Consider the following 57,671-nt stretch of genomic DNA (forward strand, 5'->3'; position numbering starts at 1 on the left):
CTAAAGAAGCAATCAGGCCAATATCTTTAGCGCCTATTTGATGACCCTTTTGCAACACCACCGAACCTTGCAGTACATCATCCCCCACCTGCTTGACATGACGTCCCTGCGAAATATGGGTTGGCAAAAGCAGATGTTCGCTTAGCTTATCGGCCTTGATGTGATTTTGACTTTTGATCATGGCTTGCTCGAAAGGCACAACGGTATCAAACCCCTCGGGCAGGCAGGCTCCGGTCATAATTCTTAAGGCCTTGTCGGTCTTAACCGGCTTTGTCTGATCTCCGGCATAAATGGTATCAACAATCTCAAACGACTCTTGTCGATTATCAAAACGGAAGGCAAAGCCATCCATCGCACTTTGTGCACTGGACGGTATATTGATGGGGGCGATAATATCCTCGGCGAGCACTCGACCCACCAAATCATGCAAGTAAACCGATTCTGTTGCTTTAAGCGCTGTAACCTGGCAAAGCACAAAGTCATGCACCGCTTGATAATCACTTAGAAAATGAGGATTTTTTTGTAACATAAATCGCCTCCAGCTGAATCGGGAACGGTGTTATAAATTGCGCTGCTGCCAATATAGCGTCGCTTCGGCCAAAGCCGCTTCGATGGACAGATGCTTGATTAACATTAAGGCACTCGCGGCACTGGCAATGACGGCTGATACACCGTAATCATCTTCAACCGCGCCATCCCACAGATGAACAATATGTGAAGTGTGCCATTCCTGCGGACGTCTTTGGCGTTCGCTAATCGCTTTAAAGGCGACTTTTTCAATCTCACTGTTAGCGGGATTATCTGTTGGCTTGGTGAAATCCGAAAAAAACAAATTACTTAAGGCGTCCGGCCGGATTTCCGCTTCACCACCTTCTCCCTTAAACACCATATTACGATCAATACCGGCGGTCGCCGCGGCACAATGATGTAGGTTTTCAACCCCCTTATGAAAAATACCCTGCACAGCACAGCGCGCATTCAATGGGTTCAATAGCTTTACTACTGTATTAAAAACCGTTCTCACGCCGAGTTCCTCTTTAAGGTGTAACAGTGCCTTGAATTCCTCGCCAAATACAGATAACGGCAGATACACCAATTCACCTTGCGCTATGCGTTGTTTGGCATCCTCTCGGCTGGTCGCGATATAACCGCCTAAACTTTCGATAAAAGCTTGCGAATAGTGGCGATTGGCAAACTGCCCTTCATCACCATGCAGGCAAATCTTAAAACCGTTTTGCACCAGCAGCTTTATCGCCAACAGGTAATACGGTGGATAACGCCATTTGCCAGCATAAGATGACCAATCAAGATCAATTAGTCCCGTTTTCGCGCTGTCAGTGTCGATACCTAGGGCGTTACGCGCCCCTTTTACAAAACCAATCAATTCTGCCGGAGTCTCCCCATTGGCACGCATCAGCAGTAAGAAGGCTCCCAACTGTTTATCGGTGACCTTGCCTGCAAGCACCATAGCCAATGCTTGCTCGGCCTCTTCCGTGGTCAAAGCTCGGCGACTTTTAGGCCCCTTACCCAAAATACGCAAATACTCACTAAATGGATGGTCTTGACTCATACTCGTTCCTAAACAGCGATCTTATGATCAGATTGCGCCACTTGTTCAAACTTGAATGGAACAATACCCTGTTGTTTGGCCGACAGAATTCGCTCACGAACCTTAATCACCTCGCCGACAACCAATAATGCCGGCGGTTTGATACGGTTTTGATTAATGGTTTCGGTTAATTTACCTAAGCTGGTCACGGTGACTTTCTGATCAATTCGAGTCCCTTTTTCAATAATCGCCGCCGGCGTATCGGCAGTCATGCCATGGGCGATCAAACCGGCTTGAATTTTCGGCGCATTTTTGATTCCCATATAAAACACCATCGTATCGCCCGAGCTTGCCAGACGGGCATAGTCAATCGCCGCAGCCCCTTCTTGCTGGTGTCCGGTTACCAAAGCTACCGACTGTGAAAACTCGCGATGTGTCAAAGGAAAATCGGCATAAGCCGCACAACCTGCGGCTGCGGTAATCCCCGGAACAACCTGATAATCGATACCGGCACTCGCCAACACCTCGACTTCTTCACCACCGCGACCGAAAATATAAGGATCCCCACCTTTAAGACGAGCGACTTTTTTACCCTGTTTCGCATAATCCACCAACAACTGACAAATTTCTTCCTGCGGCAACGCATGATGCTTGGATTTTTTACCGACATAAACACGCTCCGCTTCACGGCGCGCCAAATCAACAATTTCATCCGAAACCAGGCGATCATATAACACCACATCCGCTTGCTGTAACAAACGTTGTGCTTTGAATGTCATCAACTCGGGATCCCCTGGCCCCGCTCCGATAATATAAACCTCTCCATCCGGCATTTGCTCAAATTGGCCGGCGTTTTCGAGCTGTTTTTCCAGCATAGCTTGCGCTTCTTGTGCCTTGCCATGAACCGCCTTATCAATAAACACGCTATCTAATAACTTTTCCCAAAACGCCTTGCGTCCGTCCAATGACTGAATCGCGTCTTTCACCTTATCGCGGTATTGCCCAACCAGATCGGTCAATTTGGCGAAACCATGCGGAATCATCGCTTCGAGTCTGGCCTTCATGACTCGAGCCAATACCGGCGAACGCCCTCCGGTGGAAATCGCAATGGTCATGGGTGAACGATCGACAATCGCCGGCAGAATAAAGTCGCAATATTCGGTTTGATCGGCGACATTGACTGGAATATCATGTTTTTGGCAAAACTCATAAGCGGCAAGGTTGACCGCTTGCTCGTCAGTTGCCGAAATCACCAGTTTAGGTAATGCCTGAACAAAATTCTGCTGCACGATAGCGGCGCTGAATTCGGCTCGAACCCAATCGATTTTGCCCTGTGCTAAAAAGCGCTGCATCTCCGCTTTCAGCTCTGGTGCGATAACACTCACCCTGGCACCGGATTGTATAAACAGATCGGCTTTTCGGGCAGCCACTACACCGCCACCGACAATCAGGCATGGCTGGTCTTTAATATTCATGAAAATCGGTAAATAGTCCATAACAGAGCTCCTCAGTGCTTCTTAATGGTTCTTAATCGACTAGCTCGACGGCTTGCGTTAAAATCTCTTTCAATTCCGGTAAACAACTTCCGCAGTTGGTTCCCGCCTTCAAAGCGGCACCGATATCTTCTGCCGATAACAGTTTTTCGCTCTGAATCGCTTCGACAATGGTATTGATGCCGACACCAAAACAAGAACAAACGATCTTGCCGACATCCTTGGCGCCGCTTTGTTTACCGGCCAATAGGCAACGACGCTCACTATCACTTAAATCGCTGAGTTCGAACAACCCTGCCAGCCAGTCACGATTGATACCGGCAAACAGTTGATTGCTGCCTGTTGTCGGCTGCTGCGCACAAACAAATATCAGTTGCTCAACGGCACCGTTTTGCACACAAGCCAAACGGCTCTGCTGCTGGCTGTTGTCTTCATATTCCAGCCAACTGCAATCACTCTGCTGCTCAGTGGTTAGTATGCTTTGCCAGTCAGCCAACTGATAAGCTAGCGCTTGGTCACAAGACAGTTCATAGCGATAAAAACCTCTGCCCTTAACCTTGACCCAATAAAAATCAGTCGTTTGCGTGCTAAGCTTTTGATTGCTTAACTGTTGCTTTTTTAACAAGGCTTTTTTCAAACCTTGCATATCCAGCTCGGTACGGCTGAAAATCAGCGCTTGCCAGCGGCTCACAAAAGGCTCGATTTTGACCACGGCGTGTTTTGATTCCGGCTGACCGGATAAGGCATCGACATTGGCGGCAACCAACGCATCGACCCTGGCATCGCTGGCATACTGTGCGGTCCAATGCATTGGTGCAAACACCTCACCTTTGCGTTGGCCATCACTGATATCGACACGGCCGATAAACTTCCCTAAATCATTGCTAGCCTTGACCAAACCACCCTGCTCACAACCCAAACGTTCAGCATCATCAGGATGCATCGAAAGATAAGGCTGATCACGGTGAGCCATCAAACGAGCGGTTTTAGCGGTACGGGTCATGGTGTGCCATTGATCGCGAATTCGACCGGTATTCAACACAAACGGAAACGAATCGCTCACCACACTTAAAGGCGCTTGCGGTTTTATGGCAATAAACTGGGCCTTACGGTTGGCGGTAAAAAACTGAGCATCACTAAACAATCTTTTGCTGCCGATCGGTTTGTTATGCGCATCACGTTCAATGACCGGCCACTGGATAGGCTTTAACGCCCTATATTCACTTTCAGACATATCAATCAACGCCGACAGATTAAAATCCCGCAGCTGCTCATCTTCCGCCATACCGTTTTCAAAAGCCGATAGCTGTGCGTGTTCATTAAAAATCTGCGCTGTATTGGCATAGTCAAACGCTTGCTGATACCCCATGCGTTTAGCGACTTCACAAATCATCCACCAGTCAGCGCGTGCATTTTTCGGGCCTTGCATAAACTGACGTTGAATAGAGATGGTTCGATCCGAGTTGGTCACCGAACCTGTGGTTTCCCCCCAGGTCAAAGCCGGCAATAAAATATCACCAACATCGGTGGTATCGGTATGCTGCATACAATCGGAAACCACGACGGTGTCACACAATTGCAGCGCTCTTCTTACCGCATCGGCATCCGGCATCGAAACCACCGGGTTGGTATTCATAATCCAGATAGCCTTGATTCTTCCATCGGCCACCGCTTTAAACATATCGACCGCTTTCAAGCCTTCTGATTGCGCCATATTTTGCGCTTGCCAAAAACGCGCAACACGATCGATATTCTCCGGCTTGCTAAAATCCATATGAGCCGCCAACTGATTAGCCAAACCGCCCACCTCTCGACCGCCCATCGCATTCGGCTGACCGGTGATGGAAAAAGGCCCACACCCCGGTTTACCCAAGGTTGCGGTTGCCAAATGACAGTTGATAATCGCATTCGATTTGTCCACCCCGCTGGAGGATTGATTAACCCCCTGCGAATAAAGCGTGACCATTTTTTCAGTGCGCATGACCCACTGATAGAATTGTGCTAACTCTTCTTGCTGAAGATCGCACTGCGCGGCAACCGATGACAGATCACCCTGCAGTTGCCGTGCGATTGCCAGTGCTTCGCCAAAACCTTCGGTATGCTGTTCGATAAAGCTCTGATCAACCGCTTGATTATTGGCTAAATAAGCCAAAAGACCGTTAAATAACACCGCATCGGTACCGGGCTTTAACGGCAGATGCAAATCGGCGATATCACAGGTGGCCGTCTTTCTTGGATCAACCACCACCACTTTCATATTCGGGTTGGCTTTTTTCGCCGCCGCAATCCGTTGATAAACGATCGGATGCGCCCAAGCCGCATTGGAACCGACTAGCGTGATCAACTCGGCCTGTTCTAGATCTTCATAACTGCATGGCACACTGTCCGCGCCAAAAGCGCGTTTGTAACCGACTACGGCCGATGCCATACACAAACGCGAATTGGTATCGATATTGGCACTACCGAGAAACCCTTTAATCAGCTTGTTGGCGACATAATAGTCTTCTGTCAGCAGTTGTCCCGACACATAAAACGCGACACTCTGCGGGCCATGTTCGGCAATTACTTTTTGAAAACGGCTCGCTACCTCATTTAAAGCCGTTGACCAATCAACTTCCTGACCATTGATTTGCGGAGCCAACATACGCCCTTCAAAATTAACGGTTTCCCCCGCAGATGATCCCTTTACACACAAACGACCCAAATTGGCTGGATGCTGCTTATCGCCAATCAGTTGTACCTGATAATCTGCTAAAGCATCTGCCGGCGCGCTCTTTGACGGAACACTCACCTGCATACCACAGCCAACACCGCAATAAGGACAGGTCGTTAGTACTGTTTGGTTTTGTTGTGTCATCCGTTTCTCTTTCTTAATTCTTTGCTAACTTATTCTTGATCTGCTTTTAACCTGCTCAATAATCGATGTTATGGCATTTTCACCCAGACAGCGCTGTCTTCGATTTTGCTCTCGTAGGTTGGAATCTGCACGCCTTCAATATCCATACACTCACCGGTTTGCAGGTTGTAATGTTGTTTTTGCAGGGGGGACGCCACCATCAATTGACCTTTCAAATCGCCGATCATGCCGCGTGACATCACATAGGCTTGACCAATCGGATCAAAATTATTCAATGCGAACACTTCATCACCGATATAAAACAATGCCACCTGAACATTGTTGACCAACGCGGCTACGCCGGAGTCCTTGATTAAGTCGTCTAGATTACAGACCTTGATAAAATCGCTCATTTTTGTATTCCTATTTCTCGTTCTTTAAGGTTGGCTGTGCTGTTTGGAGGCTACTCCAAACAGCCATTGAGGTTTAAGCGATCTGCTTAATCTCTACCGCAATACCGGCCAGTTTTTCATCTTCGGTAGCCGGTCTGATTTGACCTCGCTGAGTGACAAACATCTGCTGCGCGGGCTCATCCACATTGACAAACGACTTGAAACGCTGGCTAAACTCAGGCGACTCAATCGCTTTTTGCCAATCGCACTGATAACCGTCATGCAACGCTTGCATCTGACGTTCCAGCTCTTCCCCCAAACCTAATGAGTCATCAATTACCACTTGTTTGACATAGTCGATACCGCCTTCCATGTTTTCCACCCAGGAAGCGGTACGCTGCAGGCGGTCACCGGTTTTGATATAAAACATCAGGAAACGGTCGATATACTTGAATAAGGTGTCACGATCCAAATCACTGGCAAACAGATCCGCATGACGCGGCTTCATGCCACCGTTACCGCAAACATAAAGGTTCCAACCGTTTTCGGTGGCAATCACACCGACATCTTTGGCCTGTGCTTCGGCACATTCACGAGTACAACCGGAAACCCCCATTTTCACCTTGTGCGGCGTGCGCAACCCTTTGTAGCGATTCTCGATATCGATCGCCAAGGTGGTGGAATCATCAACACCAAAACGACACCAGGTTGAACCGACACAGGATTTAACGGTACGCAGTGCTTTGGCATAGGCCTGACCGGATTCGAAACCGGCGCCAATCAACTCTTCCCAAATAGCAGGCAAATCATTCATCTGCGCCCCAAACAGGACGATACGCTGACCACCGTTGACCTTGGTATAAAGACGGTATTTTTGTGCCACCTGACCGAGCACGACTAGTTTTTCAGGGGTAATCTCACCGCCCGGCACACGCGGAATCACCGAGTAGGTTCCATCTTTTTGCATATTGCCCAAATAGTTATCGTTGGTGTCCTGCAACGGAATCTTGTCTTTTTCCAAAGCGTAACTGTTCCACACCGATGAAAAGATATTACCGGTGGTCTGCTTGCAGACTTCACAACCATGACCCTTACCGTGTTTTGCCAATAGCTCGTCAAAAGTCTTGATCTCTTCCATTTTGATAATGTTGTAAAGGTCCTGACGTGAATAAGCGAAGTGCTCACATAGGTCGGTATTGACTTCGACACCACGCTTTTCAAGCTCTCTATTTAATACATTGGTGACCAACTGTACACAGCCACCGCAACCGGTACCGGCTTCGGTTGTCGCTTTGATATCGGCCATGGTGCAACAACCGCCTTCAACCGCATTGATGACATCCCCTTTGGAAACGTCATAACAAGAACAAAGCTGCGCGGTTTCCGGCAAGGCATCCGGGCCAAACAAGCTCGATGCGGAACCGTCACGGTTAGGCAAAATCAACATATCCGGATGCTCCGGCAATTCCATATCGTTAAGCATCAACTGCAACAAGTTACCGAAATCTTCCGCGTCTCCGACCAGAACCGCACCTAATAGCTTCTTGCCATCCGCAGAGACAACAATCTTTTTATAGACTTCCTCAGGCCCGTTTTCATAAACATAAGACAAGGCGTTTTCATCATTACCATGCGGATCACCAATGGAGGCGACATCGACCCCCATCAATTTCAATTTGGTACTCATATCCGCACCTTCAAAACTGGCAGGTTCGGCGTTCAATTGATTGACAACGGCCTGTGCCATCGCATAACCCGGTGCCACCAGACCGTAAATCATGCCATCATGCAGCGCGCATTCACCAATCGCGAAGACATCTTCAACAGAGGTTTTGCACTGGTTGTCGATCACAATCCCACCGCGTGGACCGATTTCCATACCGGATTGAGCCGCCAAATCGTCACGCGCACGAATCCCGGCGGAGAAAAGTACAATATCGGTTTCCAGCGATTCACCGTCGGCAAACACCATCTTGTTTAAACTGTTCTCGCCATCAACGATTTCGGTAGTCGCTTTTGAAGTGTGTACCGTGACCCCCAGGTTCTCAATCTTGCGCTTTAACAGTGCGGCCCCTCCTTCATCAAGTTGAACCGGCATCAATCTTGGTGCGAATTCGACCACATGGGTTTCCAAGCCCAAATCTTTCAGAGCCTTGGCGGCTTCAAGCCCTAGCAGACCACCACCGACAACTACACCCACGCGACCGTTTTGTGCAGCCGCCTTGATCGCTTCAAGATCTTCGATGGTGCGATACACCAAACAACCTTCACGCTCATTACCGGTGATTGGCGGTACAAATGGATAAGAACCGGTCGCCATAATCAATCGGTCATACTCGATGGTGACACCGTTTTCCGAAGTCACCGTCTTCGCGGTACTATCAATCGCTACCGCCTTGTCGTTCATATAGATATTGACACCGTTTTGCTCATAAAAGCCCGGTTTCACCAATGAAAGATCTTCCGCCGTTTTACCGGAAAAGTACGAGGATAGATAAACACGGTCATAAGCCACGCGAGGTTCTTCACAGAAAGTGTGCACTTCAAAGTTTGCATAACCTTCGCTATTGACCAGTTTTTCGATAAAGTTATGACCCACCATACCGTTGCCGATAACAACAATTTTCTGTTTGTTCAGGCCATTTTCAGTTTGCGTATTCATGCGACTCTTTCCTTCTGCTTATTCTTTTGCTCGGTTGACGGCGCGAAACCATCACCAAAAATTAATGTATCTCGATAGGCCGTCATATCGTTTTGTGCGACCAAGTTATCAAATATCCAATTCGAACCGGTGACGTCGCCAAACATCACCACGCCTTGTATACGGTTGTCTTTTAAAACAATCTTGCGATAAATATTCTGTTGAAGGTCTTTAAAGACCAGAGATTCCGACTCTTCGGAATCGTTGAAGTCGCCTGCGGAAAACAGGCTGATGCCGGTAACTTTGAGTTTGGTAGAAATAAAGCTTCCCTGATAAACCGATTCACTGCCCGCCAAGTGTTCGGCTAACACCTGAGCCTGTTCATAAAGCGGTGCAACCAAGCCATAAAGCATACCTCGGTGCTCAACACACTCACCTAAGGCATAAATATTTTGTTCTGAGGTCTGTAGCTGATCATTAACCAAAATGCCACGATTAACATCCAGACCGATTTTCTCGCCGATGGTTGCGTTCGGACGAATACCGACCGCCATCACCACCAAGTCGGTTTTCAAAACTCGGCCGTCGGCCATCTTCACCGCTTCAACCTGATCCTCGCCAACAATCTCAACGGTTTCCGCATTCATCGCAAACCTCATCCCTTGCTTGGTCAAGGATTCCTGCAATAAGGAACCTGAGATAGCATCCATCTGCATATTCATCAAGACATCGCCGCGATGCACGACAGTAACGTCCATGCCACGTTTGAGCAGGCCGTTAGCCGCTTCAAGTCCTAAAAGCCCACCGCCGATGACGACCGCTTTTTTATTCTGTAAGGAACTGTTAATCATCAGTTCGACATCACGAATATCACGGAAAGCAACCACACCCGGTAGATCTTTACCCGGCACAGGTAGAATGAAGGGAGAAGAACCGGTCGCGATTACCAGCTTGTCATAGCTGTAATTTGCACCTAGATCGGTGGTAACGGTTTTATTGATTTTGTCGACAGCAACAATTGTTGTGCTGGAATGCAGATGAATATCACGCTTTTCGAACCAGTCATGGTCATGCGTCATAATGTCAGGAAGAACTTTCTCTCCTGCTAGCACAGGAGAAAGCATAATACGGTTGTAACCACCGTTGGGTTCCTTATTAAAAACCCTAATATCGAATTGTTCGGGAGCCTCGTCAAGCAAGCGCTCTATAAAACGCGCTCCGACCATTCCAGAACCGATGACTATAAGTTTTTGCTTCATTGCAACCCTTTATCAAAGTCCCGGAAAAACAATTATTGCCGGGCACAGTTATTCACTAATGCGATCCGACAACAGATCATTTAACTCAATTTTAATCACCAATTAGCATCCTGTGTGCCAACACACATAACCCAATGTTTTAATAGCATATATCTAAAAAAACCGCGCAAAAGGCTTGATTCAAGCCGCACAACAAAAGCAGTTTCGCACCAATTCAAATAAAAAGTCGCACCAATTTAATTCAAAATATCCGCTACAGTGATGAACGACTTTTATTCAAGGTTGAAAAAACTCCTTATCTCTTTGATTTCGTTTCTTTTAAAGAAACATGGTGTTCGAATTTGCTTGTTCGGGGGTCATAACACTGATGTTATTCAGATATACATACAACGAGGTTTTTCATGTCTATCGACCATTCCAAATTCAACCTGCTGTCTTTCAGCGGTAACACCCGCATCCTGCATTTAACCTGGCTTGCGTTCTTTATGTCCTTTGTCGTTTGGCTAGGACTGGGGCCGATGATGCCTTTTATTCAAGAGGCACTACAACTTAGCTCACAACAGGCAAAAGTTCTGCTTATTCTTAATGTGGCCATGACCATTCCGGCGCGCATTATTGTCGGTATACTGGTCGATAAATATGGCCCTAAAATCATGTATTCGGCGATTTTAATTCTTGGCGGCGCCATCAGCATTGCCTTTGCCTGGGCGCAAACCTATGAAGAACTTGCCTTATTGCGTTTCTTGTCAGGCTTTATCGGTGCCGGCTTTGTGGTGGGTATCCGCATGATTTCAGAATGGTTCCCGGCCAAACAGACCGGTATCGCTCAAGGTATCTATGGTGGTTGGGGCAACTTCGGTTCAGCCGGCGCGGCAATGACCTTGCCATTTATCGCTTCTTATTTTGGCACCGATGAAGGCTGGCGCATCGCCATCACCCTTGCCAGCTTCGTAGCGATTGCCTACGGGGTTATCTATTTCTTTAGTGTATCCGACACGCCAAAAGGTTCGACTTACTTCAAGCCGAAAAAAACCGGTGCCATGGAAGTCACCTCCAAAGCAGATCTAGCACTTTATATTATTATGAATATCCCGTTATATCTTGCTCTTGGAGTTTTGACCTGGAAACTTTCTCCGCAAAATATGGGCTTAATTACCAGCGAAAGCACCTATGCAATCTATGTGATTCTGGGAGCAACCTATGCTTTTCAGATCAGCAAGATTTGGCAGATTAACAAGCACATCTTTAAAGAACCGGTTCCGCCGTTACATAGTTATAAATTCAAACAGGTGGCGATTCTGGACTGGGCCTATCTAGTCACTTTCGGAACCGAGCTGGCGGTAGTTTCCATGCTTGCCATGTTTTATGTATCCTGGTTTGAATTGCCAAAAATCACCGCCGCTTTATTAGCCGGCATCTACCCTTTCATTAATCTGGTCGCACGTCCAGGCGGCGGCTGGATCAGTGATCGCTTTGGCCGACGTCGTACCCTATTGGTGATTTTTGCCGGAATTACCGCAAGCTTTTTATTCCTTGGCAATGTCGATAAGAGCTGGTCGGTCGAATTGGTGGTGGCCATTACCATTATTGCCGGAATTTTCTCTAAGGCAGGCTCTGGTGCGGTCTATGCCATGGTGCCGTTAATCCAGCGCCGCATGACCGGGCAAATCGCCGGTATGGCCGGGGCTTACGGTAATGTCGGGGCGGTTCTGTTCTTAACCGTAAACAGCCTGGTCGATTACGATATGTTCTTTATGGTTATCGGTGTGGTTTCGGCTGCGGTGTTGACAATGATTGTCTTCTTCCTTGAAGAGCCGGAAGGCCAAATGACCGAAGTGTTACCGGACGGAACGGTACAATTGATTGATGTTAAATAACTCGATTAACCGGCAAAATTAGCTTAAAACCCAGAGAAAGCCAGTTTATACTGGCTTTTTTGCTATGGGGCAGTATCGTTTAAAGGATCACACCGTAGATGACAAAACAGTTGAAAATCGATATCGGCCACTATAGTTCGGCCGGCATAAAAGCTGAAAACCAAGACTCTGTAAACTACTGCATTCCAACTGGTTCCACACTTGAAAGCAAAGGCATTGTCAGTGTTCTTGCCGATGGCGTCAGCAGCAGTGAAGCGGCCAAACAAGCCAGTGATACAGCGGTGAAAAGCTTTATCCATGACTTCTACTCTACTCCGGAAACCTGGAGCACCAAAAAGTCCTGTCAGCAAGTCATCAGCGCCATCAATTCCTGGCTCTACAAACAAGGCAGCACTCACGCAACCGAGCTCAGAGGCTGGGTCACGACCTTTGACGCGGTTATCTTTAAGTCAACCACCGCCTACCTGGTGCATGTTGGCGATTCCAGAATTTACCGCTTACGCGATGGTGACCTCAGTCTACTGAGCAAAGACCACACCACCTGGATAAACAGCGATCGCAGCTATCTAAGCCGCGCTTTAGGTATCGATTCGATACTGCAGATCGATTTCAAACAACTCGAATTACAGCCGGGAGATATCTTTTTACAAACTTCCGATGGTGTCCATGACTTTATCAGCGATGCCGAAATCAGCGCTATTCTCGGCTCAACACACACGGCACAAGATAAATCGCAGCGCCTGGTGGAAAGAGCCATCGCCAATCAATCTGACGACAACCTAAGTGCGCAGGTCTCTGAGGTGATACAATTGCCGAGCGCTACCAAACAAGAAGTTTATGAAAAGCTCAGCGAACTGCCGTTTCCACCTGAACTGCAACCGGGGATGAAAATCGATGGTTATGAAATCCTGCAAGAATTAAGCCTTTCGCCTCGCAGCCAGATTTATCTCGCCAGAGATATGGAAAATGACCAGGAACTGGTGTTAAAGACCCCTTCGAGCAATTACAGTGATGACCCTTGGTATCTTGACGGCTTTGTGCGTGAAGAATGGATTGGTCAACGCCTTACTCATCCGGGTTTAATGAAGACCTATAAATCACACAAGAGCAAACAGTTTCTCTATTTCACTACGGAATATATCAAAGGCCAGACCCTACGCCAATGGATTAGTGAAAACCCTACCCCTGATATCAGCACGGTTCGCGATCTGATCTCACAATTAAGCAGTGCCTTGCGAGCAATGCATCGCCAAGATGTTATTCACCAAGATTTAAAGCCGGAAAACATTATGATCACCCCCGAAGGCCGCATTAAGATTATCGACTTCGGCGCAGTACATGCGGCCGGACTGGCCGAATTGGCAAGTGTATTACAACGCCAGCACCCTGAAGGCACACTGAACTATACCGCACCGGAATACCTTATGGGCGAACCGGGCAGCAAACGTTCGGATATTTTCTCTCTAGGCGTTATCTGCTATGAAATGTTCTGCGGGGCTTTGCCTTATGAAGAAAAAAAGGTCAATAAATTTCAGCTGAAAAGCTATCAGCATATGCGCTATATCCCCATACAAAAGCGGCGCAAAGAACTGCCATTATGGCTTGATCAGGTATTAAAAACAGCCTGTGCCGCCAATCCCGTCAAACGCTATAGTCTGCTCTCGGAATTTATTCACCAATTAAAGACCCCGCAAGACGTGAAGGTACAACAAGACTTTGAACCACTATTACAAAAAAACCCGGTTCTGGTCTGGCAGCTGATCTCGCTCAGTTTATTGCTTACCCTGATTGCCAGTTTCTATTTTCGCTAATCAAAAAGCCTGATTACATATCAGGCCTTTTCGCAAATGACGCGATTGAGTCCGCTTGGTATTAACCGACTAACAGCAGCGGTTCTTCGATGCCATCAAGTAAATGCTCGTTCAACTTTAATAAAGCTTCATCCAGACGCAGAATCAAATCGACAAACTCATCCAGAACAAGGTCTTTCTGCTTTAATAAGCCGATACTTTTAGAATCGCCGGACGCCATTAAATTAAAGGCTTTTTCTACCGTTTCATGCACCTGTATATGCAAGCCGCACACTTGACTATAAACTTGATCTTGTTCAATCTCCGGACAGGCCTGCTTTAATTGCTGCAAAAACAGACCTAACTGACTCTTTTGCGGATAAATGGCTTGCGCCATATCCAGATCGGTTGCAATACCGTTCAAATAGGTTTGCACACTACTGCGCCAAACTCTCAGGTTCTGGCGGATATCAGACATTTTAAAGCCCAGATGATTAGCTCTTTGATCAATTAATTCCTTAGCCTTGAGCTCATCGATAATAAACTTATCGGTCTGGTCGCCAAGCAGTTGCGCCTGCTCTCGTAAAGAATCCGCCGCCGCGCTGGATGCCTTGACCAATAGGGTATTACTTTGGATATTACTATCTATCTTGGCGACCGCATTGGCAACCTCGGTAACCGAATGTTGCTGCTGTTCAATCGAACCTAACACCTTATCCATCGCCTGACCAATATTCTGCACCCGTTCTCCGACCGCATCAAAAGCCACTTGGGTTTCATGCACCTTGGTCACCCCTTGCTGAACCTTGTCTACCGAGGCTTCGATCAATTTACGGATATCATGCGACGCATCGGCCGATTTCTGAGCCAAAGAACGCACCTCCGAGGCGACCACGGCAAAACCACGACCATGCTCACCGGCTCGCGCCGCTTCAACCGCCGCATTCAATGCCAATAAGTTGGTTTGAAAAGCGATACCGTCAATCAAACTGATGATATTGGCTATTTTTTCCGATGTCTGCTCAATCTCTTCAATGGTGGCAATGGTTTCGTTCAGAGTCTGCTTGGCGCGCTGGCTTTCGGTTTCCGCCTGCTGTGTGGACTCGGTCACCTTGACCAGTTCTTGGGTGTTTTCGCGTTGCATCTGGCTCATATTCTGCATCGAAGCATTGACCTGCTCTAAAGTCGCTGCCGCCTGCTGCGTACGCACCGAAAGATCTTGCGAAGCATTAACCGATTCCTGCGCAGCCAAATTAACCTGTTCACCAGCGTGTTTGATATACAAGATAATCGAACTCAAATTATCCAAAGAGACATTGGTGGCAACCTTCATCGCAGCCAATGAACCCTGCAAATTTTTATCGACTCGACCACGGATATCCCCCACGGCTAACTGCGTCATGACAAAGACCATATTCTCAATGATCATATTCAACTCAGCTAGTAGCGAATTGATATTGTTGGAGGTATCCAGATAAAAGCCCGATAATCCCTGGGTATCGATACTTAAATCGGTATGGCCGCTTGAAGCCATTTCCAAGGTTAATTTTAAGTTACGTTCAATACTACGCTGCTGGGTCAAATCCGACCACTCGATCACCGAACCGATAGCTTCACCATCAACCCCGATAACCGGAATCACATTCAAACTTAACTTCAGCCCTGAAACATTCAATTCACTTTGTTTGCTTTGCGATAAATCGGCAAAAAATTCATCCTCACAAATTTTGCCAACAGATTGTCCCACCATGTTATTCACATCACCGCTAAAAGCAGAACTCTTCTGTTGAAAAACCGACTTTTTATCCTTAAAGAAACGCTGCATATTATCATTTAAATAAAGGATATTCCGGTAACGGTCAACCAGCATGATATTAGTGGAAGCGCTATCCAAAGCGGACTTCAATCGCATAGAACTATTGAGTTTCTGTTGCGAGTCATCATAGATCGCCCCCAATTGCACCTGCATCATCTTCACCGCGGAAACCAGCTTGCTCAAGGAGTGATTGCCATAAAAATTGACCTGCCCGCTAAAGTCGCCTTCACGCATCTTATCGATCAGCAACTTGGCTTTACCCAGTCGGTTGAAAACATACCTTTTTCCCGCCATCGCATAAAACAGAAAACCTACCGATATCAATGCCACCGACCATACCGGCAAGCTGATCAAACCGGCTTGTATAGCCGTTGCCAAAGTGCCAATAAAAGCAATCATTAGCAACATAAGGTTAATCGGGTGATAGCGGTTAAACAAACAAAGCTTATCCAATACACCGACTGTATAACCACTTTTGAGGGACTTGCTATTTTGCTTCAATTCACTATAAAGCCGTTCGGCCGATTCAATCTGCTCAGGTTGCAATGCGCTGCGCACCGATAGATAACCGATGACCTTGGAAGATTCAATCAGCGGGGTCATATTGTCCTGCACCCAATAAAAACTACCGTCCTGACAACGGTATTTGATCGGTTGCACCCAGGGACGGCCGCTTTTTAATGTTGACCACATGTCATCAATCACCATGGGTGGCACATCCTCATGCAGCAGCTCATGATGTTCACGTCCCAGCAATTGTGATTTTTGATAACCGCTCGCTAAACAAAAAGCCTCGTTTAGCTCAAAAATCTTTCCGTCCAAGTCGGTCTTGGAAACCATAGCGCCTAAATGACCGACATTTTTACCCAACTTCTCGTTTTGCATAGCATTCCTTTACACATGCACTGCCGTGAATTCACGAATTAGATTATTGACAAACACAAATGGCGAGCCCTGCTCGCCATTTGGTCCCTCTTCGGTTCAAAAACCGTTGTAAGCGCAAAGCTTTTCTTAATGCTCCACCTTGCGTTGCTTTTCATACAAGAAACGTAGCACTTCAGAGCGATAATGGTTGTAGGTAGGGTCATCGGCCAAGGCCAAACGATCACGCGGGTGAGGTAAATCAACCTTTAGAATCTCACCGATTGTCGCCGCCGGACCATTCGTCATCATCACAATTCGATCGGACAGCAACACCGCTTCGTCAACATCGTGGGTAATCATAATGACGGTGTTATTCAAATCCTTTTGAATCTCCATCAATGAATCCTGCAAATGCGCTCGGGTTAAGGCATCCAGAGCACCAAACGGCTCGTCCATCAGCATGATTTTTGGCTGCATCGACAAGGCGCGGGCAATCCCGACTCGCTGCTTCATTCCGCCGGAGATTTCATCCGGGCGCTTGTGCATGGCATGATCCATATGCACCAACTTCAAATTATGTTCGATCCAATCCTTTTTCTCGGCCGGGCTTTTCGTGTTTTTAAACACCTGATCCACCGCCAGCTCGACATTTTCATAAGCCGAAAGCCAAGGTAAAAGTGAATGGTTCTGGAAAACCACCGCTCTTTCCGGTCCCGGTGAATTCACTTCACGACCATCCAGCAAAACCCCGCCTTCGGAGGCCTCATAAAGACCGGCAACAATATTCAGTACCGTTGACTTACCGCAACCTGAATGACCGATCAGCGAGATGAACTCACCTTGTTCAATCTTTAAATTGATATCTCTAAGCGCTCTAAAAGGCCCTTTCGGTGTTGGAAACTCAATCCCAACATCCGTTAACTCTAAATGTACTTCTGACATGTCTAATTCTCCTCAATCTTGCTTTAGCGGATATCCGCCGACTTATCCCATGAAACCGCTTTTTGAAGCACTAACATGCCGCGATCTAAGAAGAACCCCACAATACCGATAACAATTACGGCCGCCATAATGCGTCCCAGAGAATCCGAACTGCCATTTTGGAACTCATCCCACACAAACTTACCTAAACCAGGATTCTGAGCCAACATTTCCGCGGCGATCAATACCATCCAGGCAATACCCAAAGAGATACGCAGACCAGTGAACATCATCGGAATCGAGCATGGCAAAACAATCTTGCGAACATGTGTCCACCAGCTTAGGCTCAATACCTGACTGACGTTTTTCAAGTCTTGGGTAACGGTCGCGACACCGGCAGCCGTGTTAATAATGGTTGGCCACAAACAGCACAGCAACACGGTAAACATTGAGTTCAAGAACGCCTTATCAAACATCGGATCGTCGGTGACATACATCGCAGAAACCACCATGGTTACCAAAGGCAGCCATGCCAAAGGTGAGACCGGTTTAAATACCTGAATCAAAGGGTTTACTGCGGCATAGGCGTTGCTGCTCAGGCCGATAACAATACCGATTGGAATCGCGATAATCGACGCTAGAATGAAACCACTCATGACCGTAATCAAACTGCGACCGATCTGGTCAAAAAATGTTGGCGGCCCAGTGTATTCACGTACACGTGGTTCATAATCCGGATCTTTAGCCACGCGTGCCGCATTTCGCTCTTCCTGACGCTGATAAAACTCTTGTTCTTTTAGAGCCTCGGCGTCTGCCTCTTCACTTAAGGCTTGGAACTGCTCATAAGTTTGAACCGGTCCAGGAAATTGCCCTAGAGAGGTCTGAATATTTGATGCGGCACCCTGCCACAACAATAAGAAAATTAGGATACCGGCCAAAGGCAGGCCGACCATTTTGACAATGGTATTGATCTGACCTTTACGGTCTTCACCAATGATCAATTTATAGAAGGGCTCAATAATTGCCCACTTTAAAGGGTTCATAAACTTCACCTTTAATCGTTACGAAGATTTGTTTAAAAGACCTGCCTCAGATAAGGCAGGCGTTGAGTCAAAATTAAAGCTTTGTTTCACCTTTTAAACCGATCTTCATGCTATCGATATACTCATTTGGTTTTGAGCCGTCATAAGGGATGCCATCCATAAAGTCATCCTGGACACCACGGTAACCATCGGTGTTATAAACTTCGGCAAAGTCTTCTTTCTTGAAAACACCGTCAGCAACCAACTCAGCCACGGCTTTTTTATAAATATCCGGACGGTATACTTTCGCTGCCATATCCTTATACCAAGCATCTGGTTTATGTTCTGAGATCTGCCCCCAACGACGCATCTGAGTCATATACCAAATGGCATCCGAGTAATATGGATAGGTTGCGTTATAACGGAAGAACACATTGAAATCAGGCTCAGAACGCTTGTCGCCTTTTTCATACTCAAAGGTACCGGTCATAGAGTTGGCGATAACCTTGTAGTCGGCCCCTACATAGTTAGGTTGCGACAAGATCTTTACCGCTTCCGGACGGTTTTTGTTGTTTTCAGCATCCAACCAATGCGCGGCACGGATCATCGCTTTAACAATGCGGATAGTGGTGTTTGGATACTTTTCATAGAAGTCTTCTCTTAGACCGAAGACTTTTTCCGGATTGTTTTTCTGGATGGAGTTATCAGAGATAACCGGTACACCGATACCTTTGAATACCGCTTGCTGGTTCCAAGGCTCACCAACACAATATCCTTCGATTGTGCCCGCTTCCATAGTTGCCGGCATCTGTGGCGGAGGCGTTACCGACAGCAGGACATCCGCATCCAAAGTACCGGAGCTATCACCTTTATGAGGCGCATAGTACCCCGGATTCAGACCACCAGCTGCCAACCAATAACGTAATTCATAGTTGTGGGTTGATACCGGGAAAACCATCCCCATTTTGAACGGCTTACCCGCATCTTTGTAAGACTCGACTACCGGCTTTAACGCCGCAGCGCTGATCGGATGTTTCGGTTTATCACCATCCATCTCAACATGAGATTTCATCGCTTCCCAAGTTTTATTGGAGACGGTAATGGCGTTACCGTTTAAATCCATTGAAATTGGTGTAATAACATCGGCCTTGGTACCGTAACCGATAGTTGCCGCGATTGGCTGTCCCGCCAACATATGCGCACCATCAAGCTGCCCATCGATAACTCGATCCAACAAAACCTTCCAGTTGGCCTGCGCTTCTAACTGAACATATAATCCTTCGTCTTCGAAATAACCTTTTTCATAGGCGACAGCCAAAGGTGCCATATCGGTCAGTTTGATAAAACCGAATTTCAAGTCTTCTTTTTCCGGATACCCCAGCTTATCGGCGGCATTTGCAAGGGGGGCATATTGTGCAATAGACAAAGATATCGCCGTGGCAACAGCCGCAGCCGTTTTCTTAAGAAATGATCTTCTCGCTATAGTGTTAGGCTTCATGGTATTTTCCTTTTACATAACTAATGGATTCTGGTTTGATTAGACGCCTTTGCCTATACACAACACTCTTTGTTGAGTTAATCGAGCCTATGGAGTTAAAAAATCAAAAAAAAACGCCCGCAGCACCCATGGTTTTGCAACCAAGGCACTACGAGCGTCCACACTCCAATAAAACTTTGCTATATACTAAGGATAAATCGTACCAATAACAATTATTACTTTTATTTCATAAAGTTAACACAATTAAAAAACTTTATTTAAACACCAACAAACCATAAAAATGCAAACAACGCCTATTTTTGCACCAAAATAAAACTATCTTCGCCCATTTCTATCTCATCAAGCATCCATGGTACGGCATGCACGCCCTCTTGCTTATAATTCACACTGGGCAATTTCACCCCGTGATTTTGCAAAACCTGGCGATAAAAATCCGTTAAATAAACAGACTCGGCCAACTGCTTAATATCCACCTCATCACCAATCTGTTTCCAGCGCTGCATTTGCGACAATATCCACTGTGCATGCGATTGCCACGGAAAGTTTGCCTGATACTTAAACGGCAAAGAGAAATTCGGAATCTTACGACAACTTGAACAGCTTGGATTGCACACCTCACCATTAATGGCATTATTAATCGATTCATGCGGCGCGCAGACATACTCCTCCGCAGCCAGATAATCACTTAATAACTGATGGTTTTCGCTTTTATCTATCCACTCACTGGCCCGATATAAAGCAACAATCATCTTTTCATGAATATCACTATGCGCATCCGCCCAATCCTTTCTGAGCGCCAACACCTTTTCCGGAGCATTGTTCCAAATCTCATAACCGGTAATCAAAGTTACCCCCACCTGCTCTTTTACGGCGTGAGTATTCCATGGTTCTCCGACACAATAGGCATCAATCAAATCTTCTTGCAATGCTTTCACCATACTCGGAGGCGGCACAACGGTAATATGCACATCTTTGTCCGGATCAATACCGGCTTCGGACAACCAATAACGCAACAGATAATTATGCATCGAAAAAGGAAACACCACCGCAAACCTTAAAGGCGGCTGACCATTCTGCTTACGTGACTCTATTACCTTTTTAAGCACTGCAGCACTTTTTTCCGGCTTTAACACCAATTGAGATTCATACTCGCTCATCTGTCCATAAAGCGCATTTGAAACACTGACCGCATTACCATTTAAACCGAATGAATAAGCGGTGACCAACGGTTTTTTAACCCCACCAATACCCAAGGTTGATGCCATCAACATCGGCGCCAACATATGCGCCGCATCGTATTGGCCAAACACCAACTTATCGCGGATATTCGACCAAGATACTTCACGGTGCAAAACCACATCCAAACCTTGCTCGGCAAAAAAACCCTGCTCCTTGGCAACAATCAAAGGCGCGCAATCGTTTAATGGTATAAAACCAATATTTATTTTCTGCATCTCTTTCTACTCCAGCACGCTGATAATTGTTTCGGCCACTTCATATAGCTTCTGATTACTGTCCATTGACCTTTTACGGATCGCTTCAAACGCCTCTTGCTCGCTAACACCTTTTTGCTGCATCAATAAACGCTTGGCCTTATCTATCAACTTGTTCTGCTCCAATTCGGACTTGGTTTTGATCAACTCGGTCTTTAATGCCTGATACTCTCGAAATCGAGCAATGGCGACATTCATAATGGATTTGACGCGCTTCATATCAACGCCCTTCACCACATAACCACTGACTCCTGAACGGATCGCCTCATTGATCACATTCTCATCATCGGCATCGGCAAACATCACAACAGGCATCGGGTTATGCTCACTTAACAGATACATGCTTTCCAAAATATCTCGATCCGGCGACTCGGTATCGACAACAATCATATCCGGCATACAAGCAGCCACCCGAGCTAATAACCCTGGACCTGGTTCAACGCGATCAATCACCTCATAACCATGATCAAGCAACGCCTGAGATAGAATAGCGGCACGCCCGGCATCCTTATCCACCAGCATCACCTTAATCATTTCATGCTTTAATTTACTCATTAGCGCCAAACACCACAGAACAAAAACAATTCATAGACAACCTATTTTAAACAACGATATTGAGCGTAAATTAACCACTACAACCAGCCATTAATTAAGCTTAATTTAATTTACAAAAGAAAGAAACGCACCAAGTTATCAATTGCGCAAACAAAACAAGACATTATTCATAAAGGTGCCTGGCAGCGCCTTTAAAAGCAAATAAAACCGACAGGCATTTGCCGCAAAAAGAGACATTAAACGCGCAAAACAGGAGCAATCAGAAAAGAGAATCGAATAGCTATAAATAGAGGTAACATACTGAAAAGCAAGTTTTTTCAGATAAAAGAGATATTCAAAAAGAATGGTGCCCAGGGCCTGAAATCGAAACGCCCAATCCACGGTAGTTTCAGCGCTTTTGAAGCCTTCTAGGTACACTTTGTGTACACTAAAAACCTACTTTTTTCGCTGCTCTTTTAAGAACTCTCTTATCAATTATATACAGAATTCCATTCCTGAAAATTACATCTTCGACTGTCTAGTTAATTAGTGGCGATTTGGCAATAAAATAATTAAGTAACTAAACCTTAATTGTTTTAACTCTAATATTTGAACTCAACTGCTTGATTCAAAGAAAAAAGACACGGTTATTATAATTATTGCACCTCTTGTGCTTGCCACTCAGGATAACCTTCATTCAAACGTTTCGCTTCATACCCTTTTGCTCGAAGAGCTTCAACAGCCTCATGAGACCACATACAATAAGGTCCACGACAGTAAATGATTACTGGTTTCTGGTTATTAAGTTTTCCAAGGCTTTTTGGCAATTCATCAATAGGTATATTAATGGCGCTGGGAAGATGACCTGCTGAAAACTCATCTTGTGGACGCACATCAAGCAATGTGAAAGACTCATCATTGAGTTGCATTTTCTTTAAAGCTTGTAACGAAATCGGCTCTAGTGGCGTATTTGGCTTGATGTGTTCGGCTAACAATGATTGCATTTCTTCAAGCTGGGTTTCAGCAACTTCTCGAAGACTTACAATTAAGCGAAACACAGAGTCGTCACTTAAGGCGTAAATGATGCGTAGACCTTCACGACGGTTTTTTACCAAACCAGCCTGCTTGAGATTCTGTAAATGCTTTGAAACATTGGCGACACTCAGCCCCAGTTTTTGATGGAGAGTATCTACATCGCACTCTCCCTGTGTAAGAATATCCAGAATCATCAGACGATTAGCTTGACCCAAGGATTTACTCACCTGTGCAAGTTGCTCAAATAAATTGCGTTTAAGTGGTTGAGATGACATTGTTCAAAATTCTTCTATAAATAGAAAATTCATTCTATATGAAAAAAAGACAGTTACATCATCTAAATGATGATGTGTAATGCCTGATTGCTGTGAGTCGAATCTATTTAGTTGCAATGACCGCAAAGTGCCACGGACAGCTATCACTAATGTCTGGGTTTCGAACCAGATTGAATCCAGCTTTCTGACACCACTGATTCACAGTTTCAGGAGTTGGTCGTAACGCTAAATCCGGTCCACGGGGCGTTTCAATATCGCTACGCCAATGAATAATCAGAAGATGTCCTCCTGACTCTAAGATGTCATAAACATGGCTTAATAAACGCTGAGGATCGCCAAAGTGTAACAAGTTAAATGCCGTTACCAAACTAAGCGAACCAGAATCCATTCCAGCCCCCTCAGATAACACATCCTTACAATGAATCTGCAATCTATCTGGAATGAAATCATTAAACCGCGCTTTCAAATCTGAACATGCTTTAGGCTCAATATCATAGGCATGGATTTTTCCTTTAACCGATGACATTAAGGCCTTGGTGAAAGTTCCATAACCCACACCGAATTCAGCCGCATCCCCAGCCAGAGGTGCATCTGGCAGAAATGTTTGCATCAGTCCGGTAGGGTCAAAAAAGCTTTCCCATACCTCTTGTTCTGGCATGTCGCTTTGTGGAACTTTCATTTACTAGCAACCCATTGAGTTAAATTGCGGCAATTAACGTTATTGCCAACGTGACTCTAAACGAATACCTGTATAAGCGCCAGCGAGGATTGATACTAAGGCGACAAATGACCCTAAAGCAAGCGTCGCAGCGCCGGAAAGACCATGACCGATTGAGCACCCCATTGCCAATACGGCGCCAAATCCAACTAATAAAGCACCAAGACTTGAGATGATGAAATCTTTGCCGGATGAAAACCCTTCCAATTTAAAACTTCCTTGAAGTACTGAGCTGATAGCCGAGCCAATGACCATGCCTAATACAGCCAGTACGCCAAAACTTACCAACGCCCAATGAGGTTCAGATAGCCAGTAAACCACATCGCCCATCGGAGCGGCAAACGTAAATGATTGAGTGCCTAGTCCAGCTGGAGGAATATCCATAAAAGATGCCTCACCTTGAACATATTCAGCATAAGAACCACCTGTAAGACTGTATCCGGCAGTAATGACTCCACCAATAATCAAAGCCGTTGCGATTGGCTTAACCTGTTTAAATGTAGAGGATTTCAGCAACCAGAAGAACACGCCAAGGCCGATTACTACGCCCAGAATCCAACGCAATGTAGCTGAGTACTCACTTTTACCGCTGATGATGCTGGCAAGATCTTGTGCACCGCTTTGTTCAAAAGTTACGCTCAACGGAGATACGATTGGCAAAATCCAATTTGCATAAAAGTCCGTGCGTGTCATCAAGTAGGCCATCAGAGACATCAATGCGACCAGCCATACGGCTTTAAAGCTCCCTTGTCCAACGCGTACAAGGTTACGCATCCCGCATCCAGCCGCTAAAACCATCCCGAAGCCGAAAATGAACCCGCCAATGATATAGCGTCCCCAACTAAATTCAGCGCTACGATACGGAGGCATCGTCTGTGAAAGATCTACCCAGCCGGCGCCCTCAACAATCGATGTGAAAATCATGGCCGCTGCTATTGCGCCGAAATAAGTTCCTAAACGGGCAAATTGTTTTTGACTCATCCAATCACGCATACCACCGACAGGACAAAACGCACTGCGTTGAGCGGTAAACCCGAAGATTACTGCTAATGCCAATATACCAATGTAATAAGGCCAGAATGCCGTTAATAATTCCATATTTGTTTTCCTCGGTGCATCCAATAAATCTCGCTTATGAGACTCAAGGATGTCTATTACTTTTTATTTCTTATTAAAGGTTATGATTTTTGGCTAGGGTTAAGATTGAAGGCCACAATGCCTTTCATCGCGTCCGGCTCTGGTAGAACTGTTCCCGCGACCTGTTTTACAAACGCTTCACGGTCCAGCTTTAGCGTAGCGTTGTAACGTTTTTCAAAACCAAGGGTAGACATAGGTTTCCCGCTGATGCCTGCACCGCATACACTGCCTGCTTGAGCCCCTGGCAGAATTTCCATGGTGTCCGACAGAGGCAGGATACGTCCGTGAATAGAGTCGTATAGCTTATTGGCCATTTCCTCTTCTCTTCCGTGAAGATCCGGACGCCCGACACTGCCTACAAACAATGTGTGGCCCGTTACCAGAAACCAAGGCTCGTCTGCTCGGGAACGGTCTGTCACCATTAATATAATGCTGTCATCCGTATGTCCCGGTGTATACATGACTTCTACTTCTACATTTCCAGCTTTCACGATTTGACGGTCATCCAGTGGCATAAAATCGCACTGTGCAGGAGAATCTTTGTGCAAGGCGTATTGCCCACCACTTCTTTGTGCTAACTCATAGCCTCCAGAATAGTGATCTGCATGAACATGTGTATCGATAACGTAGGCTATTTTGATGCCCTTTTTCTCCGCCACATCCAAATACAAATCAATTTCATCTTGATGAACATCTACAGCAATGCCTAAACCTTGGCCAACACAACCTAACAGATAAGACAAAGAACCCGGTTCTGATGCCGGCGTATGCTGAAATAAAAACATGAGTATATTCCTCTATGACTTCCAAAAGTTCTAAATGCATGTTGAATGCACACTGCTTAGTTAAGCACCAATATTCAACCATTTAGTTGAATATAAGCCACTATACCCACCTTCAATTCTTTATTCAACCAAATGGTTGAATAAAGTTTTTTATGCTTCATCAATTCTTTTAGGGGAAAAAAGATCCACCTGGTTTGCTTTATTTAGCCAGAGCCCGTACCATTCAACCAATCAGTTGAATTATATTTTTCTCAGGAGCAACACATGTCTCTCACTTCAAACATCGAACACGGCATCCATGTCAACCTACAGCAAATCATTCAGCAGTTGATACAAGTGTTCCTAGTTGGCCTAACCATTGGAATGACCCGTACCGTTTTGCCGGGATTGGCAGAAAGTGAGTTTGGACTCGCAGCACAAGCTTTTATGAGTTTGGCTTTATTTGTCTTGATCTTTGGACTTGTTAAAGCCATTATGAATTTACTGGCCGGTCATCTTAGTGACCGTTTTGGTCGTCGCCGTTTATTGATTGCAGGTTGGCTTCTAGCTATACCGGTCCCACTTCTAATCTTCTACGCTCAATCGTGGGCATGGATATTGTGGGCTATGGTTTTTCTGGGCCTTAACCAAGGTTTGTGTTGGTCAATGTCTCTTAACAGCAAACTGGATTTGGCAAAAGCAAGCCAGAAAGGTTTGATCAACGGATTTAACGAATTCTCAGGTTACGCAGCAGTAGGTATTGCTGGCTGGATTACTGCCTATTTGGCGGAACAGTATGGTGCTCGCGAGGCGTTACTCGGATTTGGGTTAGTTGTCATCGGTCTTGGGTTATTTCTAGCATTATGGAAAGTAATCGATACCCACCCATGGTCAAAATTGCATCAAGAAGTTCACCGAGAGGCATTGGCAGCTAAAGGCGAAACCGTCAGTAATGAGCCGGTTTCACTGAAAAGTATGATGATTTATGCCACATTCAAGCAAAAAGAGCTGATGGCCCTCAATCAGGCAGGGCTTGTAGAGAAATTCATTGATGCACTGGTATGGGTTTTTATGCCGGTATTCTTAATGAGTCAAGCTCAAACTCTAATTCAAGCCAGCGCAATTATCGCTATTTATGGTGTGGTATGGGGTGCATCACAGTTGATTACCGGACCTCTATCCGATAAATGGGGGCGCCGTGGATTAATCGTAGGAGGCTTTTGGCTTTGCGGAATCAGTAGCCTCTTATTTGTCTGGGTTGAAAGCGTTTGGGCATGGTCATTATTGGCGGCTGTAATGGGCTTTGGAATGGCTATGCTCTACCCAACACTGGGAGCAGCTGTTGCAGATGTTAGCGAACCTAAATGGCGAGCCAGTATTTTGGGAATTTATCGTTTTTGGCGTGATTTTGGTTACGCAGCAGGAGCTTTACTAATGGGAGTATTGGCGTTCTATACTGAATCGGTTGTTTGGCCTTTCTATTTCGTAGGTGTGATGATGTTGTTATCAGGCCTATGGGTCCAATTGGCTTTAAAACCTTATAAAGCATAACAGTTCGCCGTTTAAGGTCGATAGAGCTTTTCATAAAATAATTTTAATCCCGCCAAAAAAGCCTTGTTTATTTTAGATAAGGCTTTTTTTCTTTCGTAAAATTTAAAAGTCATTCAAATTTAATAACGCAGGGAAAATGATTGGGGTTCCGGAATAAGGAACCAGAAAATTCTAAAAGGGAGATATAAACAATCAGAAAAGGGATGTATACAGAGTTGATTCAACACTTTATAAGAAAAATAAAGGTCAATAAAAACAATAACTTACACAACAAGAAAAACTAGGAATGGTGCCCAGGGCCGGAGTCGAACCGGCACAGTGTTTCCACCGGGGGATTTTAAGTTATGCGTAAACAGAGGTTGAAGTAACTTCTAGAATCTGCATTTTATCTCTGTGTATCTTGTAATACAAGGATTACCAAGGGATTTAGACTCTAAAAAAATGCATTCCAGGTGCATGTTGTATAATCGATAAATGCATTCCTGCCAACAAAAAATCAATAACTTAGATAGTTAAATGCATTCAAAGTGCATTTCTTTTTGAAGAATCGCCGAGCAAATAAGACCGAATCCATCTCCATCAAAGCCGCTCAAATACATTGAGAAAATATAATGAACACAGCTATTGCCAATCATCTTATGGAATAGAAGGTATTTTTGCCTTTAGCAGTCTCGATTTAGGAGTTAATTAATCAGTCTTATTCATAAATCATCGAATCGGTTTTAGAGCTTGTTTAAGTAAACCTTAATAATTTCGTCTAATCGTTCAAGATCTTCTTGGGAAATATATTGTATCGGAAAACTATATTGCTCAATCTGAGTGACTAGTTGATTTCGTTCGGACAAGCTAGCGTCAATAAGCACCAAGGCTGGATTGAACTTGTGCATTTGATCTAAGCCATTTTGCGCAGTTGGTGCAATTTTAAGCTCGACAGACTCCAATTCAGCACTAGCTCGCACTAATGCATTCATAACAGTCAAGTCATGACCGATATAAAGAATTTTAAAACTAGCTGATGCTGAAGTGGTTTCTTTTAAGGCTGGAGCAACCGCAACCTTTGAAATCGGAAAATACAAACTAAAAGTTGAACCTTGACCATAGGTGCTTTCAACCTCAATGATGCCTTTCATCTTTTCGACTAATTCTTTAGTAATACTTAGGCCAATCCCGGTACCTTGTATGTTCGAACTTTCATATCCAAGACGATTAAAGGGTTCAAAAAGCTTATCAATATCTTCCTTTCTAATGCCAACACCTGTATCAGTGATTATCATCTTCCAATAAGGCACCCCGGATACCTCAACCTTCTCACAAGATAGTATTACCTCGCCATTATCACGATTGTATTTAACCGCATTAGACAGAATGTTGAGCAACACCTGTTTGCACTTCAATCGGTCTGTTTCAATCAGGACGTCTTGCGCCATAGGCTTAACGATTATTTGAATTCCCTTTTGCTTTGCTTGGGTTTCTGTAAGCTTAACCACCTCTGAAACTAAATCTTTAACACCCAATAACTCAAAATTAAACTCAACCCGCCCGCTTTCAATCTTAGCAAAATCCAAAATATCATTAATCAATGCAAGCAAGTGCTTACCGCTTTTTAAGATAGTTTGAACCTCATCAAGCGGTTCGTCCTCTAACGGCTCTAGCTCCAGTAGCTGCGCATAGCCAATGATAGCGTTCAGAGGTGTACGCAACTCATGACTCATTGAGGCCAAAAATTCTGACTTAGCCTGGTTCGCTTGTTTTGCTACTTGCGCCTCTTTTTCAGCCTGTAAGAGAGCTCGTTCAAGCCCTTCTCTTAATTCAACAATCAGAGTAATGTCTTCTCGAATGGACATGTACTCTTGAATCTCATTTTTGCAATCCAGCATTGGGATAATGTGGGACATAACATAGTATGACGATCCATCTTTTCGTCGATTTCGGATTTCTCCCTGCCAGATTTTTTTAGACTGAATCGTCGCCCACATTTCCTTGAAAACCGCTCTATCCATTTCAGGGTGGCGTACAATGCTGTGAGGCTGGCCAATTAGTTCTTGCCTTGAATACCCACTAATTGTGCAAAAATTATCATTAACATCCGTAATCGTGCCATACCTATCGGCACGCGAAATAATCAGCGTTTTATCAATCGCTATCTTTTGGTACTTCAAATCAAAAATGAGTTGATCCGTTTTCAAAAGCATCTGATTAAACAAATCAGTTACAACCCCGATTTCATCATCTCGTCTAACCTGAACTTGCTTATCATAACGCTCGGTATTAATAATATCTTTTAGTGCCTGCGTGAGATGGCGCATCGGTTTCAGCACCGACTCTCTTAGCAAACCTAGCTGCAATAATCCGCCTGCAATCACGATGAGAATTGCCAATAAAAGAACAACTCCTACCTGCAAAGTTTGAATCCATGCCTGATTTGAAATCTGGTCTTGAGGAACCATGATTAGATGAAATGCCGCAATATTGTCTTCAGCGTCAAATATTGGGTGAGCCTGATAATACCAACCATCACGTAGCTTCAAACTACCTGAACTTAAGTCTTTAGAATTGAATGTCCAGTCACTAAATTGTCTGTCCTTTGAAAAATATGGCGCTCGATCCACAACAAATCTTGAGGTTAAATATCCATCACTGTCTCGCAATCTTTCAAAGACATAATATTCCAGCCCATCATTTTTAAATTCTTCAACAATTTGCTTGAGTCCTTGTGAAACCGTCATGAAACCCACTAGCTCTTCAGAATTATCTATAGCAAAAACTGGTTGGCTATTAATGATTCGATAAACATTTGCAAATCCACCTTGTCCAATCTGTGTGAAAGTGCGCGATGTATCAGCCATCGATTTTCGGATTAACGGATGTTTACTTACGTCTTGCCCGTAACTTTCTGGGTCATAGTCTTTATAAAGAGAACGTCCATCGAAGGTGATTGCATGAAAAGCATAATTAATAAAACCAGTCCAGTAAGCAAACTGCTCACGAAGCCGACCCATTTCATTAATTAATGATTGTCTATCTTCATAAATTAAGGCCTGGCGAACAATTGAGTTATTGGCTAATACCAACGTAGCCGCATGAAGAATTTTGGCTTTTTTATCAACACGCTCTTCGAGAAGTAATGCTTGTTTAGTAAAGTGTTGTTTCTTGACTTTTTCTAGATTGTAGTTATGAATGAAAAGCAGTGAAACCAGACTCAAAAGAATCAAAAGACCAATGCTGACTATAAACAACTTAACATTGAGTTTTAGCAGGCTTGATGATGTATCTAGATTACGCATCTTCTAAATACCAATCTAATCGACAAACTGTGTAGCAATCGCTTCAACTTTTGGAAAGACTTTAAGAAAAGCCTCAACGACATCTGGATCAAAATGCTCTCCCTTCTGTTGAAGAATTAATTCTAATGCCGATTTAGTCGACCAGGCCTTTTTGTATGGTCTTTCCGAAGTCAGAGCATCAAACACATCTGCCAGCCCTACAATACGACCACACAATGGAATTTCTTGACCTTTCAACCCATGTGGATAACCTGTTCCGTTGAATTTCTCATGATGCGTCAAAGCAATCTGATAAGCCATTTTTAGCATAGGTGAATCACTTTCTGAAAGAATTTCAGCACCAATTTTGACGTGGCCTTTCATCAGGATGAACTCCTCATCCGTGAGTTTTCCTGGTTTAAGCAAAATAGTATCGGATACGCCAATTTTTCCAACGTCATGCATAGGTGAAGCGACTTTTATCAATTGACAGTACTCTCGATCCTGGCCGAGTTCTTCTGCAATTGCCTCAGCTATTAAACTGACTCGCTTTACATGATTTCCTGTTTCATTATCTCGATACTCAGCGGCCCGTCCTAAACGGTAGATTATTTCAAGTTTTGCTTTTTCAAGCATTGCAGTCCGTTCTCGAACCTTCTGATCTAAAATATCGTTTTCAGATTTCAACAAGCGTTTGGCATGATGATTTTCAAGGTGAATTGAAACTCGTTTAAGCAGTTCAATTCTATTGAAGGGCTTAGTAATATAATCGCTAGCTCCGCCTTCCAGAGCTTTAACTCTACTTTCCTCGTCGACTTGAGCAGTAAGCATAATCACCGGTGGCAGAGTATCTGAATCGAGCATTTGTTGCATCAAAGCTAGTACGGCAAAACCATCCATTAATGGCATATTGATATCAAGCAACACTAAATCGAACGATTGTTCTTCGAAGAGCTTTATCAAATCTAATGGTTGCTTAATGCACGTAATATTATGGTAATCAAGACTATGTAAAGTTGCCTCTATTACATTAAGGTTTACCTGATTATCATCTACAACTAAAATTTTGGATGACTTCAAATCGGATACCTTTACTTCCATTCACCTCTCCATGTAACCTAAATACACAATAAAAGCCATGCTTTACAAATGTCAAATAATATCTACAAAATTTACATGGTTCAAATTCCAATAAAAACAATTCTTAAAGACATCTAGCAGATTTAATGCTGATTAGATTAAAAATCTTTTTTAATGATAATTTCAACTCTCCTGTTGATCTGTTGATTCAATTCGATTGGTAGGCCTTTTGAGTCTCTATTAGGACGTTTAGGTTTGGTATCAGCGTAACCTACCGCTTTGAGTTTTGATGAATCAACGCCTCTGTCGATAAAGACTTTTAAAACTGAAATTGCACGGCTAGCAGAAAGCTCCCAATTCGATGGGAATTGTTGGGTATGGATAGGAATATCGTCCGAATGCCCTTCTATTTCAACTTTAAAGTTATCTAAAGGAAATGTTTTGACTTGATCAGCAATGTCAGAAATCATATCCAATGAAGACTTACCTAAGTTACTTGAACCGCTAGGAAAAAGCAGCTCACTTGGCAAATCAATTTTAAGAGAATTTTCTTCTTTTCTTAGCGAGCCAATAACATTAATATCATTTTTTTCAAAAACGATTTTTAATTTTGAATATAAGTCTTGTAAAGGAGATTTGTAATCGTCCTTTTCCAGCAATTGTTCATTAATTGCTTGACTAATATTCTCAAACTTCTCTTGGCTTACATTCGATACTGACAAAATCAAAACAAAAAAAGCCAGTAATAAAGTGACTGCATCTGCATAAGTAATCAACCAATCATCACTCTCTTCGACAAGTTTCTTTTTCTCAAAACTCGACAACGTAATGAACTTTTCTTCTGGATCAATCTTATTTGCCTGTTTATTTTGAAAAGCGACTGTGGATTTATCTGTCATCGTTTTGTTCTACTGAATTGATACTTGGGTTCGATGTAGGCATTCATAGCATCCTCAATAACAAAAGGAGATGCTCCCTCAGATAACAAAGTTAAGCCTTCAATTAAAATTTGGTTTCTGTAAAATTCGAGATCCTGTTTTTGTTCAACTTTTCTTGCTGCTGGTTTAAGAACAATTTGTGCCAATAAAACACCATATAAAGTTGTTAGCAACGCAATAGCTAAACCAGACCCCATCTGCGAGTAATCGCCTTCCATGTGGTTTAACATTATTATTAGACCAACAAGCGTTCCAACCATGCCAAAAGCTGGTGCCGCCGAGGCCATTGTAAGTAAAACTTTTGCTTGAACCATATTGCGTTCATATATGTATTGTTGTTGGTGAAGCATCAAACTTTTCAGTTTATTTCCACTATATCCGTTCACTAAATAAGTATAGGACTGCTTTAAAAAGTTAAGTTCCCCACTGGGAATAGAAATTGCCTGTTCCAACTTAATTACGCCTTCCTGCCTAGCAATTTGCGACCAGTCTATTAAAGTACCAACATCTTTGTAAAAAGTAACAGGGTTTACTTTAGAAGCAACCAAGGCATAACCAATTTCTTTTATTGCTAATAAAACATTTCTTCCTTCGTAAGAGATCATTGCCGAAGCCAATGTCCCCCCAACAACCATCAAAAAACTCGATAGACTGAAAAACATTAATAAATTGTTAGTGTTAAGAATGATGGCCGAGATGAAAAGGAATACACCTAATAAAAAGCCAAGAAGCGCTGATACGGATATATGCATCACAAAATCTCTTAATTTACATTTTACAGATATTTAACCTCATCAATTAAAGGCTAAACATATATTAACAGGCTATCAGTGTTTTACTTATTGTGAAATTTATTGTGATACTTAATTTTTGTTTTTTTAAAAAAATCTAATTGATTTTAATAATGTCATAAAACTGTAACCTTGCAGTTATTACACTTCATCCTGTACAACCATTAACCACATTTGTATAATTATATCGTTTATATTGTACAACTTTGAATAAACATTCAGTTATGTAACATTGAAATTGTTATCTGGCCTAAAAGCTATATACTTAGTGAAATAAACAAGAAATCTAATAAATCGCGCAAAGCTTTTATGTCAAATTTCAATTTTGAATATTGTTAAACTTTGATGTGATTTAGTTCCTTTAACGAAAGGACATATAAATATGCTAAAAGAATGTGGTCACTTTTTATCTATCTCCCTTAGACAAGTACTTTATGTAACATCTTTCAATAATCGAAATTCGTTATTATCAATTTTCTTAATCATTGGTTTTGCATTTCCCGCGCATGCAACCGTACCTTCAACACCAGTTACAGAGGTTAAAATAGGCATCCTGTCATACAAAGATAAAAACGTTGATGAAAAGCGTTGGCAGCCATTAATTACTTATTTGAATAACAGAATTCCCGACCATCATTTCGAAATGTATATAGGTAATTATGAAGAGTTAGAGAATCAAATTCGATTTGCTTCTGTTGATTTTGTGTTGACTCAGCCTGCTCACTTTGTTGAATTAGCGCATACTTATGATTTAACTACGCCTTTATTAACTCTTGCAAACAAGCAGGCAAATAAAAGTTATACACAGTTTGCAGGTGTTATTTTTACTTCTGCGGAAAGGCCAGACATCAATACATTAGAAGATATCCTTAATAAGCGAATTGCTACGTGGAGCTTAAAGTCTTTTGGTGGCTTTCAGATGCAGGCACAAGAACTTATTAAAAATGGACTTATAGATTCCACAGACAATTTAAAAATGATTGAAACCGGCGCGCCTCAAAAAAGTGTTGTGTTTCATGTTTTAGATAACAAGGTTGATGTTGGTTTTGTTCGCTCAGGAGTAATTGAGAACTTGATAAAACAAGGTCTTATCTCGAAAAATCAACTCAAAATCATCAACCAGAAAACAGATGATCACATGTCCTTAATTCATAGTACTGAACTGTATGCCGAATGGCCTCTTTTTGCGTTTTTATCAACCGATAAAAAACTAATCAAAAAAGTCATCTTGGAGCTCATGAAAATTACACCAGAAAGTGATGTGGCTAAAACTATTAATGCTTCGGGTTTTGAGGTCGCAGAAGACTATAACAATATTGAAGAAGTCATGAGATCTATGAGAGTAGGACCCTTTGAAACTTTAGATAATGTGACCGCTAAGGATATTTGGCAGCACTGGAAAGGCTATATCACTATTTTACTAGCATTTCTTTTATTATCTTTTGTGATGATTTCTCTTTATTTATTTCGTCAAAACCAAGTAATTCATTTAGGCAATCGACAATTAAAATCTAATAATTTGCAACTTAAAAAACTCAATCTTGCAATTGAACAAAGCCCCGTTCGAATCACCATCACAAACTTGGAGGGCCAAATTGAATATGTGAACAATGCGGTTCTAAAACAGTCGGGCTACACCTTAAACGAACTGTATATGAAAAACCCGAGAATGTTAGCTTATGGAGAAACGCCTGTTGAGGTCTATGAAAATCTCTGGAAAACTCTTCTGCAAGGAGAAATTTGGAATGGAGAGATTGTTAATGCTCATAAAAATGGTCAACGACAAGTTCTAGAAAGCACTATTGCTCCCATAGTTGAAAAGAATCAAACAATCGGCTTTTTAAGCATTCAACGAGATATTACCAAAGAGAAAGAGAGCCAGAAAAAAATCTATCACTTATCCAATTTCGATAATTTAACTGGGCTACCAAATGCCAACCAATTTGAACGCTATATAGCTGATGCAATCGCCGATAACCTGTCTTTGAACTCGATTCAGAAAAAAAATAACAATACTAGCTTTTTATTCCTTATTAACATCGACCGTTTCAAGGATATAAATGATGCAGTTGGAAAGCATCAAGGTGACCTATTTTTAAAGCAGTTTGCTCATATAATTCAAGATTCATTGCCAAAAGAGAGCATTCTCTCAAGGTTAAATGGGGATGAATTTGGCGTATTGCTTCCAATAGCAATATCACGAAACACCTATGAGCATGCCTATCAACAAGGGCAAGTTTTATTAGAGCATTTAAAAAAGCCAATTTCTTTTAATAAAAAAGAATTGATGGTAAATGTGAGTATAGGTATTGCTGATATTCTGGATGCCCATGTTGATGGCGTTGATGATGTATTGAAAAATGTAAATACCGCCTTACACTTCGCCAAAGCAAACGGTGGAAATCAAGTACAGATTTATGAGAAGTCTCTTCAAACAAAAGCCATCGAAACCTTTGAAATCGAGCAAGAATTGAAGAGCGCATTGAAACGCGAGCAATTCAAAGTCTATTATCAACCTCAAGTAGACCAGTCTGGCAAGGTTATGGGGGCTGAGGCGCTGTTGAGATGGTTTCACCCAGAAAAAGGATACATTCCTCCAGACGTATTTATTCCGATGGCTGAGCAAAACGATTTAATCATTGAAATAGGATCCTGGCTTTTAGACACGACAATTAAAGAGATGGCATTAGCCATCCAAGAAGGTAACAGCTATGAGTTATCAGTTAACATAAGCCCTCGCCAGATTGTACAAAAGGACTTTGTTGAAAAAGTTCTTTCTATACTGAAAAAATATAATGTCCCTGCAAATAAACTTACCTTAGAAATTACTGAGGGTATCTTTTTAAAGAACATTCATGATATTAGAAATGTAATGCATCAATTATCAGAAAAAGGTTTAAAGTTCTCTATTGATGATTTTGGAACTGGATATTCCTCTCTTTCTTACATTAAATCATTGTCTATTCATGAGTTAAAAGTTGATCGAGTTTTTGTACAAAATATCACAACAGATCCTGACGACGTTATGCTAGTAGAAACGATGCTTGCGATTGCAAATCATATGCATTACAAGGTGGTAATTGAAGGAATTGAAACTGAAGATCAAGTTAACTTCTTTAATAAATATGAAGGACTCATATTTCAGGGCTACTTGTATTGTAAGCCATGCTGTTTCAATGATTTTATTGACTATCTTGGTAAACAAAAAAGAGACTAATATTTCCAATAAGGCTATGTATTAAACAAGAGCTAATTTCATCTTCATCAGTGGTGAAAATACATAAAGATTACAGGGAGGGGATGACATGGGAACCTTGGCCTTCAAGGGAGGGGGTGCGGATATAACCCCTTCCCTTTTCACAAACGCTATTTTCTCAAAAGTTTGTTGACATAACTGTGTCAACATAGTGTCATGAAGTTTTCACTAATGTTTTAATCAGCATGAAATAACTAGTCAGCACTTAGTCATAAAAAGAAAACTTTAAAACACTAAATACGGGTTAATTGGTAAGGCCTGAATTTTTTAGCCACTCTTGGTCTTAAAAGCCTCTAGGTGCTGCATTAGATGGTAGAGAAGAATATGAAATAGTTTCTTATTTTATAGGGTTCAAGTAATAAACATTCGAAACATATAAGCTTTTACTCAGTTGGAGGTTTGATTTTTTGTGATTGAACTCTGATAGAAAAAGAGTGACTCACAAAAACAGTTTTTTTTGCTGTTTCTAAGCAATAATTTCTCTGCATAGTGCTTAATACCATAGGGTTGAGTATATTCAATTAAGAGGGCCAATTTTGTTCTCAATTAATTGGTCGGGTACAGGGTACATCAGCCAGTTACTTATAGGCTTTTTGCACCATTGCATAGCGCTCACCACCGGTGGCTTTGGCAAATATTGAGCGCTGGTGAGCCCAAAAACTGGGGGTTTTTTGGGGTGATTTTCTGTCTTTTACACGCTTCTGACCACGCAGTTCACCTATGAAACCCGCTTTTTTTAATTCGTCTGTCATCAAGACATCACTGACTTCCGAGTGGCCTCGATTCTCCAAAGCGGATTTAACTTCCTCAAGACGGAAGAAGTCTTGGTTGAACGGGAAGTGACTATTTTGAATCATTTCACGCAGTGTTTGCCGGCACTCTGGTCTAGATTCACAACTAATCTCTGGTGCGGCCTTAGCTGCCTCTGCGCTCACTTTTTCTACGTAACCTTGAATGTATTCACGCATCACATCCCGCGTCGTATTATTTTCCATGGTTGTGCCTTTGGCTATTTAAACGCCTAATTTGTTGAAAACCTTAAGAGTTGCTATCTACAAAACCTACAGAACTATAAAATTGAAGTTTTGTAGGTTTTGTAGGGCGTTACTTGGTAAACATCTTAATTTTTTAGCGCCGTATTCCATTGGTAGATTTCGGATGGTCTACCGCCTGTCATGTGCGTTTTAATCTGCTCGATTAAATAACCATGCTCTACCAAAACAGACAGCGCTGCTTTCACTTCTGTGGTGGTTTTTAACCCTGCCCAGCCTTTCTGTGCAATTTCACGCGGTTTGAATGGATTACCTAACTTTTCACGATTTTCTAAAACTTTCTGAGCGGCTAGGATATCGTTATCGACTGCACCGGCATAGATACGATTCATGTGTGACTGAAGATATTCGCACCAACGCACGGCTTTATTAGTGGCCACAACTCCGACAGATTTAGCTTCTGGGTTGTCTGCCAACTCTAGAAGTAATGCAATACTGGGTAACAGGCTTCTGTATTTAGCTAGATGCGACTCGAGAGCCGGATGAATGTCCTTCACTCTAATGGTGAGTTCTAACTGTTCACGCCATGAATTGAAAACTTGTTGTGCTTGTTGGTCAAAACGTAAACCAATTACACTACCTTCTTCATCTCGTCGCTCTGGTAAAGTGACTAGCCGTTTAAACAGTTCAAATGCCTTTTCTTTGGCTACCTTATCTGGATAACGATCCACGTTTACCCACTCTTTGCAGTCATCCGGGTAGACGGCTAGTTGGAAGCGTTGAATGAATCCATCGTTGCCCGTGCCATTGTTGATTGATTGAGCTATGTGCGGAGCTAATACGCTGGGCTGAATGCCGCCAATAATGGATAAGGTGGTGCTTTCAATCTTAAGTGTGCCACGTCCTACGCGATCGTAAATATAGAACCCCGATCCATTGAAGCATTCCAAATAGAATGCACGATCATTTGCCTTATCTTCCCGATCTAATCCACGGATCCAACCAGCAAGTTCATCACGCAGTAGAATCACGCCATTAGGATTCTCATTTAGCTTGATACCCAAAGCTTCTACTGTTGCATCATTTACAATATAACGCTTCTCTGTTGGCGTGCTGTTACTCTCGGCTTCAAGAACCAGTCGGTAGTTGTTTTTGGCGACTTCCATCTTGAGCGGATCGGATGATTTAGCGGCTTTTTTAATTGCATCCTCAGCCACTTTCTTTTCGGCTTCCAGAGCAATATTATCCACTTCATGATCCACCAGAATTTGCTGGTATTCTTCTTCAGCCAACTTGGCTAATCTATGAATAGGCTTCATTACCTCACTCAGCGCGGGTGTCTTCATAATAGAAGGTCTACCGATCATCGCCCCCCAAAGGTTAGGAATTACGAGCCAATCATCGAATTGTTTTGGATAGATACCAACTTTACGGCCTATTAGCCCGGCTATTGCCACCATTGCTCCGACCGCTAAGAAGTCTGCTGGGCATTGCATTCGCGCTTGGATATCTTTTAACCAAGGCTCTAGGCTTGAAGGTAACAGATCAAATTCAAAAGGTCGCACATCCGGCAGATCCACTACCAACGGAATAATGACAGGCTCTTGCTCTAGTTCATTGCTGGAAATGCTAGACGCATTCAGAGTTTGAAACTTACTTTTAATCTCTTCAGCACTCAGTCCAACTTCAATATCCAACAAATAACGGTCATTCCAATCACTACCAATCTCATCTTCTGCAAATACGGGAATGACTAGCTCGCCAACAACTGCTTGTGCTGCTCGGGTTGCAGCTTTTACCCCGGGGTTCTCTGTTCTTGGATTTCCGTTCTCATCAATTCGGTCGTTATCGGCTGCAATGATTATGTTTAAGCTGGAATAGTTCTCTCGAAATGCTTTGGCTACATGAATAAGGTTTCCAGCATCAAACGCACAGATAACTGTGCAATTGTTGGCATAGTGCTCTGCAATGGTTGCCCCTGTAGCGAAACCCTCACAAATGATGATAGGCGCATCTTCTATTTGTTGAATAATGTAATAGCCACCCGACTTTTTACCGCCTTTAGTGAATCGTTTATCGCCATTGCGATAGATGAGTTGCAAGCTCTGAAATTTGCCGATAAACGGTGATTGTGTACCCGTTATGGGAATAATCAACGTACCGTTAGCATCAACCTTTACTCCATGAGGTTTTACCTGCTTATTCATCAGATAAGAATGGTTCTCTGGTGCTGGCTTTGCGCTTTCGAAAATACTCTGGGCTTCTTCACTAGCAATCAGATGCTGTTCTGCCTTTTCCTTGGCTTTCTGTTCTGAAATCACGGCATTATAAGCCTGACGTACTTTTGCTTCTGCTTCTAGCTGTGCAATTTCTTCAGGAGTCTTAGGCAATGGAGTCCAACCGGATTCGAATGCCTTTTTTACCAGTGTGGCAATCGTTATCCCTCCGCCGCGGTTCATGCTATTCCACATAGCATCAAAGTCATCTGGGTCATAACTTGTACTTCTGCGACTCCATGCTTCGAAGGGCTCTCTGCCAAATTCACTGAACTCATCATATACAGCCATTGCCAACTTTACCCAATCATCTCGCGACAAGTCTGCATTAGGCTCTATCTTGATGAGCATCTGTGAAACATCCTGAAGTCCTATATGACGATCTTCACCAATAAACATTAAATCGGCCAACCTGTTCGGTGAATTTCTCAAGTGTGGCGTCATTTCTCCCAATCCATCTGAAATGTTAAACGGTATCCCAAAAACATTATCTTCCAAAGGTTTAACTAAACTAACCATGGGAAAGCACTCCATAGATTTTATTAACCAACACCTCTGGAAGTCGAATAACGCCTATCTTGCTGCCTTCAGGTTCAAAATTGGTGAAAACAGGGCTATGTCCCGGAGTATAACCGACAGAGTAAAAACCCTCTCGTTTGCTAAAATAGCCACTAAGTTCAGAACTAACCAAGACAAACTCAAATTCATCCCCTAATTCGTTAAGCAAGGAGCTCATGACTCCCTGCATTCTGTATGACTCGAATGTATAGATAAAGTCAATAAACACGCGTTTTTTGTCTATATGAGTAAAGAAAACAAACCCGGCAAGCTTGGCGTCTTTATCAAACGTGAAACAGATTCGACTAATGCCACGCGCATAAGACTCATTTAGATGTTTAACGACAAGGTCAATCACCTTTTGTCTAATACTTTCAGATAACATTAGAGGACATAAGAAAGGTTCAAACTCTGCCTCATGCCAAAGCATGGCTTCTGCGGTTTTTTCTAAAACACTGGTTAGCATATGGTCTGTTAACTTATAGATTGCTTGATCTTTTTCGCTTATTGACATGATGAATATCCTTGTTTTTGCATTTGAAAATGCATTTATTCTCTAAAACCTCTTAGATACATGGTTTGCCTAGGGATTAATCATCCTTTAGTGCTCCATATACCATTCAAAGAACTTTTCAGGATTGATTAGGCGAGATTTGCCACGAGATTTGAATACAGCACCTAACTCAATCAGTTCAGCTTGGTTACGATCAATTGTGACTTTTATAGAATTCGGTTTGATTCCCAGTTTGGGTGCGTATTGTTCAGCGAACTCTTTAATGGGTTTGAGACTTTCGATGTTTGGCATGGTGCCTCCTTTATTTTTCAAAACGCTCTTAGTTGTTTGAAGTAGCGAGTTGATTAAAAAGGAGTTTTGAAGGTGTGTCTAAAACCACTAAGAACTATTTTCCAGTGGTTTTGTAGAAGATTTCTAATGGTTTTTAGCGGTTTTTTAGTGGTTTTCAGTGGTTGAAAACTTTTTAATTTATTCCATCAAACCTCTTTCTTTTGCTTTATCTAATCGTTTTTTAATTGCTTGACCAGACATCTTAAGCCTATCACCAACTTCATCACGAACTGAAGTAATACCCCAATTAGGATTTTCATTTTTCACATCATTGAACAGATTCACAGTCTTATTAAGCTCCTCATCTGATAGCTTTTTCTTTTCGTTTACCTTGTCTAAGTTGCAGGGGCTTTTGCGTATTGGTTGTTCAATAAACTGTGGTTCACAATCAAACCTATCAGTTCGCTTTTTAAGGCGCTTTAAGTCAGTACCTTTAATAAAAACCTCATCTGAACTTCGAATATCTGAGGCAGATATAACCTCTAAATACTCTAAAGTGTATTCACCATCAAAATAGCGATTAGGTCGAAGAAATCCTACACCCTCTTGCTTAGCCGTAATCTCAATGCTTTGATCTTCAAGATTGGCACGAACTTCTACCGCGACTTTATCTAATTCTTTGGCCCCTGTAAGACTCCATAGATCTGGAATTTGATTAACGCGACCATGAGTATCCTCAACATCTACCAAACGAGCAGCTACAGCCTCTGAAACGTCATAACCACCTTGGACGAAAAATTCAATATTGGATTCTCTAAGGCTAGCTATTGTTTCCTTAATAGGTATGCCCCATCGACTTGAAAGAGTTAATAGTGAGGTTCGGTCATTGATTAGATAACGATTATCAGCTCTAGGGTCTTCTGAGTTCAGTGTTTGAGAGGTATTATTCTTAGACATTTCAGATCCTTCGTTACATTTAGCTAAATGCTTAGCAGCCTGTAAGTGCATGTTGATACCAACAGACTTTATCCAATTTACATGACTTGTTTTAAAAAATCGGTATTTCGTTGAGTTACTGTCTCTTTAATATCAAGTGCGTGAGCATAACGGTTCGTCATTAATAAGCTCTTGTGATTCAAAGTAGCACGAATATCTTCAAGACTAAACCCTTCAGCCAGCATTGTGCTAGCGGTTGTATGTCTCAAATCGTGAACACGCAATCCAACAGGCATATTGGATTCAATCTTTGCTTGATGCCATAGATGATCCCATTCTAGCATCGGCTTTCTTGGATTTGTTCGGTGTTGAAATACCCACTTAGAAAGCGGCTGGCTTACCTTCCATTCTTTCAGAAGTTTCAAGGCATGAGCCGGTAGCTTGATTGCATGATCGGTTTTATTTTTTGTCTTTAAGAGATAAATAACCCCTGAATCAAAATCTATGTTCTCCCATCGAAGACAACTAATCTCATTTCGTCTGGCACCAGTTAGCAGAAGAAGGTAGACCAGCGGAAACAAGCCTTTCCATCGGCTGTTTTTACAGGCATTCAGTAAATCGACCTGTTGTTCTTTCGTCAGGAATAGCATTCTGCCCTGGCTATCTTTAGCCCTTGGAACATCTTTGGTTGGATTCACTAATTGATATTGCTTAAATTCTCGCTGTCTTGCAAGCCATTTAAACAAACTAGAAAAAGCCGCTTGATAACGGTTACGTGTGGGATCTTTAAACTGACGCTCGTCTTGAATACGGTCAAGCTCGATTTCGAAAGCCAATCGGGAGATTTCATTAATTGGGACATTATGTAGTTTGGTGAATTGTTGTAACTGGCGAACATATTTGGGAGCGCTATCCAGTTCGCATTGATTGCCATAGATGACAATACATTCTTGCAATGTTGGTGTTGAGTCGCGTTTTCTTCGCAGATTGATTTCATCAATGATGACTTGAGCGGCTTTGGCTTTGCGAGTTGGGTTGCCATTGTTATCAGTCGCGCCCAAATACGACAAATCATCTAACCATTCTTCAGCTTCGGCTAGAGTATCAAAACGCTGTGAATAGCGAATACCGTTATATTGTCTTTGGGCATTAAAACGGGTGGAATTTTTAGTTTTTACAGGTGTGATAGTGCCGGAACGGCTTTTCGAAATTAGCATTTTTCTAATCCTCTTACGAGGTGTCAGAAAATCAAAATGCATTCCTATTGCATTTCATCGATTTTGACACGTCAGATAGTTGAAAACGAATGCTACTTCAAACAACTAAAAACGCTTTTAAAATCAACAAATTAAAGATGGTGCCCAGGGCCGGAGTCGAACCGGCACAGTGTTTCCACCGGGGGATTTTAAGTCCCCTGCGTCTACCAATTTCGCCACCTGGGCATAGTGTCCAGTAAATGATTTACTGAGTAGATTATCCTGAAAGGAATCAAGATAAATAAAATGGAGGCGCGACCCGGAGTCGAACCGAGGTCCACGGATTTGCAATCCGCTGCATAGCCACTCTGCCATCGCGCCATTTGGAGCGGGAAACGAGGATCGAACTCGCGACCCCAACCTTGGCAAGGTTGTGCTCTACCGCTGAGCTATTCCCGCTTGATGGGGCGTATTATAGGTTCTCCCCCATAAAGGTCAAGAATTTTTTCTGAAAAAACTGAAAAACACTTAACCTGAATAAACACCGTTAAACCAAGCCCTAAAGCCGGGTTTAACTAAGTCTATGATTCTGTTGAGCGAATGATCTCAGGCAGCGCCGCCTTGGTATATTGCACCCAAGTAATCAAAGTTAGCATCGCGGCAAAATAGAGCATTGGGAAACCAAGCTCACCCCAGTTAACCCCCCATAACTCACCACCATATAACAACCAAGTTAAGGCCGCTAATTGCGAAGCGGTTTTGATTTTACCGAGTTTCGATACCGCCACCACTTCACGGGCATTGTTTTCCGCCATCCATTCACGTAAAGCGGAAATACCGATCTCGCGCATCATAATCACCACGGCTGATAATATGACCAGCAGATTATCGTGATATTCGGCCGCCACCACTATCAATGCGGCGGCAACAATTAGCTTATCGGCAACCGGATCCAAAAAGGCACCGAGTTTACTGTCAGAACCGAGTTTGCGCGCCAGATAGCCATCAAACCAATCGGTGATAGCGGCAATCATAAAGGCTAAACCGGCCCAAAAACGAGCGTCTTCAATCGGTGCGTAATAACAGATTAGAAAAACAGGAATCAGGATGACACGACTCCATGTCATCATCATAGGAATGGATTTTATCGTCATAAGGTTTCTTTAATGATTGGACTGCAAGAGTGCTTTGAATTAATTAAATGCAATATACCATACTTGCGATTATGCCATTTAAGGCTTTATCGCTTTAACGGCTATTTTAATCGAATTTGGCAAAAATCCTGTCTTAAAGGCCACCGTGGAAGAAATCATAGATGCGTTGAGCCTTATCCAAACTGATGCCCTTTACTTTTTGCAACTCGGCGATTGATGCTTGTTTGACTTCATTCAAACCGCCAAAGTGCAGTAACAACTGTTTGCGTGTTTTGGGACCAATACCCTCGATCGCTTCCAAGGAAGATTGCGTTTGTGCTTTACCTCGCTTGGCTCGGTGCGAAGTAATAGCGAAACGGTGCGCTTCGTCGCGAATGTAGTTGATCAGATGTAAAGCCATATCATCGGCTTCCAGATCAATACCTTCTAGATTATAAGGAGTGTAGAGGATTTCCAAACCGGCTTTACGCCCTTCTCCTTTTGCCACCGAAACCAACGGAATATGCTCTAGCTGCAGGCTTTTTAAAACTTCTATCGCTTGCGATAACTGCCCCTTACCGCCATCGACAACAATCAGATCAGGCAAGCTGGCATTTTCATTTTTCAGGCGACTGTAACGACGGCTTAACGCTTGGTGCATGGCGGCATAATCATCACCAGGCTGGATACCGTCTATATTGAACTTACGATAAGCCTGAGTATTTGGCACCCCTTCCTGGAACACGACACAACTGGCAACCGTTTGCTGGCCTTGCGTATGACTGATGTCGAAACACTCCATATGGTTAGGTGCTTGTGCCAAAGCCAGCACCTCCTGCAAAGCCTGGACACGTTCAACCTGACTGGCTTTTTGTGTCATATGTTGCTTCAAACCGGAATTGGCATTGGTCTCGGCCAGCGTAATCAAACCTTTTGCTGTCTGGTTATTGGCCGTTTTCAAATTAACCGCGCCATTACGCTGCTGCTTTAACCAAGTTTGCAGCACTTCTTTGTCTTGCAGATTTACAGGCAACAAGACCTCAGCTGGAACCGGGTGCAATTGATAATGCTGGGTAATAAAGGCACTGAGAATTTCATCGCTGTCACTGGTTTCATTGAGTTTGGGATAAAAATGCTCGCTACCCCACAAATTACCGCCGCGATACATCATCAAACAGACACACACCTGCGCTGATTGTTCAGCCAAGGCAATGACGTCCATATCCTTGGAACCTGGCTGGTTAATCAAATGCTGTGATTGAATCGCCCTTAAGGCCGCAATCTGATCACGGTAGCGCGCCGCCTGCTCAAACTCCAATTCCATTGAGGCGGTTTCCATTTTCTGTCCTAAATCTTCAATAACCGAAAAACTCTCTCCACGCAAAAAACCCAAAGTATGTTCGACATCTTCACCATACTCCTGCTTGGTCACCAGACCTTCAACGCAGGGACCTGAACAACGTTTAATCTGATATTGCAAACAGGGACGCGAACGATGATTAAAAACGCTTTCGGCACACTGGCGGACCGGAAAGATTTTTTGCAGCGCATGCAGGGTTTGATGAACCGCTTGGGCATTGGGAAAAGGTCCGAAATAATCACCGTTACGACGCTTGGCACCGCGATGATAACTTAAAGACGGAAAGGTTTTATCGGTTGAAACGAAAATATAAGGATAGGACTTATCATCCCTAAAAAGTATATTATACTTAGGCTTATGACGCTTTATTAAGGTATTTTCCAGTATAAACGCTTCACTATCGGTATCGGTGACCGTCACCTCAATACGCGCAATTTGCGGCACCATCTTGGCCGTCTTGATATCGTCATGCTGTTTTTTAAAATAACTGGAAACACGACGCTTGAGGTTTTTCGCCTTACCGACATAGATGATTTTGTCGGCACTATTAATCATACGGTAAACACCCGGACGCTCGGTCAACTGCTTCAAAAACGCATCGATATCAAAGTCTATATTTTCAGACTTGCTTGAAGGTTCAGCCTTGTTTTCGGAGTCGTTTCGGTTATTATCTGCGTTCATATCGTGATAAGGTGTTTTTAATAGTTTCTAAAGCGCCTATAACGCTTTTGACTGAAAATTCAGTCCAGACGGTTTACTATCGAAGAACCGTCATTATAAAGGATTAAGCAAAGGATTATGCATGGATAATGAACCGCAAAACTCTCAACACGGCTTTGAAAGACTCGCGCTTGCTGTCGAATCTCTGGTTAAACAAGAACGCTGGAGCCGCCGCTTTGCCAATATTCTAAAACTGGCGGTTGCTGCCTATATCGTGTTTTTTATCTATATTGCCATTGATAATATTCAAGACGGTAAAGAAATGGATGCTCTTCATCAAGGTCAGGAGCATGCCGCAGTCATCAAACTGAATGGCGCGATTATGCCTAACAGCAAGGTCAGCGCCGAGGCGATTAACCCGCTATTGCGCAAAGCCTTCAGTAATGAAAACAGCAAAGCGGTCATTATCCTTGCTAATTCGCCAGGCGGCAGCCCGGTGCAGTCGGCCTTGATTAACGATGAAATCGAACGCTTAAAAGCCAAATACAATAAACCGGCCTATGTCGTTGTCGAAGACATGTGTGCATCGGGTTGTTATTACATCGCCGTGGCCGCCGATGATATTTATGCCAATATCGGTTCTATCGTCGGCTCGATCGGAGTTCGCATGGATACTTTCGGTTTTACCGGACTAATGGATAAACTCGGTATCGAAAACCGCTCGATGCATGCCGGTGATCACAAAGCCTTTATTGACCCGTTTGGCGAAAAGGACGAAGCCGGCCGTAATTTCTTCAAAGAACGTGTCTTGGAACGCACTCACCAACAGTTTATCGCTGCGGTGCGTAAAGGTCGTGGTGAGCGCATTAAAGAAAACGACAACACCTATACCGGTTTGGTCTGGCTTGGTGATGAAGCGGTTGAAAACGGCATGATTGACGGTATTGGAGACTTGGGCTCGGTGGCTCGCGACATTGTCGGAACCGAAAAGGTGCGTTATTACGAGGTGGATAAATCACTGCTTGAAGAGTTGATGGGAGATTTCGGCGCCGAAGCGAGCAGCAAACTCGCGCTACTGTTATCGACGCTGAAATAACCGCGATCCGTTAACTCCATTTAATCCCTCCTCTCAAACTCTTGATTGGAGGGATTTTTATTTACAGAAAGATTTTTATTTATGAAGGCAATCACTTCTGATCAAGCAAAGCCCCTTATTGCTCATCAAGCAAATCCAACACGCCCAACTCTATATAGCTTTGCAGCGTTAACTGACCATAAGCAAGACCATTATCCTTTTGGAATTCCTTGAGTGCGTTCAAGGTATTAATTCCCCAGATGCCATCAACCACAACGTAATCCAGTGGCGGTAAAGGCTTAAGGTATCCCTTATTGAGTAACGCTTGCTGTAACGGCTTGATCATTGCGCGTGAACGGCTCATTTTACATAGCGTGGCACGCATCTGCTTTTGATCTTCACTGTACAAAGGCTGACCATTTTCCAGCATAGGGATTTGCGCTCGGGCACCGCAGCGCCAAATTTGAGCACCCTTGATATATCCGGCCAATACCGGCTTACTGCTGCTAGGCACACCTGAGATAAAATCAAAATTATCTCCCTGCACACGCTGCAATCGCATCAGCACTGCGGTTGGTTGCTGATTATCCACCTTGATAGGCTTGGCAACACTGGGTTCATTGACATGATTTGCCGCAACGTCTATCTCGCCCGACTCTTCGGGCGCTATAGCGTGATTGTTGCTGACCAACATCTCACTGTTATCAATTTCTTCGGAAATGTCGCTTTGCTCAGATTGCAGCTCTGTAGCAACAACCGATTCGGTTTGTGCCAAATTCTGTTCATGCTGACGTGTTCTACCGATATCAGCGGCAAACACGCCGATATGCTCAAGAGACTGGATGGTCAACTGACCAAATACCAAGCCGTTATCGGCCTGATACTGTTTTAATGCCTGCAGGGTCGAACTGCCCCAAATACCGTCAACCACTTCGGCTTTGGTCAATCCCTTTTCTTCTGCAACCGTTTTTAAATAGCCTTGTTCATATAAGCGATATTGCAGATCGGTCATTGTTGCCAGATCTCGACTCGACTTACACAAAGTGGCACTTAGCTGCTTTTCTTCACGACTATAATCCCAATGCCCGTCTTTGTACTGAGGCACCAAAGCATTCGCGGCGCAACGATAATAATCGACCCCGCCAACCTTGCGATACATGGCCCTTTTGCGGTTATCTACCACAAAATTAGTCACCGCAGGCCAAGGAACAGTATCGTTAGGCATCAACCGCTCTGTGTCATTAATATTCTCTTCTGCAGTGCTTTGCTCGTTTTCAATCCCTATTGCGGAGTCGTTTATTTCTGCCGTTTCAGCGGCGCTATCAGTCGGCGCACCGTTAACGGATTCATTGCCTGCGGATTCTTCTGCTAGCACCTCAATTTGACCATTTCCGGCAGTCGATTGCTCTTCGGCAACTTGATTTTGTTCGATATTGCCTAGGGTGTTTCGTGCCAGATTAGCCAGCAAACTGGTTGGCTCTATACGCTCACTAGGCGCTTCGAACACCCCCAGGTTTTCCAGCGATTGAATCGTTAATTGGCCAAACACCAAGCCGTTATCGACCTGATAAGCCTTCAAGGCCTCCAGAGTGGTGTCCCCCCAAATCCCATCAACCACCTGCTCTTTGGTTAATTGACGTGATTCAGCCACCTCTTGTAAATAACCCAGTTGATATAGTCGTTGTTGCAGGTCGCTAATAACCTTTTTATTACGACTGGCTTTACACAAGGTCGCACTAAGTTGTTTTTGCGCAGCGGAATAATCCCATTTACCCGCTTTTAAATCGGCGACAAAAGCATTGGCGGCACAACGATAATAATCAACTCCGTCCACGTTTCTATAGAACACACTATCGCGGTTATCGACGACAAAATTGGTGACCATCGGTAAATTCGGCGTATCTGCGCTTTGCGATGATGCCGCTTCGGCAATCATCAATTTACGCTCGGCTTCCCGTCGGTCTTGTTCAGCTTGCTCTTGAGCCTGCTGTTTTTCTTTTAAACGCTGCGCTTTGAGCTGCAACTGCTTTTCCAATTCGGTCGGCGGTGCGATCTCACTAACACCCAATAAAGCGAAGCTTTCATTGCTGGCCGGAAACAATCCCATGTGTTCGAGCGATTCAATCGTTAGCTGTCCATACAACAAACCGTGATACTTTTGATACTCTTTTAGCGCCTCCAGCGAAGCCTCCCCCCAGACCCCATCAACCAGCTGGGGCTGACTCAAGTTCGCGGAAAACAGATAACCCATATCGAACAACTTTTGCTGCACTTTTTTGATTAGCGCTTTACTACGACTTTGCGCACAAAGCGTGGCACTAAGCTCGGTGGTGTCTTTATGGTAATACCATTTTCCGGCCGAATCGGCCATTGGTTTCTGTGCCGGAGCGGCACAACGGTAATAAGAGAGACCATCCTGATTACGGTAAAAAACCGCGGCATTACTGCTCGGTTTAATACGAATGGTGTCGCGCGTATCCAAGAGCGCTTGTTTTTCGATTTGACGTGCTTTTATCTGGTTGAATAAGGCACTTTTTTCCTGCTGTTTGGCTAGCTGTTGCTGAATACGCTCACGCTCTTCCGCCTTGGCTTTTTCAATCATCAAGGCAACTTCGGACTCACTTAATGCCTTATCGCCGCTTTTATCGGTTGTTGCGCAGCCCACCAGTAAAAAACTGGCAAACCCAGCGCTGTATAAAGCCAGCTTTAATCGAGTAAGTTTCATTCACCATCCTTAACTGCTGACGAAGCTCGTCAAATTCATAAAGAATCCTATTTTAACGTTTTTACTGAAGCTTGGGCATGGCTTTGCGTTTATCCATTATTTATTCATATTTGCAAAGCACAAAGGCACGCATATTGCCCAAAGAAAAAAATCAGCCAATAAAAAAGCCGATAATCCTGATGGATTATCGGCTTTTGGATTCCAGTAAACTGGAGTCGATTAAAGCGAAACCAACTTAAGCGACGGCAACACCGATTTCAGCTAAAGTTTTTGGTGATTCAACTTCATAGTCTGCCATTTCATCAAACTGCAGGTAACGGTAAACATCATCCGCCATGGTATCCAGCATGGCTACGTTTTCCATATACTCGGCTACGGTAGGGATACGCCCCATAGCCGCGCAAACCGCTGCCAGCTCGGCAGAACCAAGGAATACATTGGCGCCGTTACCTAAACGGTTCGGGAAGTTACGTGTTGATGTCGAGAATACGGTCGCGCCATCGGCAACTCGCGCCTGGTTACCCATACATAATGAACAACCCGGCATTTCGGTACGCGCACCAACCTTACCGTAAGTGCTGTAGTAACCCTCTTCGATCAACTGACGCTCATCCATTTTGGTCGGCGGTGCGATCCATAGACGTGTCGGTACACTCCCCATGCTCTCCAAGACTTTACCGGCGGCACGGTAGTGACCGATATTGGTCATACAAGAACCGATAAAGACTTCATCGATCTTAGTATCCACCACTTCAGACATCAGCTTGACATCATCCGGATCGTTTGGACATGCGACAATCGGCTCTTTGATTTCATTCAAATCGATTTCAATCACTTCAGCGTACTGCGCATCTGCATCGGCCTCTAGAAGCTCCGGGTTATCGATCCATTTCTGCATCTCGTCACGACGACGAAGCAGAGTACGAGCATCCTGGTAACCGTTTTCAACCATCCAGTCGATCAATGCCATGTTCGACTTCAGATATTCGATAATCGGCTCTGCACCCAGTTTGACCACACACCCGTTGGCTGAACGCTCGGCAGACGCATCCGACAATTCAAATGCCTGCTCTACTTTCAAGTGTTCTAGACCTTCAATCTCAAGAACACGACCGTTGAAACAGTTGATCTTACCTTTCTTTTCAACCGTCAAAAGACCATTCTGAATCGCCGCATAAGGAATCGCATTGACCAAGTCACGCAAAGTGATACCCGGCTGCATCTTACCTTTGAAACGAACCAATACAGATTCCGGCATATTCAACGGCATAACACCCAAAGCGGCACCGAATGCCACCAAGCCAGAACCCGCCGGGAACGAAATACCGATTGGGAAACGGGTATGCGAATCACCACCTGTACCGACAGTATCAGGCAATAATAGACGGTTCAACCAAGAGTGGATAACCCCGTCACCCGGACGCAATGCCACACCACCACGGCTAGTCATGAAATCAGGCAAAGTGTGCTGCAATTTGATATCTACCGGCTTTGGATAAGCCGCAGTATGACAGAAAGATTGCATGACCAAATCTGAAGAGAAACCAAGACAGGCCAGCTCTTTCATTTCATCACGCGTCATCGCACCGGTCGTATCCTGTGATCCAACCGTCGTCATGTGCGGTTCACAGAACATACCAGGACGCACACCTTCGATACCACAAGCCTTACCGACCATTTTCTGCGCTAAGGTATAACCGTGATCGGCTTGTGATTTATCCTGAGGACGAATGAACTCATCAGATGGAGACAGGTCCAGAACACGACGCGCCTTATCTGTCAAACCGCGACCGATAATTAACGGTACACGACCACCGGCACGAACCTCATCCGGCATGGTATCAGGCGCCAATTCAAAGGTAGAGATGGTCTCGCCCGCTTCATTAGTAACCTTACCTTCATATGGATGGATCGTCACCACATCCCCCATATTCATTGAAGAAACATCACACTCGATGGGTAAGGAACCTGAGTCTTCAGCGGTATTGAAGAAAATCGGCGCAATCTTACCGCCTAATACCACACCACCTTGGCGCTTGTTCGGTACATAAGGAATATCATCACCAAACCACCACATAACCGAGTTCATTGCCGATTTACGTGAAGAACCGGTACCGACAACATCACCCACATAAGCCACCGGATGACCTTTGGCTTTAAGCTCGTCGATAATTCCCGGTACATCGTCCATACGCGCCGCCAACATTTCTTTTGCGTGCAAAGGGATATCCGGGCGCGACCATGCGGCTGTCGCCGGGGATAGGTCATCGGTATTGGTTTCGCCGTCAACTTTAAACACAGTTACCGTAATGGTTTCCGGCATTTTCGGTTTGGCTTTGAACCACTCGGCGTTCGCCCAAGATTCTAGAACCTGTTTCGCATAAGCGTTATTGGCCGCTTTTTCAGCCACATCGTGGAATGCTTCATACACCAATAGCGTTTTAGAAAGCGCTTTTACCGCTTCTTCAGCAACCGCCGGGTTTGTGCTATCCAACAAAGAGATTAGCGGCTGAACGTTATAACCCCCCAACATTGTTCCTAGCAAAAATGTCGCTTTTACCGGAGAGATCAAATCGACCGCTGTATTGCCATTAGCCACATCGGCCAAGAAACTCGCCTTAACATAAGATGCTTCGTCAACACCAGGCGGCACACGGTTGGTTAACAGGTCTAATACGAACTCTTCTTCACCTGCTGGTGGATTTTTAATCAGTTCCACCAATTGCGCTGTCTGTTCAGCATCCAATGGTAAAGCCGGAATACCTTCAGCTTCGCGTTCTGCCACATGGCTGCGATATGCATCTAACATAGTAAGACGTCTCCTAAATAATAGAAAAATATGCGCGCTATTTTACCACACTCAACTTTCAAGTCGCAGCCAATATAGCCGGATTTAATCATAGAAAAACCATTCTTTATCGAACGCTGTTTTGCCCCACCGATAAAGTGGAAATTACTCAGACACAAACTAAACCGTTTTTTGTGCTTTTACGTTATAATAGCGCGCATTATTTTTAATGATTTTTACAGCTTTAAAGGATTTTGGCTTATGCAACTTTCAGAATTAACCGCCATCTCTCCAGTGGACGGTCGCTACGGCGCTAGAATGAACAGTCTAAAAGAGATTTTCAGTGAATTTGGTTTAATTAAAAACCGCGTCAAGGTGGAAGTATTCTGGTTACGTATGCTAGCCAATCATCCTGGTATCGGTGAAATTCCGGCTCTGTCTTCAGATGCCGAACAACACCTGTTGAAACTGGTGGATGAGTTCACACTGGAAATGGCTCAGCGCGTTAAGGATATTGAAAAAACCACCAACCATGATGTCAAAGCGGTTGAATACCTAATTAAAGAACATTTTGCCGACAATGCCGAATTGATGGCTATCAAAGAGTTTGTTCACTTTGCCTGTACTTCTGAAGACATCAATAACTTGGCTTATGCGTTAATGCTTAAAGATGCACGTGCCGACGTGATCATTCCAGAAATGGATAAGGTGATTGCCAAAATCACTGAAATGGCTGAAGAAATGGCGGATATTTCAATGCTGGCACGTACTCACGGCCAGCCTGCTTCTCCGACCACTATCGGTAAAGAATTTGCCAACGTCGCTTACCGTCTTCAGCGTCAAGCCAAGCAGCTAATGAATGTACAGATCATGGGTAAAATCAACGGTGCCACAGGTAACTACAACGCTCACCTTGCCGCTTACCCTGATGTAAACTGGTATGAACTGTCTGAACAGTTTGTACAGAGCCTGGGACTACTTTGGAACCCGTACACAACGCAGATTGAACCACATGACTATGTGGCGGAATACTTCCATGCCATGCAACGTTTCAATACGATCCTGATCGACTTTGACCGTGATATCTGGAGCTATATCTCCATCGGTTTCTTCAAGCAAAAAACCGTTGCCGGTGAAATCGGTTCTTCGGCGATGCCGCACAAGGTTAACCCGATTGATTTCGAAAACTCGGAAGGTAACTTGGGTATCGCCAATGCGATTTTCGATCACCTAGGTCAAAAACTGCCAATCTCTCGCTGGCAACGTGACCTGACTGACTCGACAGTACTGCGTAACCTAGGTGTCGGCGTGGCACACACATTGATCTCTTTACAAGCGACGATGAAAGGTCTTGGCAAATTGGAAGTCAACGCCGCACAAATGGCGAACGACCTTGATAACAACTGGGAAGTACTGGCTGAAGCGATTCAGACAGTGATGCGTCGTCACGGTTTTGAAAACCCTTATGAAACACTAAAAGACCTGACTCGTGGTCAGCGTGTTAATAAAGAGATTATGCAGAACTTCATCGATGGTCTTGAGGGACTGCCGGATGATGCTAAAGAGTATCTGCGTAACCTGACACCGGCGACTTATATTGGTAATGCTGCTAAGCAGGCCTCAAATATTGAGTTAGCAAATACGATTCTAAAAAGCCGCTAGTTCTTTAAAGTGAACCTTTAGCGCGCTGTTATCTGCGTTGAGCAACGGTCACGTATGACTTATACGCTCCCTTTTGCTCGCCTTGATACCAGCGCACCAAAGAACCACCTCGAATTTATCTGTGAAAACCACCGACTGCATTTGCTTTCGGTGGTTTTTTATTACAATATTCTCACCTTAATTTCGTGCCACGGGGCTAATAATGATTCAGTTCAATAATATCGACCTACAGACTTTTTTTAATGATTACTGGCAAAAGAAGCCGTTGATTATTCGTAATGCATTGCCGGATTTTGTGCCGCCGGTTTCAGCCGAAGAACTGGCCGGGTTATCACTTGAAGAAGAAGTCGAAAGCCGCATCGTCGTCCAGCATGGCGAACAAGATTATGAACTGAAAAAAGGTCCGTTTGATGAACAGACCTACGCCAGCCTGCCGGAACAGAACTGGACACTGTTAATCCAAGGTATGGATCGCTTGATTCCGGAAGTCGCCGATATTCTCAATGACTTTGATTTTCTGCCGCGCTGGCGTATTGATGACATTATGGTCAGCTATGCCACAACAGGTGGTAATGTCGGTCCGCACTTTGATCATTACGATGTGTTTCTATTACAGGCTGCCGGACAACGTCGCTGGACGCTGACTTCCGAGGATTGCAACGAAGGCAATTATATTGAAGGCGTTGATTTACGTCTGATGAAAACCTTTAAGGTCGAACAGGAGGAAGTGTTTCAGCCCGGTGATATCCTTTATATCCCTCCCAAATGGGGGCATCACGGTGTGGCGCTGGATGATGAATGCATGACCTATTCGATTGGCTATCGCAGTTATCGAGGTCAGGAGCTGTGGGACAGCTTTGGTGATCATCTCTCGGAGATGGCTCTGTTTAAAGATATCTACCAAGATCCTACTTGGCAGGTGGGTTTAAATCCAGGGGAAGTTACCCATGCCGCGGCCCATCAGGCGCAACAACTGCTGTCTCAAATTTTAGAGGATAAAAGCCTGATGAAAACCTGGTTTGGCCGTTTTGCCACGCAACTCGATCAAACCGCCGCACAGCAACTTCCGGAACCGCTGAGTGGCGAGGAAACACCACCGCTGGAGGATTTTATCGGTGCGATGCAGGTTGAAGCCGGACTGATCAAAGATGCCGTTTGTCGTTTCGCTTATACCGATATCGACGGTAACAGCCAACTTTATATTAATGGAGCGATTTGGCAGGATTTCGGCGCCGATGCGAAGTTTATCCAGCAACTGGCTAACCAGCCGTTTTTAACCGCCGAGGAACTGGATAAAGCGATGCAGAATCCAGCCAATATCGAGTTGCTATTTGATCTATGGAAACTGCAATATCTGGTATTTATTGAATGAGGTAACGATAGATTTCGCCTGTAATTAAGACGCTTATGGATATGGAATTAGTTCTAGCCACCCAAACCACTCATTTTAAAAGCCTGGAAAACCTGGCTCGACAAATCTGGACAGAGCATTACTGCGCCATTATTGGTCAGCAACAGGTCGACTATATGCTGGATAAATTCCAGTCGGCTGACGCTATCGCCGAACAGAGCCAGCAAGGACGCGCTTACTATCTGCTTATGGGCGCCGCAGATAACCCAGCAACCGCCGCCGGCTACTTAGCCTATGACTTGGCCGACAGTGATTCAGATTCGGGAAAACCACAACTGTTTTTAAGCAAGCTCTATATTCATAGTGATTTTCGTGGTCAAGGCTTGGCTAAACAAGCGTTACAAGCCGTCATCGACCAGCATCCGAATCGCGATATTCTATTGACCGTCAATAAGAAGAACCACATTGCAATCAACTTCTATCTGGCACAAGGTTTTATTAAAAACCGCGAAGTGGTCGCAGACATCGGTAACGGCTATGTCATGGATGACTACGAAATGCTAAAAACAACAAACTAGGGGTAAATCGCCCATCAGTACAATATTGACAAGTTCGCAACTCTTTGTATATTAGTAGTTACCGTCAAAGTTGAGATAAACCTATTGAAGAACTCCAAACAAGAAGACATTGTCAATATTAAGCAACTGCGCTTGGCATTGGATAATGTGCAAGCCTATGTCTATATAAAAGATAAAGACTCTGTTTATCTCTATGCCAATCAATTGACTCAGGAACTTTTTGGAATAATCAACGAAGAGGTTGTGGGGTTTCGCGATAAAGATTTTTTTCCAACGGAAACCGTTAACAAGCTTAGGCAGATCGATTTAAAAGTCTTAGCAGGCCACAGCTCCGAAGAAGAGATTGTTATTGATTACCCGGATTTGGGTAAACGTCACTATCTGGAAGTGAAAACGCCAATATACAATGATGACAAAACCGAAATAATCGCCCTGCTCGGTATCTCGACAGATATCACCAAACAAAAACAACTTGAGGAGCAGGTTCGTCAACTTGCAATTACCGATCACCTGACTAATCTGGCCAACCGCAGACAATTGTTTACTCAGCTCGAACAAGCCTATAACAGAAGTCGACGTCACAATACTTTTGCCGCTTTATGTTATTTGGATTTGGATGGCTTCAAAGAGATCAATGACCAACACGGCCACCAGATCGGTGACGATCTGCTGGTGGAAATCGCCAATAGACTGGTTAGCGAAGTCAGAGACATCGATACCGTTGCCCGCTTGGGCGGAGACGAGTTTGTCATCTTGATAGAAGATATCGGTAAAGATTTCGACTCCGCCAATAACGCCGTAATA

Annotated in this window: 40 protein-coding genes and 3 tRNA genes (2 of these 43 only partly in view); 9 read left to right on the forward strand and 34 right to left on the reverse strand. The window is 43.9% G+C overall.

Translation table 11 applies throughout. The features are described from left to right. The 7 genes from FE785_RS06095 to FE785_RS06125 form a co-directional block, all read right to left on the reverse strand. Window positions 1-529, reverse strand: partial view of a molybdopterin molybdotransferase MoeA gene (locus tag FE785_RS06095; RefSeq protein ID WP_138564904.1) — the start only. The gene continues 701 nt to the left of window position 1, outside the view; only the first 529 of its 1,230 coding nucleotides appear in the window; it begins with the start codon at window positions 527-529; its stop codon lies beyond the left edge, outside the window. Window positions 530-559: 30 nt separating this feature from the next. Further along, window positions 560-1,570 carry a glycosyl transferase family protein gene (locus FE785_RS06100; RefSeq protein ID WP_138564905.1) on the reverse strand — a complete coding sequence of 337 codons (1,011 nt, stop codon included), beginning with the start codon at window positions 1,568-1,570 and terminating at the stop codon, window positions 560-562. Between the two features lie 8 nt (window positions 1,571-1,578). Next, window positions 1,579-3,045, reverse strand: coding sequence for a siroheme synthase CysG (cysG, locus tag FE785_RS06105; RefSeq protein WP_138564906.1), 1,467 nt, complete (start codon window positions 3,043-3,045; stop codon window positions 1,579-1,581). 31 nt (window positions 3,046-3,076) lie between these two features. After that, the gene (locus FE785_RS06110; RefSeq protein WP_138564907.1) at window positions 3,077-5,899 is read right to left on the reverse strand and encodes a nitrate reductase; all 2,823 of its coding nucleotides are present in this window, start codon (window positions 5,897-5,899) and stop codon (window positions 3,077-3,079) included. Window positions 5,900-5,967: 68 nt separating this feature from the next. Then, a complete protein-coding gene (nirD, locus tag FE785_RS06115; protein ID WP_138564908.1) occupies window positions 5,968-6,291 on the reverse strand; it encodes a nitrite reductase small subunit NirD in 324 nt (107 codons plus the stop codon). A 73-nt stretch (window positions 6,292-6,364) separates the two neighbouring features. After that, window positions 6,365-8,932 (reverse strand): nitrite reductase large subunit NirB, encoded by a 2,568-nt coding sequence (nirB, locus tag FE785_RS06120; RefSeq protein WP_138564909.1) that lies wholly within the window; start codon window positions 8,930-8,932, stop codon window positions 6,365-6,367. Further along, the gene (locus FE785_RS06125; protein WP_138564910.1) at window positions 8,929-10,170 is read right to left on the reverse strand and encodes an NAD(P)/FAD-dependent oxidoreductase; all 1,242 of its coding nucleotides are present in this window, start codon (window positions 10,168-10,170) and stop codon (window positions 8,929-8,931) included. The genes nirB and FE785_RS06125 overlap by 4 nt, the downstream gene beginning before the upstream one ends. Window positions 10,171-10,571: 401 nt before the next feature. On the opposite strand from FE785_RS06125, the gene FE785_RS06130 reads away from it, so the two are divergent. Further along, complete coding sequence (locus tag FE785_RS06130) at window positions 10,572-12,047, forward strand: NarK family nitrate/nitrite MFS transporter (protein WP_138564911.1); 1,476 nt, start codon at window positions 10,572-10,574, stop codon at window positions 12,045-12,047. 98 nt (window positions 12,048-12,145) lie between these two features. Further along, the gene (locus FE785_RS06135; protein ID WP_138564912.1) at window positions 12,146-13,858 is read left to right on the forward strand and encodes a bifunctional protein-serine/threonine kinase/phosphatase; all 1,713 of its coding nucleotides are present in this window, start codon (window positions 12,146-12,148) and stop codon (window positions 13,856-13,858) included. A gap of 61 nt (window positions 13,859-13,919) precedes the next feature. Here FE785_RS06135 and FE785_RS06140 read toward each other — a convergent pair whose 3' ends face one another. From FE785_RS06140 to FE785_RS06185, 10 genes are all read right to left on the reverse strand, one after another. Continuing rightward, entirely contained in the window at window positions 13,920-16,538 is a 2,619-nt protein-coding gene (locus FE785_RS06140) for a methyl-accepting chemotaxis protein (RefSeq protein ID WP_138564913.1), read from the reverse strand. A 126-nt stretch (window positions 16,539-16,664) separates the two neighbouring features. Then, complete coding sequence (locus tag FE785_RS06145; protein ID WP_138564914.1) at window positions 16,665-17,459, reverse strand: ABC transporter ATP-binding protein; 795 nt, start codon at window positions 17,457-17,459, stop codon at window positions 16,665-16,667. 23 nt (window positions 17,460-17,482) lie between these two features. Further along, on the reverse strand, window positions 17,483-18,481 hold the full coding sequence (locus tag FE785_RS06150; RefSeq protein ID WP_138564915.1) for an ABC transporter permease: 999 nt from the start codon (window positions 18,479-18,481) through the stop codon (window positions 17,483-17,485). 73 nt (window positions 18,482-18,554) lie between these two features. Then, window positions 18,555-19,958: a CmpA/NrtA family ABC transporter substrate-binding protein gene (locus tag FE785_RS06155; RefSeq protein WP_138564916.1), complete on the reverse strand. Its 1,404-nt coding sequence runs from the start codon at window positions 19,956-19,958 to the stop codon at window positions 18,555-18,557. A 293-nt stretch (window positions 19,959-20,251) separates the two neighbouring features. Beyond that, complete coding sequence (locus tag FE785_RS06160; RefSeq protein WP_138564917.1) at window positions 20,252-21,412, reverse strand: CmpA/NrtA family ABC transporter substrate-binding protein; 1,161 nt, start codon at window positions 21,410-21,412, stop codon at window positions 20,252-20,254. A 6-nt stretch (window positions 21,413-21,418) separates the two neighbouring features. Beyond that, the gene (locus tag FE785_RS06165; RefSeq protein WP_138564918.1) at window positions 21,419-22,006 is read right to left on the reverse strand and encodes an ANTAR domain-containing response regulator; all 588 of its coding nucleotides are present in this window, start codon (window positions 22,004-22,006) and stop codon (window positions 21,419-21,421) included. 635 nt (window positions 22,007-22,641) lie between these two features. Continuing rightward, the gene (locus FE785_RS06170) at window positions 22,642-23,295 is read right to left on the reverse strand and encodes an ArsR/SmtB family transcription factor (RefSeq protein ID WP_138564919.1); all 654 of its coding nucleotides are present in this window, start codon (window positions 23,293-23,295) and stop codon (window positions 22,642-22,644) included. 103 nt (window positions 23,296-23,398) lie between these two features. Continuing rightward, window positions 23,399-23,974: a class I SAM-dependent methyltransferase gene (locus FE785_RS06175; protein ID WP_138564920.1), complete on the reverse strand. Its 576-nt coding sequence runs from the start codon at window positions 23,972-23,974 to the stop codon at window positions 23,399-23,401. A 39-nt stretch (window positions 23,975-24,013) separates the two neighbouring features. Continuing rightward, window positions 24,014-25,111 carry a YeeE/YedE family protein gene (locus FE785_RS06180; protein WP_138564921.1) on the reverse strand — a complete coding sequence of 366 codons (1,098 nt, stop codon included), beginning with the start codon at window positions 25,109-25,111 and terminating at the stop codon, window positions 24,014-24,016. Window positions 25,112-25,191: 80 nt separating this feature from the next. Further along, window positions 25,192-25,935, reverse strand: a complete 744-nt coding sequence (locus FE785_RS06185; RefSeq protein WP_138564922.1) for an MBL fold metallo-hydrolase — start codon at window positions 25,933-25,935, stop codon at window positions 25,192-25,194. A gap of 264 nt (window positions 25,936-26,199) precedes the next feature. Between FE785_RS06185 and FE785_RS06190 the strand changes: the two genes are divergently transcribed. After that, the gene (locus tag FE785_RS06190) at window positions 26,200-27,465 is read left to right on the forward strand and encodes an MFS transporter (RefSeq protein WP_138564923.1); all 1,266 of its coding nucleotides are present in this window, start codon (window positions 26,200-26,202) and stop codon (window positions 27,463-27,465) included. Between the two features lie 722 nt (window positions 27,466-28,187). On the opposite strand, the gene FE785_RS06195 is transcribed toward FE785_RS06190, so the two are convergent. The 4 genes from FE785_RS06195 to FE785_RS06210 all read right to left on the reverse strand — a co-directional run bounded on the left by FE785_RS06195 (window position 28,188) and on the right by FE785_RS06210 (window position 33,498). Further along, entirely contained in the window at window positions 28,188-30,749 is a 2,562-nt protein-coding gene (locus FE785_RS06195; protein ID WP_138564924.1) for an ATP-binding protein, read from the reverse strand. A 15-nt stretch (window positions 30,750-30,764) separates the two neighbouring features. Then, window positions 30,765-31,829, reverse strand: a complete 1,065-nt coding sequence (locus tag FE785_RS06200; protein WP_138564925.1) for a response regulator — start codon at window positions 31,827-31,829, stop codon at window positions 30,765-30,767. Window positions 31,830-31,966: 137 nt separating this feature from the next. Then, complete coding sequence (locus tag FE785_RS06205; RefSeq protein WP_138564926.1) at window positions 31,967-32,707, reverse strand: OmpA/MotB family protein; 741 nt, start codon at window positions 32,705-32,707, stop codon at window positions 31,967-31,969. Continuing rightward, on the reverse strand, window positions 32,704-33,498 hold the full coding sequence (locus tag FE785_RS06210; RefSeq protein ID WP_138564927.1) for a motility protein A: 795 nt from the start codon (window positions 33,496-33,498) through the stop codon (window positions 32,704-32,706). The genes FE785_RS06205 and FE785_RS06210 overlap by 4 nt, the downstream gene beginning before the upstream one ends. Before the next feature lie 421 nt (window positions 33,499-33,919). Between FE785_RS06210 and FE785_RS06215 the strand changes: the two genes are divergently transcribed. Further along, window positions 33,920-36,754, forward strand: coding sequence for an EAL domain-containing protein (locus FE785_RS06215; RefSeq protein ID WP_138564928.1), 2,835 nt, complete (start codon window positions 33,920-33,922; stop codon window positions 36,752-36,754). Between the two features lie 617 nt (window positions 36,755-37,371). Here the strand turns inward: FE785_RS06215 and FE785_RS06220 are convergent. The 11 genes from FE785_RS06220 to uvrC all read right to left on the reverse strand — a co-directional run bounded on the left by FE785_RS06220 (window position 37,372) and on the right by uvrC (window position 46,709). Next, a complete protein-coding gene (locus FE785_RS06220; RefSeq protein ID WP_138564929.1) occupies window positions 37,372-37,788 on the reverse strand; it encodes a hypothetical protein in 417 nt (138 codons plus the stop codon). Between the two features lie 125 nt (window positions 37,789-37,913). Then, entirely contained in the window at window positions 37,914-40,580 is a 2,667-nt protein-coding gene (locus FE785_RS06225; protein WP_168188921.1) for a DUF3987 domain-containing protein, read from the reverse strand. Next, window positions 40,573-41,133: a GNAT family N-acetyltransferase gene (locus FE785_RS06230; protein WP_138564931.1), complete on the reverse strand. Its 561-nt coding sequence runs from the start codon at window positions 41,131-41,133 to the stop codon at window positions 40,573-40,575. Before FE785_RS06230 ends, FE785_RS06225 begins: the two co-directional genes overlap by 8 nt. A gap of 87 nt (window positions 41,134-41,220) precedes the next feature. Next, window positions 41,221-41,424 (reverse strand): hypothetical protein, encoded by a 204-nt coding sequence (locus FE785_RS06235; RefSeq protein WP_138564932.1) that lies wholly within the window; start codon window positions 41,422-41,424, stop codon window positions 41,221-41,223. A gap of 177 nt (window positions 41,425-41,601) precedes the next feature. Next, complete coding sequence (locus FE785_RS06240; protein WP_138564933.1) at window positions 41,602-42,360, reverse strand: hypothetical protein; 759 nt, start codon at window positions 42,358-42,360, stop codon at window positions 41,602-41,604. 77 nt (window positions 42,361-42,437) lie between these two features. Continuing rightward, the gene (locus FE785_RS06245; protein WP_138564934.1) at window positions 42,438-43,556 is read right to left on the reverse strand and encodes a tyrosine-type recombinase/integrase; all 1,119 of its coding nucleotides are present in this window, start codon (window positions 43,554-43,556) and stop codon (window positions 42,438-42,440) included. Between the two features lie 138 nt (window positions 43,557-43,694). Further along, window positions 43,695-43,781 (reverse strand) — tRNA-Leu (locus FE785_RS06250). Window positions 43,782-43,842: 61 nt separating this feature from the next. Continuing rightward, window positions 43,843-43,916, reverse strand: a tRNA-Cys gene (locus FE785_RS06255). Window positions 43,917-43,919: 3 nt separating this feature from the next. Next, a tRNA-Gly gene (locus FE785_RS06260) sits at window positions 43,920-43,994 on the reverse strand. Window positions 43,995-44,116: 122 nt separating this feature from the next. Then, window positions 44,117-44,689, reverse strand: a complete 573-nt coding sequence (gene pgsA / locus FE785_RS06265) for a CDP-diacylglycerol--glycerol-3-phosphate 3-phosphatidyltransferase (protein ID WP_168188922.1) — start codon at window positions 44,687-44,689, stop codon at window positions 44,117-44,119. A 133-nt stretch (window positions 44,690-44,822) separates the two neighbouring features. Next, entirely contained in the window at window positions 44,823-46,709 is a 1,887-nt protein-coding gene (gene uvrC / locus FE785_RS06270; RefSeq protein WP_138564935.1) for an excinuclease ABC subunit UvrC, read from the reverse strand. Window positions 46,710-46,830: 121 nt separating this feature from the next. Here uvrC and FE785_RS06275 point away from each other — a divergent pair, with 121 nt between their 5' ends. Beyond that, window positions 46,831-47,784: a S49 family peptidase gene (locus FE785_RS06275; RefSeq protein ID WP_138564936.1), complete on the forward strand. Its 954-nt coding sequence runs from the start codon at window positions 46,831-46,833 to the stop codon at window positions 47,782-47,784. A 115-nt stretch (window positions 47,785-47,899) separates the two neighbouring features. On the opposite strand, the gene FE785_RS06280 is transcribed toward FE785_RS06275, so the two are convergent. After that, window positions 47,900-50,488 (reverse strand): peptidoglycan-binding domain-containing protein, encoded by a 2,589-nt coding sequence (locus FE785_RS06280; protein ID WP_138564937.1) that lies wholly within the window; start codon window positions 50,486-50,488, stop codon window positions 47,900-47,902. A gap of 235 nt (window positions 50,489-50,723) precedes the next feature. Next, window positions 50,724-53,297 (reverse strand): bifunctional aconitate hydratase 2/2-methylisocitrate dehydratase, encoded by a 2,574-nt coding sequence (acnB, locus tag FE785_RS06285; protein WP_138564938.1) that lies wholly within the window; start codon window positions 53,295-53,297, stop codon window positions 50,724-50,726. Window positions 53,298-53,537: 240 nt separating this feature from the next. Between acnB and purB the strand changes: the two genes are divergently transcribed. The 4 genes from purB to FE785_RS06305 form a co-directional block, all read left to right on the forward strand. Then, window positions 53,538-54,938, forward strand: a complete 1,401-nt coding sequence (gene purB / locus FE785_RS06290) for an adenylosuccinate lyase (RefSeq protein WP_138564939.1) — start codon at window positions 53,538-53,540, stop codon at window positions 54,936-54,938. Between the two features lie 202 nt (window positions 54,939-55,140). Further along, on the forward strand, window positions 55,141-56,310 hold the full coding sequence (locus FE785_RS06295; RefSeq protein WP_138564940.1) for a cupin domain-containing protein: 1,170 nt from the start codon (window positions 55,141-55,143) through the stop codon (window positions 56,308-56,310). A gap of 41 nt (window positions 56,311-56,351) precedes the next feature. Next, on the forward strand, window positions 56,352-56,867 hold the full coding sequence (locus FE785_RS06300) for a GNAT family N-acetyltransferase (RefSeq protein WP_202978286.1): 516 nt from the start codon (window positions 56,352-56,354) through the stop codon (window positions 56,865-56,867). Between the two features lie 84 nt (window positions 56,868-56,951). Beyond that, window positions 56,952-57,671: the 5' portion of a diguanylate cyclase domain-containing protein gene (locus tag FE785_RS06305; RefSeq protein ID WP_138564942.1), read on the forward strand. 189 nt of this gene lie beyond the right edge of the window; only the first 720 of its 909 coding nucleotides appear in the window; it begins with the start codon at window positions 56,952-56,954; its stop codon lies off the right edge, out of view.

This window comes from Thiomicrorhabdus sediminis (assembly GCF_005885815.1).
GTDB classification, from domain to species: domain Bacteria; phylum Pseudomonadota; class Gammaproteobacteria; order Thiomicrospirales; family Thiomicrospiraceae; genus Thiomicrorhabdus; species Thiomicrorhabdus sediminis.

Coding starts and splice junctions, on each gene's coding strand:
- FE785_RS06150 (WP_138564915.1), bottom strand. CDS start 18,481: ATGAACCCTTTAAAGTGGGCAATTATTGAGCCCTTCTATAAATTGATC.
- cysG (WP_138564906.1), bottom strand. CDS start 3,045: ATGGACTATTTACCGATTTTCATGAATATTAAAGACCAGCCATGCCTG.
- nirB (WP_138564909.1), bottom strand. CDS start 8,932: ATGAATACGCAAACTGAAAATGGCCTGAACAAACAGAAAATTGTTGTT.
- FE785_RS06165 (WP_138564918.1), bottom strand. CDS start 22,006: ATGAGTAAATTAAAGCATGAAATGATTAAGGTGATGCTGGTGGATAAG.
- FE785_RS06200 (WP_138564925.1), bottom strand. CDS start 31,829: ATGGAAGTAAAGGTATCCGATTTGAAGTCATCCAAAATTTTAGTTGTA.
- FE785_RS06215 (WP_138564928.1), top strand. CDS start 33,920: ATGCTAAAAGAATGTGGTCACTTTTTATCTATCTCCCTTAGACAAGTA.
- FE785_RS06225 (WP_168188921.1), bottom strand. CDS start 40,580: ATGGTTAGTTTAGTTAAACCTTTGGAAGATAATGTTTTTGGGATACCG.
- FE785_RS06175 (WP_138564920.1), bottom strand. CDS start 23,974: ATGAAAGTTCCACAAAGCGACATGCCAGAACAAGAGGTATGGGAAAGC.
- FE785_RS06190 (WP_138564923.1), top strand. CDS start 26,200: ATGTCTCTCACTTCAAACATCGAACACGGCATCCATGTCAACCTACAG.
- FE785_RS06170 (WP_138564919.1), bottom strand. CDS start 23,295: ATGTCATCTCAACCACTTAAACGCAATTTATTTGAGCAACTTGCACAG.
- FE785_RS06280 (WP_138564937.1), bottom strand. CDS start 50,488: ATGAAACTTACTCGATTAAAGCTGGCTTTATACAGCGCTGGGTTTGCC.
- FE785_RS06130 (WP_138564911.1), top strand. CDS start 10,572: ATGTCTATCGACCATTCCAAATTCAACCTGCTGTCTTTCAGCGGTAAC.
- uvrC (WP_138564935.1), bottom strand. CDS start 46,709: ATGAACGCAGATAATAACCGAAACGACTCCGAAAACAAGGCTGAACCT.
- FE785_RS06210 (WP_138564927.1), bottom strand. CDS start 33,498: ATGCATATATCCGTATCAGCGCTTCTTGGCTTTTTATTAGGTGTATTC.
- FE785_RS06220 (WP_138564929.1), bottom strand. CDS start 37,788: ATGGAAAATAATACGACGCGGGATGTGATGCGTGAATACATTCAAGGT.
- FE785_RS06300 (WP_202978286.1), top strand. CDS start 56,352: ATGGAATTAGTTCTAGCCACCCAAACCACTCATTTTAAAAGCCTGGAA.
- purB (WP_138564939.1), top strand. CDS start 53,538: ATGCAACTTTCAGAATTAACCGCCATCTCTCCAGTGGACGGTCGCTAC.
- nirD (WP_138564908.1), bottom strand. CDS start 6,291: ATGAGCGATTTTATCAAGGTCTGTAATCTAGACGACTTAATCAAGGAC.
- FE785_RS06205 (WP_138564926.1), bottom strand. CDS start 32,707: ATGACAGATAAATCCACAGTCGCTTTTCAAAATAAACAGGCAAATAAG.
- FE785_RS06155 (WP_138564916.1), bottom strand. CDS start 19,958: ATGAAGCCTAACACTATAGCGAGAAGATCATTTCTTAAGAAAACGGCT.
- FE785_RS06240 (WP_138564933.1), bottom strand. CDS start 42,360: ATGTCTAAGAATAATACCTCTCAAACACTGAACTCAGAAGACCCTAGA.
- FE785_RS06275 (WP_138564936.1), top strand. CDS start 46,831: ATGGATAATGAACCGCAAAACTCTCAACACGGCTTTGAAAGACTCGCG.
- pgsA (WP_168188922.1), bottom strand. CDS start 44,689: ATGACGATAAAATCCATTCCTATGATGATGACATGGAGTCGTGTCATC.
- acnB (WP_138564938.1), bottom strand. CDS start 53,297: ATGTTAGATGCATATCGCAGCCATGTGGCAGAACGCGAAGCTGAAGGT.
- FE785_RS06230 (WP_138564931.1), bottom strand. CDS start 41,133: ATGTCAATAAGCGAAAAAGATCAAGCAATCTATAAGTTAACAGACCAT.
- FE785_RS06195 (WP_138564924.1), bottom strand. CDS start 30,749: ATGCGTAATCTAGATACATCATCAAGCCTGCTAAAACTCAATGTTAAG.
- FE785_RS06140 (WP_138564913.1), bottom strand. CDS start 16,538: ATGCAAAACGAGAAGTTGGGTAAAAATGTCGGTCATTTAGGCGCTATG.
- FE785_RS06235 (WP_138564932.1), bottom strand. CDS start 41,424: ATGCCAAACATCGAAAGTCTCAAACCCATTAAAGAGTTCGCTGAACAA.
- FE785_RS06295 (WP_138564940.1), top strand. CDS start 55,141: ATGATTCAGTTCAATAATATCGACCTACAGACTTTTTTTAATGATTAC.
- FE785_RS06185 (WP_138564922.1), bottom strand. CDS start 25,935: ATGTTTTTATTTCAGCATACGCCGGCATCAGAACCGGGTTCTTTGTCT.
- FE785_RS06125 (WP_138564910.1), bottom strand. CDS start 10,170: ATGAAGCAAAAACTTATAGTCATCGGTTCTGGAATGGTCGGAGCGCGT.
- FE785_RS06180 (WP_138564921.1), bottom strand. CDS start 25,111: ATGGAATTATTAACGGCATTCTGGCCTTATTACATTGGTATATTGGCA.
- FE785_RS06145 (WP_138564914.1), bottom strand. CDS start 17,459: ATGTCAGAAGTACATTTAGAGTTAACGGATGTTGGGATTGAGTTTCCA.
- FE785_RS06245 (WP_138564934.1), bottom strand. CDS start 43,556: ATGCTAATTTCGAAAAGCCGTTCCGGCACTATCACACCTGTAAAAACT.
- FE785_RS06110 (WP_138564907.1), bottom strand. CDS start 5,899: ATGACACAACAAAACCAAACAGTACTAACGACCTGTCCTTATTGCGGT.
- FE785_RS06100 (WP_138564905.1), bottom strand. CDS start 1,570: ATGAGTCAAGACCATCCATTTAGTGAGTATTTGCGTATTTTGGGTAAG.
- FE785_RS06135 (WP_138564912.1), top strand. CDS start 12,146: ATGACAAAACAGTTGAAAATCGATATCGGCCACTATAGTTCGGCCGGC.
- FE785_RS06160 (WP_138564917.1), bottom strand. CDS start 21,412: ATGCAGAAAATAAATATTGGTTTTATACCATTAAACGATTGCGCGCCT.